Consider the following 55,951-nt stretch of genomic DNA (forward strand, 5'->3'; position numbering starts at 1 on the left):
CGGGAATGACTTGTCCCACTCTATGCTATACGTCTGATGGCCTCTCTTTTCAAACGCCTTACTTACAGAGCGTGTTCCTGCAAATAATTCAAGTAGCTTCATCCAGCATCTCCATCTCCTCCGCGCTCAGAATCGGCGCGCGGGTGTTCCATATCTGCCGTGCTTCTTCCAAATCGTACCCCGCCGCCATAAACCCACATGGGCATTCAATCATTACACATGCCATCACGGCCCTGTGCTTCGCGTCCTCACCTCTGCACCCTGGACACGGCAGCAGCACCCCCGCCTCCGTCAGCCGTCTGGCCGCCTCTTTGTCGCCCAGCAGGGCACGCTTAATATCGTCCATATGGTTCGTAATGTATGTATTCATCACAGCCTCCCATCCAGCGCCGCACTCAACCTGTCGGCGTTCTCCAATGTGCGGTTTTTTCGGTAGGCGTTTTGGGCGGCTTCAACTGCTTTTCTTAAATCGCTGTTCCAACGGTACATAATATCTTCATACGATTTCAAATTCCGTTCTACTGTGTACTTTCTCATCAGGTGCTTTTTTTCAATTTGTCCTTGTTCCTGCGTAATCGCCTTTTGAAAAAATCTAAAATATAATGCTGCCAAACCCTGATACATTACTGCATCAATAAAATCCAAACTATCCGACATCGGCTCTCCACGCATGGCCGCTCTTTCAAAAGGAAGTTCTGTCATAGTGGCAATTCCTCCTCCACTGGCTGAAAATAATCCTCCCACCCGTAATGCCTTGGATAAAGTCCATAAGGAAAAATTCTTTTTGTCCTCTCGCTGTAACACAGTTTTATGGCTTTGTCCTTCGTGGCATATTTTCCAAACAGACGGTTTTTTGTAATTGACAGCTTGCTATCACATGTATCGTCATTTTCTATTCGCTCATAGGACATGACTACGTCGGCCTTGTTAGTGATGTCTGCGGAACCGGCCACATCATCGTTGTCAAACTCCAATTTGCTTTTTCTGGGATGAGCGACCAGAATAACAACTACATCATATTTGACAGCGATCTTTTTAAGCTGACCCACAAAATTGCTCTGTGCCAAATAAAGCTGATCGTTTTCCTGAACTGTTTCCATAGCTGTCATCAAATTGTCGATGCAGACTAGCCGAACTCCGTATTGCTTAATGACTTTTTCAATGGTTTCTGGAAGGCTTTCAAATTCCGCGCCATCCTCCGGAAGCCAGTTATTGTCGTATATATAAGCGCGGCCCTTATACCAATCACTGATCTGTCGAATTACGCCGTCCCCGATGGTATATTCATAGTCCCCATAGATATTTTGAATGGCCTTTATGTAATCCGTTCCGGCTAGCTGAAAATCGATCCATCGTTTAAAGTGATAATCAGCCAATTCACCAGAGTAAATAAATACATTCTCTCGTTGATCCAGTGCCTCACAGACCAGTTGGCTCATAAATGTGGACTTTCCATGTCCCCGCTTTCCGGTTAGCAAAATCACTTGTCCCATAACCAATCCGCCAATCAGACGGTCTATATCCGGGATATTGGTTTTGATTTTCGGCAGGGCGTTGATGTCCACCGACTGTACCAAAGCCAGGTCTTTAACATTTTCCAGCTGGGGTATCTCCGCGTTTTCGATTGCCGCCCTGATTGCCTGTTTCCCATATTTCAGGAGAATATCATTCGCGTCCTTTTCCCCCAGGTAGTCCTTTTTACGAACCACCTTTACCGTCTGTGGGAGGCGGGCCCGTAAAGTGTCAGCCAGCGTGATCTTCCCATGCTCGTTATCGCCAAATACCACAACATCATGAAACTTTGTAATCCAGTCCCAGCAATTTGCAAGCCATGTAAAGCCTGTTGCCCCCGTTGGAACAGAAACCGCATTGTTAAAGCCGCATTCCGCTACTGATAGGCTGTCTATCTGCCCTTCCGTAATAATCAGGCGGTCAAAGTCCTTGCACTGCTTTATTCCAAATAAGATTGGCATAGTTTCCGCCTCAGACCATTCTTTGTTTTTGTCAATGCCTTTGCGGAACTTCATGTTGCGGTATTTGACAAATTGGAGTGTACCAGTCTCATCGTAAAAGGGGAAAACCAAAATGTCCTTGTTATCTGTCCGAGTGGTCAGTTCATACTTTCGGCAAATTTCGGAGCTAATTCCCCGTTTTGCCATGTACTCGATTGCTCCATTCCGAACTACTACCGGCTTCTGTGGCAGTTTTCGGTAAACTCGCTTTTCACCGAAACCCAAGTCATAATCAAAATCTCTTGCCAGCTCTACAAAATGTCCATGGTAATCGCAGCTCGCTCGGAAGCACTTGAACAGACCGCTTTTAAGATTCACGGAAAATGTATTCTTGTCCCGATTTCCGCCTCCCCGACACTGGGGGCAATACTTGAAAAACAGCTCGTCCCCTTTTTCATGGATATCGGCCCCGATGGCCCTGGCCAATCCATAAGCATCTTCAGTCTTGAACTCATAGCTCATTGGTACATCCCCTTTACGAACAGGCCAAGGTCCTTCCCCATAGCTTCTGCGTCTCGTCTCCACCTGGATGGGAATCTGTACAACCTCCCATCAATCACAATGGAGTCATCACCCGTCCCCTCGGCGGGGAGCCCGCCGTCCTCAGACGGCGCGGCGACGCCGCAGCTATCTTCTTTTCTTCTATTCCTTCTTATTCCTTCTTTATTATGTCCGTCCGTTGTCCGTGAGTTGTCCGATTTTCGTTCACGGCGTTGTTTCGTTTGTTGCCCTCTGCCCTGGTAAACCTCCCAATTTTCAATGGTTATCGTTGTTCCATTCGTTGTATCACTCTTTGTTTCAACCATTGTTTCATTTTCGAGGGATTTTAAAAATCTACTAACCTTGTTCCGGCTCCATTTCCATCGCTTGGACAATTCTAAGATGCTCTTATAGACAGTTCCAGGCTGGAACTCCATAAATTTCCCATTTTTGAAAATTGTATTCTCCGTCCCTTGGGCCATAAGAAGCAGGTCAACCCAAGCTTGTCCTTTGGTAAATGGTTCCGAAACCCATAAGGGGTCATCCGCAAATTTTCTCCAGAGTTTGATCCACCCTGCTTTTTCGTCCATAGCTTACTCCCATGTTGAGGCGATTCTGGCATATATCTGCTCATATCCGTTTCTGAAATAAACATCCATGAGACAGGTCAGCTCATCCATCGTCAAGTCGTACAGGGTCATAGGCCTTCCATTGGTCATAACCTTAAAGTCATAGCGGCACGGAAGGTGGTCGGTCTTAATTCTCCGCTTTTCATTCTTCATCCTTTTCAGCCTCCGATACAATCACCTGGTAACCATCATGGATTTCTCTGCTGGTGTCCAATTCTAAGTTGTCGGTTATGTAAGTTTTGGAAAGTTCCGCCGGTTCCTGTCCATTGAAAAAGTCCTGGGGATTATGGGTGCAGGTGATTCTAAATTTCTTCTTCATCCGGCATTTCCTCCAATCGCTCCTTTAGCTCCCTGTACAGTACATCATGGATGACCCGTCCGCTGTTCTCCTCTTTGCAAAACAGGATTTGGCAGTTATAGCGGGCCAGCCAAGCCAGCATAGAGGCCGTTAGTGATGCCGGGTGAACTCTTGCCCTATAATGGCCGCTGTAAGCCTCGTCAAGACTCCCATTCTCCACCAGGAGGTATAACTTTGCCCCCGCCTCTTTAGCCCGCTTAAACTCCCTGACAAAGCGTTTCCGGTCTTGACAATAGCAGTGAGCCAGTTCGGTCAAATCCATCTTACGCTCAATAGCTACCTGGTCCCTTAAGTCCAATGTGTCACACTTAACGGAGTAATCCCCGAAAGAGAGGGCTACTCTCTCAATCGGGGCTTCGATCTGCTCCATACGTTTTCTGGCCCGTGGTGTGTCCTGTTCTCTAGTGTCCCATAAAACGGACATTGTAGATAGGGCGCGCTTGACCGAAAAATGATCCATCAGAAGGGCAGCTCCCCACTGTCTTCATTGATTTGGGCAAAGCTGTTTTCTGCGGCACTGGTGACTTTTAACGGCTTGTCCTTTGGCTGTCGATACTTTCCCTGCCGAATATCGTCTACATCAGTCAGAGCGCAACACTCCGTGGTCCAACCAGTATTTCCGTTCATTTCCCACTCCCGATTGCGGAACAAAACGCCAACAAGTTTTCCTTTCAGCTTCGTTTCATCCCAGTCCCAGTGGTAGCCAGGGTTGCTGGCCTCGATGGACCAGACAGCATTTCCAAAAGCGCGCTTAGTCCATCCGTCCTTTTCGCTCCCGTCATCTTTTGGCTCAGAAAGGCGGTAAGTTCCTCTCCATTTCTTGTCCTCTCGATCCTGCTCTTTATAATCCTTTGCAAAAAAGTCTTTGTACTGGCCCTCCAGAATATCAAAGGAGATCAGAAGTACATTCCCCCAGTCGTAGGAAACCTCCTCGGCATTTAGAATTTTGGCGACATAGCCACCAGCAGGAAGGAGCTCTCTGGCCCCAGCAGACTTCTTGGCTTCAAATCCGCTAAACTGTTTCATTACTCTATTCCTCCGTATTTTCGATAATATTTAAAGGGCACCAATACCCTCTATAACGAGTGTCTACGATGTATTCAGCCGTCCTTCGGCACTGTTTTCTTGCGTATGTTTCTAATAATGGGCAAAATTCACAGCATACACGGTCATCGGGGAAAAACAGGTCTACGGTTACTTTGGTATAGCTGGTTACCCCTTCGTCCTTTGCCTTACCCATCAGAAGTCCTCCAATGCCTTTAGAACAAATCCCATGTCATTATCGATCTCAAAGGATTTAAAGGCTCCCATGGGGCTTTTTGCTGTGCTGTTTTTTGCCTGCGTCTCGAATATATAGCGGTCATCATCGGTCTTCTTGGCCAGCAGAACAGTCCCAAACAGACTTTCCGGGACCAGCTTTTCCAGTTTTCTGCCATTCGTTTTAATTCTTGTAAAGCTGTATCCAAAATCATCCCGAATCGTCTCACTATGCATGACAAAAATGATGGTCAGATCGTCCCGCTGCCGGCCGGCTGTCTCGATCAAGTCCCACACAAACTGTGTCAAGTCTATCCATTTGCCAAAGCCCGTTTCTTTCATACTTTTTACTTCTTTGTCCACCATACAGGTGTTCAACGTGTCGATGACAATGGTTTTCGTCTCTGGTTTTTTCTGGCTGATATTGACAACTAGGCCAGCGATTTTCTGAATGTCTCTGGTATATGCAAAATTCCTATTGGCTTCATTGTATTGGCTCCGCCAGTCTTTCCAGGCCAGTCCTTTTCCGTCGCAGTCAATATAATAGGTGCTTTTAGGGTCCAGATTCCGCATAGCCGTTGTTTTCCCAGATCCGGATTCACCCATTACACAAATTAAGCGGCTCATATTCCTACCTCCGGCGGAAGGTTCGCCACTGGTATCCCGTCAAATCCCATAATTAAAAAGCCAGATCGCCCATCCTTCAGCCTGACACGAACTGTCCCGTTTATAGCTTGAATCTCTTCCAGTGGACCTATGTTTTCAGTTGCCCATGTAAGCAGTTTTGTTGTAGTTTCCATATAACCAACTCCATATCCCTCAATTCAGCCAGTCTTGATAAGTCGTGGCTCCGTAACCCGTGGCATATTCTGAAAATTCCCGAATGATGCCAGGATAGCCGTCCAGAAGCCACTTGATAATCTCAAGTGCATATTCTGTTGCGTATTCCTTTAGTTCTGCCATTGTGTCCTTGTTCTCGCATTCAATCCAGGATGGATAACCTGTCCGCTGAATCGCCGCAACGTCTGGATGCTCAATGTCCATCATCCGCATGCCAGCCCAACTCCCATTCCAAAAGCGAATACAAGCCCTAATAAAACCATAATACCTATAAAGGTAATTGTCTCAGACCGTCTTTCACGGCGCAGTTGCTCTCGCGTCCTCACTTCTTCCGCCTCTTTTCCATAAATTCCGCCACAGCGAGGGCGGTACAGATCACGATGCACACCACGCACACTGCGGAAAAAAACTCAAACAATTTTGATTCCTCCCAACGTCATCAAATAGAACCACTGCTCTTGAGTAAGGCGTACCTCCTGCTCGTCCAGGAGCTTTGCAATAGAGCCATCGCCGCATCCGATTTCATGGGCAAGGCCCCTTTGCGACAGCCGGTGCCGCTCCATAGCCCGCTGGGTGATGCGGCGGACCGTCTCATTTGGAGTTTTCATTTCTGTCCTCCCGATCCAGGATTATCGCCATGACTTCGGCTAAATTCCGAACCGTTTTAAGCAGCTCCGGCACATCAACTCCATAATGATCCCGTTCCAGATTGTTCATGTGCCTCCTAGAATTCCGGCTCTGCGTCCCAAGATCCTTAATGCTGTCGTTCTCTTCAAGCGTTTTTTTCATAAAATTTTCCTTTCCGGCTTGACAGAGAACGGATGTTCTAGTATGATGTATCTATCAAGCCTAATTGGTGTGGTCAGTTAGGTTTGCCAGCCTCGTCAGGTGTGTCCAGCACCTGATGGGGCGTTTTATTTTTCGTCCACAATGATTGTTCCAGTTGTGTAATAAATCATGTGCCGGTTCCCGTCCTCATCATCAAACAGAATGTAACTCTCACGATCTGTTTCAATATCAAACTTCCCAGAATATTCTTTGATAAGTTGACCATTTACGTCATAAACAGATACTGTCCGCTCAATTCCGCCTGACAAATTGCTCTGTTGATCTTTCAACGCCCGCCGGCCACTCTCTGAATTGAGGCGATACCAGATATATATGCCACTGATTAATGCTGTGATTAGAACTGTTGCCGCCGTTGCAACCGAAAGGCCGATTTTAAGTCCTTTATCATATTGAATATCTGTCGTTACTGCTCCCCATAACAGAAATCCTGCAATGGATAGTCCGATAACGCCAATGAAAATAACGAATACCCAAGCTCCTATAGTCATAATTACATATTTCCTTTCTAAATTATTGCGTACTCCAGAAGGTCCTTCGCTCGATCCAGGATCGTCTTGGCCTGAACCAGCGTAAGACCTTTTCCGAGCAGCATATGGCTGATTTGCTCTGGAAGCTCTTTCGCCAGCACCGCATTAGCGCCCTGCATTTTCTTCATATATGTTTCATCCATATTTTTCGTAAACTCCTATTTTCATTTAGATTTGATCTGGATACGCCCGATCCACAAAAATTAGTATTGCAATTTTGCCAACGCAACTTTTTGCTCTATATTTAACTCCGGGTCGTTTGCTACATCTTTTAGTACAACTTCCCTCATCCGATAACCAAGCCCGTCCAGCATAGACCGATATTCTTCGTACTTCATAACTTTTCCTCCTTGTATTCCGTCCCGCACCATGATAAAATACAAGGTGCTAGGACTTGTCCTGTTCTTCCGCCCTCATCCGTGCGCTATCACGGGTGGGGGCAATTATTTTTGATCTCATGCGCTCACACCCATGTCACGCACAATAGCGGATGCCACCATATCTGCATCGTATTTCACCCTCTTTTCGCTCATTCTGATGCCGAATATCTGGTGGTTTTCCAGCCACTGCTTGGCCCATCTCTTTGTACAGCCAAGCTCTCGCCGGACATCTTCCAACGTCATTAGACCGCCGTATATCTCCCTGAGTATTTTCGCTTTCTGTTTGGGGGTCATTGCGGTTCCTCCTTCTTAGTTATGGATTGAGCAACAGCTTTAGTATCCATCTGCAAACATGTACTTTGCTGGCCTTGTAGTGCAAATATGAGGTCAGCGATTTCTTTTGCCTCGCCTTTCAAAATGGCTTCCATCTCTCTCACCCCCTCACACGAGATTTTTCTACTTCGGCATCGCACTCCAAATCTAACTCATCAACCAAAATGGTAAGGAGCAACCTGGGATATTCGCCACCATCCTGCTCTAGCCGGAAATGCAAAGCATTTTTCTCCACTGGCACTCCATTAATGGAAATCTCTGTTATCGTGCCTTTTGACCGTATACTTACCTTGCTCAATCGGAAATCCCCCATTCTACTATCTGCTTAAAGCAACCCCGTGGATATGGGCAATCAACGTTCATAGGATTGACGAACTCGCTTTATATGAGAAGTCCTGCGAAAAACGTTCCAATAAGTGCCCCAAGGAAAGAGCCAAGAAACATAAAAAAGTATCTCAGACTGCGGCTCGTATCATCGAGGGCATTGTCATTGCCTTTATCGCAACTGTAATCTCCAGAATCTTTGGATTTCTTTAAGATCATTGATATCACCCCCTTCTTTATTCGCTATTATCTACTGCAGGTTTTTTGATGTCTCTATATCTTCCCTTGGAGCTGTGAGCGGATACGTTCTTTTTCAATCAGATCAACGTATGCTTCCAGATGATGCCAAGCTTCTGAACTTGAAAGTCTATACCAATCGGGGCCTGACAAAAATATGGTCAATTCCACTTTGATCGGAGAATTAACACCGCCATACATCTCTCGGATTTGATATGTTATCGCCCTCCCCTCCTTATTCATTGTCGATTCGTAGGACGGAAATTGTTGTGAATTTAATTCACGTCACGATCAAAAAAAATAGTATTGACATCTTTCATAGAAAGATTTAATACTTTTGCCAAACCTTTAATCTCGCTTCCTTTGAACTCAGTATCTCCCTGAATTTTATTGTAAAATGCCTGTTCAGAAAGTCCTAAATGTTCTGCAAGTTTACGATTTGTAATTCCAGCTCTGGCAATTGATGCACGTAATTCCGGACAGTTCATATAGTATCACCTCCATTCGTGAATTTCATTCACATCCATATAATACCACCAGTGTGAATATCTGTCAACACTTTTTTGTTGAATTTTAAATTTTTGTTGACACTCATTCACGAATATGCTATTGTTTTCATATAAGGAGGTGATCTTGGTGGAAACCCATGAAAATATAAAACTTTTGCGTGAAAGCCAAGGATTATCACAAGAAGCACTTGCTGAAAAAGTAGGTTATAAAGACAGATCTTCTATTGCAAAAATCGAATCAGGCGTGGTTGATCTATCTCAATCTAAAATCGCCGCTTTCGCTAAAGCATTAAATGTTACTCCAGCCCAGCTTATGGGTATCTCTGACGAGCCGTCACGATCACTTTCTTCTAATATTCTCCCAATGCCGAAATTTGTAAAGAAGCCTCGTCTTGGTACAATTGCTTGTGGAAAACCTATTCTTGCTGTGGAAGAAGCTGAAGAGTTTGACACAGTACCGGAGGATATCCCATGTGATTTTACCCTCCGTTGTAAAGGTGACAGCATGATAAATGCTCGTATTTATGACGGCGACATTGTATATATCCGTGAACAGAAAGAAGTAGAAAATGGTGAGATTGCCGCTGTTAGAATTGGTGATGAAGCTACTTTGAAAAAGGTCTATTATAATGGACAGCGGATTATTTTAAGGGCCTGCAATCCTCTTTTCCCTGATATAGAGTATGAGGGTGAGGATCTAAATGATATTACCATTCTTGGTAAGGCTATTGCTTTTACAAGTGTAATAAGGCATACTTTGTAACCAAACCACCGGAGGGTGGAAAAAGATAGAGAGGAGGGGTTACAATAGAAATTGTTGGAGAAGTCACAGACCACATTGTATCCCTCCTGGAGATTGTCCCGTCGGAAGATCGGAAAATATACTTTGCGCCGAGTAATCTCGATCATATGAAAACTTCCCACCCAGATGATTTCGCTAAGTACGGTAAACATCTATCTTATATTTTGGCAGAACCAGATTATGTTGGGCGCAATCCGGCAGACGGCTCTATCGAATATGTGAAAGAGTTTTTTGTTGATGGAGAATATGTGAAAGAGTTTTTTGTTGATGGAGAATATGTGAAAGTGGCTGTTCGTCTTTCCCATTCTGAACGCTATTTTGCCAGAACACTTTATACTCTTAACAAGAACAGGGTGAAAAATTTTATTGAAAAAGGAACACTAAAAAAGACTTGAAATAATTACATAAATGTGTATAATGAAGTTGTAAGGTACATAATGATGTACTGAGCAGAAATAGAGGACGGAACGGGCAGCCGTCGCCCCCGAAAGGGTTAGGAGATGTGGGAATCGTCACCCCACCTATTTTTGTTCAAACATTAGGCAGGCAACTTCGGTTGTCTGCCTTTTGCTTTGTGACCCAACCGCTTTTTTGAATCGCAATAAAAAGGAGATACACTATTATGTTAGAAGAAAAAGATCTGCAAGCTATCGCACAGTTGATGGAGAAACAGAAGCAGGAGATCATGTCTGAGACGAAAGGATTGTTGTCACAACAGAAGCAGGAGATCTTGGACGAAACCACTCAGCGCATGAAGGTCCTTCTGGATACAGAAGTCACGCCGAAATTCAATCTGCTGGCGGAAAATCAAAAAATCATGCTGGATAAATTAGCACCGAAGAGTGAATTAGAGGAGCTACGCAGTGAAGTTTCCGTCTTGAAGCTCGCTATTCGGAGCATAAATCAGGAGATCGCCGAACTGAAAAAGGCACAATAAAAATCCCCGCCAGAAGTGTGCGGTATTGAAACCCAGAAAGGATAATTGCATGGGAGATAAAAAGACAGCAATCAAGTTATTTGAAAGTAAAGAAATTAGAACAGCATGGGATGCCGAAAAAGAGGAATGGTATTTTTCGATTGTTGATGCTGTTGGTATATTGACAGATAGTCCAGATTATACGACAGGACGAAAATATTGGAATAAACTAAAACAGCGTCTAAAAGAAGAAGGGAGCGAAGTGGTGACAAATTGTCACCAGTTGAAACTTCCGGCGGCAGACGGGAAAATGCGCCTAACCGATGTTGCTGATACAACGCAACTGCTGAGGATCATACAATCCATTCCATCTCCGAAAGCTGAACCCTTTAAGCAATGGCTCGCTATGGTCGGAAGCCAGCGGTTGGATGAAACTGCTGATCCTGAATTGGCAATCCAAAGAGCACTTTATACTTACAAGAAAAAAGGTTACTCCGATAAATGGATCTCACAGCGTCTTAAATCTATTGAATTTCGCAAAGAGCTTACAGATGAATGGGACAGGGCCGGTATCAAAGATTTGGAGTATGCAATCCTTACCAATGAATTAACAAAAGCATGGGCCGGAATGACCACAGGGGAATATAAGGCATACAAGGGTTTAAAAAAGGAAAGCCTTCGGGACAATATGACAAATACAGAGCTGGTTCTAAATATGCTTGCCGAAGTATCCACTACCGAAATTTCCAGAGCCACTAGTCCAAAAGGGCTTGAGCCCAGTAAAAAGGTTGTGCAACAAGGTGGCGCTATTGCTCGAAATGCCCGTAAAGAGTTAGAGGAGAAAACCGGAAAATCTGCAATTTCTAAGCACACGGCAAAAGATATAAAAGAGTTGGACAAATAAAAAATCCCCGCCCCGGCGCTACCAACACCGGAACAGGGAAAAGGGGCAGAAGCTTTGATCGGCGCTCTGCCCCTCCATTTTATTAGAACGGAGGGAAAAAGTCAATGTCTAAAGATTATATTCGAAAAACAGCCAGGTACAACGGAAAGAAGTACGAGGCTACTGGGAAAACTGAATTAGAGGCCATGACAAAGCTGGCCGAGAAAATCGCCGCCGCCAAGCGTGGTGAAGAAGTCGTAGGCGGATCTATGACTGTAAGTGCGTGGTACATAGAATGGAAAAGGACCTACAAGGACCCAAAAGGTCTTACCTCAAAGAGCCTTAGCATGTATGATGAAAAATTTAACGGTTATATAAAGCCAGCCATCGGATATATGAAGCTAAGAGAAGTTAAGGACGTACACCTTCAACGTATATTAAATGGACAGGCCGGAAAGTCCGCTTCTCATGTCAAAAAAATTCGTATGGTTCTCCAGGAAATGTTCAAAAGAGCCAGACAGTCTAGGCTCATTCCATATGATCCAGCGGAACTGTTAGAGCTGCCACACGTCAAAGAGGGAAAACGCCGATCCGTTACAGAGGAAGAAAGAGCTGCTATCTTGGCTGTATCAGAATATCATTCCTCTGGCCTTTGGATACTAACTTTGCTATACACAGGTATGAGACCGGGAGAAACAGCCGCTCTTACTTGGTCTGATGTTGATTTTAAACGCAACGAGATACATGTACACACAGCAAAAGAAAGCGGCTCTATGGCCATCAAGGGGCCAAAAACTGCATCTGGAGTGCGTGACATCCCAATACACTCCAAACTCCTTCCAAAACTCTTGGAGGCTAGAGGGGACCTGTTTGCTCCAGTATTTCCTAACGCAAAGGGTGGCCGTATGGATGACGATACTATGTATCGCCGTTGGCGCTCATTCTGCCGGGAGTTGGATATCTACATGGGAGCCAAAGTCTATCGGAATCAGATCATAGAAAGCAAATTATCTGACGATCTTACACCATATTGTTTACGGCATACATTCTGTACAGACCTGCAAAAAGCTGGTGTTCCTATCAATGTAGCGAAAGAGCTTATGGGGCATTCTGACATATCTATAACAGCTAATATTTATACTCACCGGGACAACTTGATTTTGCACCAAAATATTGCACTTTTAGACGGGAGTGGTGGGAAAGATGGTGGAAAGAAATTTTTCAGTTGCTCGAATACATAGAGCGACAGCTACTTTGAGTTTTTTTGCGCACTGACTCTGACTCTGTTTGTGAGGGTTCGAATCCTTCTCCCGCTGCCACGTCGGAGCAAACGTTATGTCGTTTGCTCCGACTTTTCTATTTAAAATTCAGAGCGCACTCATTTTGTTCCTCCTCTTTTCCAAACCGAACCCGCTGTCACTGGGCTTCAATCTGGGTCCATCGCTTTACAGCGGTTTGGTCTTATGACGAGAAAACGCCTGTTTTACCGTCCTTTACAAGCTAGAACCCCTGAAAGTGCTAAAAAGCACTTTCAGGGGTTTTTTACTGATCAACACTATTTTTCGCCTGTTGGTGTTGGAATAAATCGGCTATCCAGTCATCTTATGTACAATTTTCCTCCCTTTATTATGCAGGTCGGGGATCCGAGCCCTTAGATTTCGATTTCGATTGTACATAAATTCTCTGCTACGTACCCCGTTCATAGTCAACTACCATACCACAAATCACATATCATATCGTTATCTTTACATACATATCAGCCACACCAATTTTTAAGGCGCTACAAAGGAGGCAGCGGCCGGAGTCAGACTTCTTCATTACGACACGGCGCTTTTATGAAACACACTCTACCTGGCAAGGTGAAGTATGCTGCAGAAAGTAGAGAAAATAGGTGATTGCCAGTAGATCGGCGCATCCCCCTGGAGATAGATTTCGCTGGATGAGCTCTGTATCCAGCACAGAGGCCGCCTGATCAGGGGGAATGTCACTGAGTAGTAAATCCCGTGTACGACGGACCACCCACTGCCATCCCTCCATTCCACCCCTTGCTATCAAGTTGGTATCGGTGACTGAAGTCATAAGAGCAAGCAGTACTGAGACACCAGCCTCATCCAGACTAGCGCCATCTGTCAGCGCCTGGTTGAGGGCGGGTAGGCCTATCTGCTCCACAGCGGGCAACCCTGCTGCCAACTCTCCCCGAATCCCCCGAATTCCATATTTTATATAGAGTCTATTCCCCGCAGTAGAAGCAGTGTCTGGCGAAATGGTATCCAGCTCAGCTAGAGCCGCCCGGCGTGTCATGGCGGCACACTCACGCAGAATTTCGGATATATTCCATTTAAAGGATGCCGGATTCCACAACCGGCCTACCGCTGCACACACGGTTCCAAGAGAAAAAATCGCACCTTTGTGGGTATTTACGCCACCTGTGACTTGAAGCATAGTGCGCTCCGCGCCCACGCCGTCGGGGCGCAGTTGGAGGAAGGTCTCCTCCGGAGGAAGAGACGCTGTCTCCTGTCCCACAGATACAGCGCGGCGAAAGTAAGGCAACAGGGCACAGGTGCTATCCAGAAAGGTAAATAGGTTCATATCACAGTGGCTTCCATTGTTCCGGCAATCCACCAGCCCAGGCTTCGGTGTGGTACACACCTCATAGAGGAGAGAGCGGCTGGCTAAATCCGCCAGGCTACATCGATCCTGTTCGGCAAAAAAGTTGCGGAGCAGGTTTGTTGTAACTTGCTGGATCTCTGCCACAGAATGGAGCCGTCTAGAGGCACAGTTCTTCCCTTTACATCCACAGACCAGGCATCCACGGGGCGGGAGCATCAAATCGGCGCGATTCCATTTTTCGTGTACTGGATCCAAGACGTCCATATCGAAGATGCGGCCTATTGGGTGTCGATCCTCCAGACCGACACACAGCCGCTTAATCTGCCGCCCATCACCACGGACAGCCCACAGGGCTTCACATCCGGTTGGACTATCGGTTTGATGGCGCTCTACTGTCTCCAGACCAGCGGCGGTTAGCGCCTCATCTAATCTCTTCAGTCCCTCTAGAAACGCCCGTCGGAGCAAAGCATTGTTTTTAATTGGTCCAGCAATATTTAGAGAAAAAGAAATCAGGGCAGTACCAAGTCGGCGCATCAATTCTCTCTGGGACTGAGCCCGTGCCTCACGTGCTATAAGGACTTCTTTAAGTGTTATTTCCCGATCTATGGTAACACACCTCCTTCTGCCATAAAATAAGTTCTGACTTTCTTTGACGTTTCTACCCCCACGGGAGGAAAATACCAACTGCTTCGTGGATAACCAGTACACAAGCCGTCACAGGAACCCTGCAGAGGCCGCCCGCGACAGATTGGATAGTCAATGGTCCATTAAAAGGTATATTTTTTCACCAAAAACTCTCTTTGCAGATGTCTTACCGCTACAGAAAGATAGGCATTTTTCAGAGTGGACAAAACAAAAGAATAGGGTGTGGCAAACCGCTCGTCGATTCGGAAAGATTCCCGCTGTTGCAGTGCCAGGGATATCTGTTTACTTGGCATGATAACCGATGCGTAATCTACCTGTGAGAGCGCATCTAGCGTACTCAGATTTCGACTAATCTGGCAGATTTTCGGGACAATACCGGCGTTGGCTAGAATCTGGTCGCAAACCATACGGCTGCGCTGACCAGGCAGGGTAAGAATGATGGGCTCCTCTTTGAAAAAGTCCAGATCAATATATGGTTGCTCAAGTCCAGGCTTATGAAAAACAAATTCCTTATAGCGACTTCGCCGACTGGGAATGACAATCATATTGTCCTTACTGAATTCAAAGTAGTCCAACTCCCCCTGAAGAACCGGGAGATGTAGAATCCCAATATCAACCTCGTGGCGGACGAGCTTTTGCTCAATTTGGCTACTGGTGGCCTCGATGAGGGTAACGGAAATCCCAGGATACTTTGCCTGGAAATCAGGGAGGATGTAAGGGAGCACATAGGTAGCCTGAGTGCCGGTAAAGCCAAGCCGAATCTCTCCGTTTTCTGAGTTATCCACATCTCGGAGCCTTTGTTTCAACTGTGCCTGCTCCCTCAGAACCTTCTGGGCAAATTCAAAAAAACACTGTCCCTCACTAGTCAAAACAACGCCCGTGTTATTACGAACAAACAGCTCCGATCCAGTCTCTTTTTCCAGCTTCTGTATACACTGGCTCAGAGCAGGTTGAGCGACGAAAAGTTGGGAGGCGGCTCGGGTTATACTCCCCTTCTCGGCAATCAGGACAAAGTATTCCAGATCCTTAAAGGTCATACAGGTACCTCCCTGAAATAACATATGTTTTTTCTTGATACCCAATTCCGTACTGCGCATCCACTCCCACATTCCTCCCTGACGTTTCTGCCCACACAGGCGAGAAACGATAGAAAAAAATTTGCGTTTTGGGACACAGGGGAACGCAGAATTTTATTTTGTAGAAAACTGAGACTATCCAGAAAAATATGGTCCCTATCTGGAGCAAACCCAGATAATGGTCCTGAGTATAATCATCCGACTACGGTTATCGTGTGCTACCAAAGCGGCGAAGAAGATAATCCCGCGTGCAGGTTGGCACTAGGCTGGACAACTCTGGGGTCACGCAACCATGTTCTCCAAGCAGTTTACGCACCCGAGAGGCGCTGATTGGCTCACCACCTGACATAATTCTGGGAAATTCGACAAAGGATATGCCGTAGCGTTGAAGAAGATGAGTCATGGTTTTATTGTACTGGCGTGTCACTGGATCCAGAGGTTCCTGCCCCGCAAAGCGAACCTGGATATCTAAGGCAGGGGCAATCCGCTCGCCAAAGATCGTAATATCTAGCTCGCTTTGCAGGTCAGATGCGCACTCTGTATCCTTGAGAAAATAGGCGGGAAATGTTTGGCTGGAGATCATGTACTGACCGCCGGGACAGACCAAGACATTAGGCAGATGCCGAACTCCCTCCTGGACCAGGGACAGGCGGTCCAGGAAAGGGAAAAACGAGCGGTCCTCCTCTACGACAAAGATATACAGCAGGTCACATTGGCTGGATGCCTGTTGAATCAGGTACTGGTGTCCTAGTGTAAACGGATTGCAGTTCATTACTGCCGCGCCGATACGATCTAGTCTTTTGACGGGACGTGGAATGCCTGCCAGATAGCTGTCGAGTCCGTTGTGGTCACTTTCCAGCAAGACGACACAGTCTGTTTGCCCCACGACGGTATAACCGCAACGGGAAAACATGGCGGCATTGTGAGGACGGGTGTAAACAAACAGATTGAAGTATCCCTTTTGAAACCGGTCCTGGGTCAGGCTAGAAAGTAGAAGGCCCAGCCCATTTTGTCCCTGTAGAGGTGCGTCAATCGCAAAGCACTTCAGCAGCGGTCCGCAAGCACATCCACAGCCGGAGAGCGTGTCCTCCTGGTATAGACCGAACGCACACTCCACATCGGGCTCTAGGCGTAGGCCATGTGCAGATAAAAACTGAGACAGAGATTCACGCTCCCAGCGGAGCGACAGGCAAATTTCCCGGATTTCGACTCCATCCATTCCCTTCTCACCCCATAGTGATAGTAATATTATTATAAGAGGAACATTACTGGAGCGCAAACATAAAAATTCAATGAGGCCCATCACATTTTCTTATTGCCCAAGCAGTTGCAGTATAAGCATTTTATTTGAGGTACATTTTCTTTTTGTATTTCTGCTCACAATTTCAATCGTGATATACTGTACCCATCCAGAGGAAAGAACCAAGATTTTCATATAAGTGGACAAAAAATCTGGGAGGGGATAGCTATGGAAATCAAAAAACCAGCAATGGCCGGGAGTATGGAGTCCAGTGACTGTATGGTCACAGTACGTCCTGGGGAGAGTGGAATAAAAATCGACCTTCAAAGTGATGTGGAAATGATGTTTGGGGCGTCAATTTTGGAGACGACGCGGCAGTCACTAGCTGAACTCGGTGTGGAGCGGGCGCAAATTTCCATTGTGGATCGGGGCGCACTGGACTGTGTGATTCGTGCTCGGGTTCAATGTGCGGCTCTGCGGGCTGCTGAACGCTCCTATGACTGGTCGAGGGAGGGTGCTTGTCTTGGCTGAACGACAGATTCATTTAAAACGCACAGGGCTTTATGCCAGCGGGTGCAGTCCAGTTAATATGATACAGGCGGTGTTCTACAATGAGGACATGTTAGTTTACGATCTGGAAGACTCAGTGCCGGCATCGGAAAAGGACGCCGCACGGCTCCTTATCTATCAAATGATGAAGTATCATCGTCCACGGAACAAGTATGTAGCTATCCGCATCAACGCGCTGTATTCTGAGTATTTCGAAGAGGATCTACAGGCGGTAGTACGAGCCAATCCAGACGCCATCCGCCTTCCAAAAATTGAATATGCCAAAGAGGTTCAGAGCATTTCTCAGCGGATAGCTCAGATTGAAGATCAGGTCGGGCTTGAAGTTGGGAAAATAGATCTGATCTGTAATATTGAGTCTTATATGGGGATAATCAATGCTCAGGAAATTGCCTCTGCTGATCCTAGAGTGGTGGCGCTTACCGTCTCCGCAGAGGATTTGACCGCCAGCATGAAGGCGCAGCGGACAAAAAAAGGACTGGAAGTTTTCTATGCTCGTAATGCAGTCCTGTTGGCTTGCCGGGCTGCGGGAATCGATGCCATTGACGTAGTATTCAGCGATATCAACGACGAAGAAGGGCTGCGAGAAGACACAGCGCTGGCGAAAAATTTGGGCTTTGACGGGAAAACGGTGGTTCATCCCAGACAGATTGACGTAGTCAACAGCTTTTTCACGCCGAGCCAAAAAGAAATCAACTATGCGCTACGGGTATTGGACGCGGTGGAACAAGGGAAACAGTTAGGCAAGGGGGCAGTTACTCTGGATGGGAGCATGATCGACAAACCGATTGAAATGCGGGCGCGAACCACTTTGGCCCAGGCCGAGGCCGCCGGTATTAAGCTGGACAGGATGGTGATTTAGGATGAAGAATGCGGTTGGCCGGGAATTACCAGAACAAATTGGCGAATATAAGGTCAGGCCCTATCAGGGAGCCTATGAAGGGATGCCTTCCGAAGTACCGATTCACACACTGCGCCGGGCAGGAAAGAGCTTTTCCCATACAGAAAAGTTGGTCTTTTCCCTGAAGGAGGCCATTGAACGGGTAGGACTAAAGGACGGCATGACCATTTCCTTCCATCACAGCTTCCGGGAAGGCGATAAAGTGATTGGGCAAGTTCTGACTGCCATCCGAGAGATGGGAATCAAGAATCTTACCTTTGCGCCCAGTGCGGTAGTTAATATCAAAGAACCTTCGGTAGTAGACTTTGTCCGCGATGGCACCATCCGCCGTATTGAGGCCAGCGGAATTCGGGGCGATTTGGGGGATGCGGTTCTGGAAGGCCTACTGGATCATCCCGTTATCTTGCGCACCCATGGCGCTAGACCCAGGGCCATAGAGGCGGGAGAATTAAACATTGATGTGGCATTCATTGGAGTATCTGCCGCTGACGAATACGGAAATGCCACGGGGCAGATCGGTCCCAATGCCTGTGGCGCCCTGGGCTACTCCTTTATCGATGAACGCAGCGCAGATAAAGTAGTAGTTATTACAGATTTTCTGGTGGATTATCCCTGTACTCCTGCCAGTATTTCTCAGCAGTTTGTGGATGTGGTGGTGAAGGTAGAGCAAGTGGGGGATCCGGAAAAAATTGGGAAGGGCGCCGCCAGAATGACCAAAAACCCTAGAGATCTGATCATCGCCCGCCGTGCCGCCGATGTCATGGCCGCCTCACGGCGCTTCCAGACAGGTTTTTCCTTCCAGACCGGAGCGGGAGCTATCTCCATCGCTTGCACTAACTATTTGGCCCAGCATATGGAGCAGAGGGGCGTTACTGCCAGCTTTGCGTTGGGAGGCATGACAGCCAGCATCATAGAGATGTATCATAAGAAGCTGGTCCGCGTGCTGGAGTGCAGCCAGAGCTTTGACGCCGTAGCGGCCCGGGCCATCGTGGAAGATGCAAATATTCTGGAGATCGATAACTCAGTTTATTCCAATGCGTTTACGAAAGGAGCAATGCTGGATAAGCTGACCTTCGGTGTACTGGCCGCGTTGGAGGTAGACATCGACTTCAATGTCAATATATTGACCGGATCGTCTGGAGAGATGCTGGGAGGGCTGGGAGGCGGCCCTGATGTGGCTGCGGGCGCAGATATCAGTATTGTTTGCCTTCCAGTTTTAAGAGGGCGGACCCCCTCTATTACAAAACGGGTATTTACCTGTTGTACTCCGGGTGAGACCGTCGCCGCAGTGGTGACAGAAGCTGGAATAGCGTTGAATCCCAAACATGTACATTATCAGGAGCTATGCGAAGATCTGGAGCGGGCAAACCTGAAGCTGGTTACAATTCAGGAGTTACAGCAGTTGGCAGAATCACTAACTGGTATACCAGCCCCGATTGAGACAACTGACCGAGTGGTGTGTATTGTGGAATACAGAGACGGGTCAGTTATTGATGTGATTTATCAAATTAAACGGTAGCGCCAAGGCAGATCCATCATAATACATATAAAAATTACTTATATCCACATCGTTTTTTGATATTTTTTCAAAATGTCAAAAACTGATATAATACCAGCAGGGTGATTATAGGATCATTCCCATATCTTATTTGTTATAATAGGAGGACTGAATATGAAGCGTTTATCCATTTTGGCACTAGCACTTGCAATGATGTTCAATCTGATGGCCTGCAGCAGCAATACGTCCGGTCCTGAATCGAATTCCGGTTCCAACGGCGGAAGTTCCACTTCGGAGCCCTCCAGTAGTGGAAATGGAGAAGAGTGGAAGCCTTCCCGGACTATTGAGTTAGTTGCCTGCTATGCTGCTGGTGGCGGACATGACATTTTGTTGCGTACAATGCAGAAGATCATTGCAGACGAAAATCTCAGCAGTGCTAACTTTAATGTGGTAAACAAAGATGGTGGTTCCGGTGCTATCGGTATGGCCTATGTAGACGGGCACGCCGGGGATCCCCACTACCTCATGTGCACCACTTCTTCCTTTACCACAACTCCGCTGCAGACCGATCTTGGGTTTAACTATGAAGACTTCACCCCCATTGCGCTCCTGGGCCTGGATCCCTCGATTATTGTGGTGCGCACCGACTCCGGGATCACGAACCTGGACGAGTTGCTGGAGACGCCGGATGTCTCTCTCGGCGGCACCGGCGTGGGCACCATCGATTACATCATTACCAATAAACTCAACGAGGCAAAGGGTGTTGAAATCAACTACATCCCTTATAATGGTGACGGCGAGCAGGTAACCGCTCTGCTGGGCAATCAGGTAACCAGCATCTGCTGTAATTACAATACAGTTTCGGAGTATATCAACAATGGCGACTTTACCTGTATCGCCACCTTTACCCCGGAGCGGCTGGACGCCAATCCCGATATTGCCACCGCAAAAGAGCAGGGCTACGATATCGAGATGAGCCTGTACCGCGGTGTGTGCGCCGCTGCTGACATCACTGAGTCGGAAAAGCAGTTTTATTATGATTTAATGACCAAGGTGAATGAATCTGAAGCCTGGCACAATGATTATTTGGAAGCCAATGGTGTGGAGCCCTATTTTCTGCTGGGGGATGACTTCAAGGCTTATCTGGATGAGGTAAATGAGGAGTTTACCGTTGCGCTACAAGAGGCGGGTCTAATCTAATGTGAATAGCGGGTGGGACGACCGAAGCCGCCCCCCGCCATCACAAAAGGAAAGGGAGGTACTTCTGTTTTTATGATTACCATGTACCGGGTATTCCTTGTCTTTATGGGTGCAGTTTCTGCGTATATGATCCCAGAGGCAATGGGACTGCCCAAGGATTCCCAATATACTATCGGGCCCGGCTTCCTTCCTAGTATTATGCTGGGGGCGATCCTGGTGGGCTGCGTGTTACTGCTGATTATGGATTCCCGTCACAAGGATACAGCCTCCATTGATAAAAGTGCGTATGGACGGCTTGGCCTATATCTGATGTCTACTGCGCTGTTAATTCTGGCCATGGAATATATCGGCATAATTCTCAGCGTTATCGTCTATATTTTCTGTGTTATTTTCTTCATTGAGAGGAACGGCCTTACATCTGCGCTGAAAGTCTCCCTGGTCACTGGGCTTGGCATCTATCTAATCTTTCACACCTGGCTACAGGTTCCCATGACCATCTGTAATTTTTTCTGAGCTGAGGAGGAAAACACATGGAAATTCTACAAAATCTGGGGGCAGGCTTCTTAGTAAACCTGACACCCTATAATTTGGTGGTTATCTTTCTTGGCTCTATGGTAGGAACCATCGTGGGGGCACTTCCCGGCCTTGGCCCATCTGCCGGTCTGGCCCTTATGATTCCTCTCACGTTTACAATGGATGCTTCTGCCGGCTTGGCGCTGTTGATGGGTGTCTATATGGGGTGTATGTTTGGTGGACGTATTACCTCAATTCTAATTAATACGCCGGGCGACGCACCGGCCATTGTGACCTGCCTGGATGGATATCCCCTGATGCAGCAGGGAAGAGGCGGCTTCGCACTAGGCATCTCCGCAATTAGTTCGTTCCTGGGGGGCTTTTTCGGTATTGTCGTACTGGTATTTCTGGCACCTACCATTGCTTCTCTGGTCATCAATTTTGGCGCACCAGAATATTTTATGCTGCTTCTGCTAGGGCTATGTACTATCGCACTACTAGCAGGTGACTCTGTAATCAAGGCACTCTTTATGACCGCGATTGGATTTGTAATCGGTCTTGTAGGATGTGACTTTGTTTCTGGCTACACCCGGTTCTGCTACACCCCGGAACTGCTTGAAGGCATTGATTTCGTAGTTGTCATAATGGGAATGTACGGTATCGGTGAAGTGCTGCACAACATCGAGCACAAGGTTCATTTGAATTTAGGCAAGCCAAACTTTAAAATGAGCGAATATATCCCGACAGGAAAAGAGATCAGGGATGTCTCTATGCCCATGCTCCGCGGTTCCATTATCGGCACCGTAATTGGAATCCTTCCCGCCGCTGGCGGCACAATCGCAACCTTCTTAGCTTATGCTACCGAGAAAAAGCTGTCTAAAACACCGGAAAAATTCGGTCAGGGAATCCCGGCCGGCCTTGCCGCTCCAGAGGCCGCTAATAACGCCTCGGTGGGTGGCGCTCTAGTTCCTCTAGTCACTATGGGAATTCCAGGATCCGGCGGCACCGCAATTTTATTGGGTATTTTTATTATGTTTGGTATGCGCCCCGGCCCCCTGCTGATGGTTGAGTCGGGGGATATCGTGTGGGCCATGATCGCCGCTCTGACCATCGCCAATGTGTTCCTGCTAATCTCTAATCTGCTGATGATTCCCCTGTTCGTCAACGCCATTCGCCTGGTAGACAAAAATTTGTCCGTATTAGTACTTACCCTGTGCTGCGTAGGTGCGTACGCACTCAATTACAGCTTCTTCAACGTGTGGTTGATGCTTTTGTTTGGCCTCTTTGGCTATATGACGAAAAAATTCAAGCTACCTACCGGCCCCCTCATTCTCTCAGTTGTACTAGCATCCTCTTTAGAGAGCTATTTCCGGCAGTCTCTTATGCTTTCCAAGGGCAGCTATATGATTTTTGTGACCCGTCCAGTCAGCCTGGTTATCCTTCTCATCATCGTAGGTTTCTTTGTTTACGGTGTAGTGAGCAAGCAGGTCAAGAAAAGAAAGGGAGCAAAGGCTTAATCTTCTCATATCAGATACTGGGACAGTTGAGCGATGATAGTTTCATTGACAGATTCAACAGAATACTCAGCAGCATATGATCTTAACCCGGCCTCCCCGCATCTCCAAAATTAGGATTATCTTACAGATAGAATCTCGAAACGCAAAAACGTTACACTTAAACGGCGACAAGGAAAAATATAATTTCATTATATGGAAGCAAACAGGGCCAGCGATACATTCACTGGCCCTGTTTGCTTTGATGGTACCAAAGCAAATAGCAGATATATCCGTATGCCCTTCTCATACCTTTCCAGCTCTCAGAATCAGCTGGACGTTTGACTTGAGCTCTGCCGAATTGTCGGCAGCTGCGCTTTCGCATGGAGGTTTAAATACGTCAGAATGTTTTTTAGTCCTGCCCCAGCTCATCCAGGCGGTCCTGCAGCTCGTCCACCAGGTCCTCCAGCTCCTCATGGAGCTCTCCCCAGCGTTCGTGTTCCTCTGTACCCATATGCTCTGGTTCCTGTCCGTCTAACCGGTCTATCTGATCCCTCACCCGGTCCAGCCAGGCCAGGAGCGCCCTCCGGTCCAGGCCTTCCGGGGCCTCTCTGCCACCGCGGAAGGTGATAATATCCGCCATATTTACCCCTTCTTTTTCACCCGCAGCTGCCAAAAGGCCACCGCGCTGGCTGCTGCCACGTTGAGAGAGTCCACCCCGTGTCCCATAGGGATGCATACCGTATCGTCACACCCGGCCACTGTGGCAGGAGCCAGGCCATCCCCCTCTGTTCCCAAGACCAGGGCCAGCTTGTCCTCCGCCATCAGGTGCGGGTCCTCAATGCTGATCGCCCTGCTGTCCAAAGCCAGGGCCGCTGTCCGGAAGCCCAGCTCTTTCAGCCGTTCCAGTCCAGGCCTGGGCCACTGGGAGGCGTCGCTCCCAATCCAGGTCCACGGGATTTGGAAGACAGTACCCATACTTACCCGGACCGCCCTGCGATGGAGCGGGTCGCAGCAGGTAGGGGTGACCAACACGCCGTCCAGGTCCAGCGCCGCCGCCGAACGGAAGATCGCCCCCACATTGGTCGCGTCCACGATCCCCTCCAGGACAGCGATTCGGCGGGCGCCGGCGCACACCTTCTCCACCCTGGGCAGTACCGGACGTCCCATGGCACACAGCATCCCCCTGGTGAGGTGATAGCCGGTCAGCGCCGTCAAAATCTGGTCGTCCGCGGTGTAGACCGGCACCTCCCCGCACCGCTCTATAAGAGCCCGCCCCGCTCCCTCCAAATGTTTGTGTCCCATCAGCAGGGCGATGGGCTGACAGCCGCTGTCCAGAGCATGTCCAATCACTTTGGCGCTCTCTGCGATAAAGATCCCCTTTTCCGGCTCTCTCCGGCTACGAAGCTGCCCCTCTGTTAGTCGGGCAAAGAGATCCAGCTCTGGCGCCCTCCAGTCCGTTATCTCGATCACATGGGCCATCGTTCCGCTCCTCCAATGTTTAGGAAGGGAGGTCAGCCCCGCTTGTCCCGCCGGTTCTCCCCTCGTTTCTGTCATTTTACCACAGCCCGCCACAGGGTACAAGGGACACCTAGGACGCTGCCCTATACCAGTCCACCCCGCCGCCCGGCAGCGCATCTGTCCGAATTTGTAAAAAGTTTAGATTTTCCCCCTTCTTTTTTTACAAACAGGCACTATAATAAAATCATTATTATGGGAGGTGTCTGTATGAGCATCAAGCGACACCTATTTTTCTATAATACTATATCGGTGTTTACGGCTCTGGTGGTCATGTTGCTGGTCAGCGGGGTAACCACCCACTTTACCGCAGAAAACTACCGGCGGCAGAGCGTGGCATCCATGGACGTGACTGCTACCATTGAGGTGCAGGAACTGCTCCAAGGGGAGGAGATCATCCGAAAAGACTGGCCCGCCCTGGACCATCAGCTTCGGACACGGGGATATGCACTGACCGTCACCACACAGGAGGGGGATCCTGTATTCTCCTCTTTGGATCCGGCCCAGGACCGGCTATACCATGAGGTGGGCCAGGAAGCGAACTGGGTGGAGGCCACCCCTATCACTATCCAGAGTGCTGATATGGTCATGGTAGGCACAATCAGCGACAACTACTCGGTTGTATCAGTCTCCACCCCCGCCATGCCCATGTTTCTGGGCAGCAAGAGGCCCCCGGCTGAGATCGCCGTCCTTTCCATGGTCCTTAGCGGAATGGCCGCCATTGTCGTTATCGTGGCGCTCAATCTGCTGTTTACCCGCCGGCAGGTCAGAAGGCTGCTGGCACCGGTGGACGCCCTCGCCCGGGCTGCCCGGCGTGTGGAGGAGGGGGACTTCTCCCAGCCGGTGGACTACGGCGGACAGGATGAGTTCTCCTCGGTATGTACCGCCTTTAACCAGATGCAGGAGCACCTGTTGGCCGAGCGGGAGAAGTCCGCGGCCTATGAGCGGGCCCGCACCGATCTGGTATCTGGTATCTCCCACGACCTCCGCACCCCCCTCACCTCGGTCAAGGGATATATCAAGGGACTGCGGGACGGGGTGGCCCAAACTCCCGAGCGCCAGCTCCAGTATCTGGATATCGCCTACCGCAAGGCCTGTGATATGGACATACTGCTCCAACGGCTATTTGATTTCTCCCGCCTGGAGACAGGGAACCTCCCCCTCTTTCCCGAGCCCGCCGATCTGGGGGACTTTGTATCCCACTTTGTCCAGGAGGCTGGCCAGGAGTTGGAACAGGAGGGCGGCCGGGTGGATCTCCACATGATCCCCGCCGCTCACCCGGTGTCTATGGACTCAGAGCAGATCTACCGGGTACTGAACAATCTGAAGGACAACGCCCTTCGGTACGCCGGGGCCAATCCGCTAATCCTCACCCTGACCGTATGGCGGCAGGGCGACATGGAATGCGTCCGCTTCGCTGACAATGGTCACGGGGTAGCGCAGGAGTGTCTGCCCCGCCTGTTTGAACGGTTTTGGCGGGAGGACCAGGCCCGGAGCAGCCAGAACGGCGAGGGCAGCGGCCTGGGGCTGTATATCGCCAAATGCATCATCGAGGCCCACGGAGGGACTATCCGGGTTAAAAACGACGGGGGGCTGGTCTTTGAGATCGCCCTGCCCCGAAGGGAGGACGACTGCCATGGCTAAACTTCTGCTGGCTGAGGACGACCAGGCTATCTCTATGTTGGAGCGGGACTATCTGGAGATGGAGGGCTATGAGATCACGGCGGTAGACAACGGACAGGCCGCCATCACAGAGGCACTGAAGGGGGAGTATGACCTGATCCTGTTGGATCTGATGCTCCCTGGCTGCAATGGGTACGACGTTTGCCGTCTCATTCGGGACAAAATAGACATTCCCATCCTGATGGTGACTGCCCGTACCGAGTCAGTAGACAAGGTCCGGGGGCTGGGTCTTGGGGCGGACGACTACATCGCCAAGCCTTTTGACCCGGCGGAGCTGGTGGCCCGTGTCAAATCCCATCTGGCCCGCTATGCCCGGCTTACCGGCGGCCAGGAGGAACAGGAGGCCCTCACGGTTGGGGATCTCCGTATCCTGCCCCAGAGTTGGAAGGTTTTTAAAGGGGAGCGGGAGGTCAAGATGCCCAACCGGGAGTTCGCTCTGCTGAAATTTCTAGCGGAGCACCCCAATGTGGTCTTCTCCAAGGAAAAGCTGTTTGAGGCCATCTGGGGCTGTGACTATCTGGGGGACAGCGCCACTGTCACCGTCCACATCGGCCGCATCCGGGACAAGGTGGAGGACGACCCAGCTCACCCCACACTCATCGAAACCGTATGGGGCGCAGGCTACCGCCTAAACCGGCAATAACTGATAAAACGCCGCTGAGAAGTCTATCGCTTCTCGGCGGCGTTTGAAATTGTTTGAGTCCTGTTTATCTTTTGTTGTGATTTTCTCCTCCCCCCGTTCAAATTTGTTAGATACACTGGACCTACCTTATGTTGGAAAGGACAGTGTCCCATGATGAAGTTACCGGTTTTATTGAAGCGAGAAGTCCCGTCACCGGAGGATACCCCTCCCAAGTCGGGCTCCAGTCCGTGGAAAAAGAGACTGCTGAGGAAAAGGGTACTGATCCCCGCAGTGGCCTGTGTGGTGGCCCTCTCTCTGGGGATACACTTTTTCGGGGGCGGCCAGACCGCCCTGGCCGCCGACTTGACCTATACCACCGCGGCGGTGGAGCGGCGGGATATCACCTCCGAGATCACCGGAAGTGGGTCTCTGGAGGCGGCCAACTCCTATTCCGTCACCTCCCTGGTGGATGGCACCATCCTCGCTGACTATTTTGAGGAGGGGGATCAAGTGAACGAGGACACTGTTCTCTACGATATCGACAGCTCTGACATGGCCAGCTCTCTGGAGCAGAGTGAGATCTCTCTGAGTCAGGCCCAGCGCAGCTACAACAATAAGTTGAAGGACCTGGCTGACCTGACCGTCACCGCTCCCAAAGCAGGACAGGTGGTGGATATCGCCGTGGAGGCAGGGGACGATGTGAGCGCGGGGCAGACCGTCGCCACCATCCGGGACTCAGACACTATGACTTTGAAGGTCCCTTTCCTGGCCGATGAGGCAGCCGGTTTCTATGTGGGCCAGAGCGCCCAGGTCACCCTGGACAGCACCTTTGAAGTGCTGAATGGCACAGTCACGGAGGTATCTGGCGTGGATCAGGTGCTGACAGGCAACGTCATTGTCCGGGATGTGACCATACAAGTCAGCAATCCTGGCGGTTTGTCCACCAGCCAGACAGGCTCTGCCACAGTGGACGGCTGCGCCAGCGCCAGCGGAGGCAGCTTCTCCTATCTGGCAGAGCGGTCAGTAACTGCCGAGGTCTCTGGCACTGTCGCCAGCATCCACGTCAGCGAGGGCGACCGTCTCTCCCAGGGGGGAGCTATCCTCACGCTGACCAGCGATAATCTGGAGGATGAGCTCCAAAGCGCCGCCGAGGCTTTGAGAAATGCGGAGCTTTCTCTGGAGAGCCGGTATGACCAGCTGGATAACTACACCATCACCTCCCCCATCTCCGGCACTGTCATCGACAAGAACTACAACGCGGGGGAAAACATCGAGACTGGTCAGACCCTGTGCTCCATCTACGACCTATCCTATCTTACCCTGACGCTTAATGTGGATGAGCTGGACATCTCCAATATCCAGGTGGGGCAGCAGGTGCTTATCACCGCCGAAGCGGTGGAGGGCCGGACCTACACAGGAGTAGTCACCAAGGTCAGTGTGGCCGGCACCTCCTCCAGCGGGACCACCACCTATCCGGTCACCATCCGCATTGACGAGACAGACGGTCTTCTCCCCGGCATGAATGTGGATGCCACCATCACACTGGACAGCGCCGGCGGCGTACTGGCCATTCCCAGCGCCGCCCTTAACCGGGGGAACACCGTTCTGGTCACCGCCGACTCCCCCAGCGCCGCCAATGGCACTCTGATGGAGGGCATCGGCGGGGACAGCGAACAGTATTATTCCGTCCCTGTGGAAGTAGGCGTCAGCGACGACAGCTACATTGAAATCATCTCCGGCCTGCAGGAGGGGGACACCGTGGCCTATATCCCAACCACCTCCTCGGGCAGCTTCGAGATGGGCAGCATGATGATGATACCTGGCGGAGGCATGGGCAGCGTTACCATCAGCGGCGGGCCCGGAGGCGGTATGGGCGGCGGGCCTGGAGGGTTCTGATATGAGCGCACTGATCACCTTTCAGAACGTCTGCAAGTATTACCATATGGGGGACGCCACGGTAAAGGCCGCCGACCACATCTCCTTTGAGATCTGCAAGGGGGAATTCGTGGCCATCGTAGGTTCCTCCGGTTCTGGCAAGTCCACATGTATGAATATCATCGGCTGCCTGGATGTACCCTCGGAGGGCACCTACCTCCTCCAGGGCCGGGATGTGGGCCAGATGAACAAAAATGAGCTGGCAGAGATTCGGAACGAGATGCTTGGCTTCATCTTCCAGCAGTACAATCTCCTGCCCAAGCTGAATCTGCTGGAAAATGTAGAGGTCCCGCTGATGTACGCCGGGGTGTCTAAGGGGGAGCGCCGGGAGCGGGCCCACCAAGCGCTGGCCCAGGTGGGGCTGGACGACAAGTGGCGCCATAAGCCTATGGAACTGTCCGGCGGCCAGCAGCAGCGGGTATCTATCGCCCGTGCTTTGGTCGGCCATCCCTCTGTCATTCTGGCCGATGAGCCCACCGGAGCGTTAGACTCCCGCACTGGGCGGGAAGTGCTGGCCATGCTCCAGGACCTCCATGAACAGGGTCACACCGTAGTGCTCATCACCCACGACAACTCCATTGCTGTCCAGGCCCAGCGAATCATCCGTCTGGAGGACGGACATGTGGTATATGACGGCCCCTCCGACGATCCGGAGGCGGTAGTCACCCCCCGGGCCGCCGGAGCAAGGAAAGGGGGACAGCCCCAATGAGAATCACCGAATCTCTCTCCCTAGCGCTGAAAAATATCGTGTCCAGTAAGACCCGGACCCTCCTCACCATGCTGGGCATCATCATCGGTGTGGCGGCGGTCATTGTCATCGTGGGCCTGGGAAACGGCCTGGAGGGCTATGTGGCCGACAGCTTTGCGGACATGGGGACCAACACCCTCACCGTATCTGTCCAGTCCCGCGGAGCCACCCGGACTATGGAGGTAGAGGATATGTACCAGATCGTGGATCAAAATCCCGACTATCTGGACCTGTGCTCCCCTACCGTGTCCATGATGGGGGTCAAGATCGGTACGGATCTCACCTCTACCTCCGCCACCGGGGTCAGTGAGGACTATTTCAGCATCAAGGGCTACACGCTCTCCCAGGGCCGGGGGTTACAGTACAGCGACATCGCTTCCCGCTCCAAGGTCTGCGTAGTCGGAGCTTATGTCAACCAAGCCTACTTCGGGGGCAGCGCCGTGGGCCAGACCCTGCGGGTCGGTGGACAGGCGCTGACCATCGTGGGAGTTCTGGACCAGCAGGCGGAAACCATGGAGGAGGGAGGAAGCGACGACTGCCTCTTCCTCCCCTACTCCACCGCCGCCCGTCTGGGGGGTGGACGGGTTTCCAGCTATGTCATCACCATGGTGGACGAGAATCTGATGGACGCCAGCCAGTCTGCCCTGGAATCGGCCCTGCGCAGCTTTTTCGGCAGTGATGACTATTACACAGTCGTTACCATGTCCGAGCTGCTGGACTCCATGACCAGTATGATCAATATTTTAGTGGGTGTGCTGGCTGGGATCGCCGCCATCTCTCTGGTGGTGGGAGGCATCGGCATTATGAATATTATGCTGGTATCCGTGACCGAGCGCACCCGTGAGATCGGCGTACGAAAATCCCTGGGAGCCAAGGAGCGGTATATTATGGAGCAGTTCGTCATCGAGGCGGCGGCCACCTCCGCTCTGGGAGGCGTCATCGGCATCGTTCTAGGCTATCTCCTGTCCGCGGGAGCCACGGTGGCGGTGGTCCGGCTGATGGGCGAGGCCCTCACCGTGTCCCCCACCCCCACGGCGGTATTGGCGGCCTTCGGCATCTCCGCTGGTATCGGCGTTTTGTTCGGTTACCTCCCGGCCAAGAAGGCCGCCCGCCTCAACCCCATTGACGCTCTGCACTACGACTAAACCAGGGTGGAGCGTGAAGAACAGTATGGAAACAGCTTGTATATGGAGTCTCTTCACTCTCCACTCTCATCAAAAGGAGTTTTTACGATGAAATCAACTCGCCTTCTCTCCGCTCTGCTGGCCGCCTGCCTCTCCCTGTCCCTGCTGTGCACCGGTTCCCTCGCGGTCAGCGACAGCGCGAAACTAGAAACCATCCAGGTGTTGGGCATCCTGTCCGGGGACGGCTCTGGCAATCTGAATCTGTCCAGTTCTGTCACCCGGGCCCAGTTCGTCACTATGATGGTGGCCGCCTCCAGCCATAAGGATGCGGTGGGAAGTTACGGCAGCTCCCTGTTTAAAGACCTGAAGGGGGACCACTGGGCCAGCCCCTATGTGAAAGTGGCGGTGGAGCAGGGTTGGATGTCCGGTTATGTGGACGGCACCTTCCGCCCGGACCAGGGCATCACCTTGGAGGAGGGCTGCACAGCCCTTCTGCGCCTGCTGGGCTATGACTCCAGCACACTAACCGGGGCCTACCCCACGGCTCAGTTGTCCAAGGCCAGTGCTCTGGGGCTGCTGGACGACGTAGGCGCTGTCCAAGGTCAGCAGCTCACCCGGCAGGACTGCGTAGACCTGTTCTACAATGCACTCACCGCCCAGAACAGCGCCGGGACGATCTACGGCACCACACTGGGCTATACTGTCACCAATGGACAGGTGGACTACTCGGCCCTGGTGACCGCAGATACCAAGGGCCCCTATGTGGCGGAGAGCGGTGCTCTCTCCCTCTCTTTTACCCCCTCGTCCGTATACTACAACGGGGCTCTCTCCTCTCTCTCCTCAGTCCAGCAGTATGACGTATACTACTATAACGCCAATATGAAAACTGTCTGGATCTACCACGACCGAGTAACCGGAACGCTCACCGGCGTCTCCCCCAGCAAGAGCGCCCCCACCTCCGCCACCGTGGCCGGGGTGAGCTACGACATCGGCACTTCCGAGGCCACTTATCAGCTCTCCAGCCAGGGCTCCTTCCAGGAGGGCGATCTGGTCACCCTCCTGTTGGGCATGAACGGCGAGATCATATCTGTGCTGGACGCCCAGGAGAGCGAAGCGACCTATTATGGCAGTGTGGTATCCAGTGTCAAGGGGGCCTCCAGCTCTTCTACCAGCAGCTCCTCTACCACCAGCGCCCAGGTGACCACCCAGGTGGCCTGTACCGACGGAGTCGTGCGCACCTTCTACCATAGTGGCTCCGCTTTAAATACAGGCCGTCTGGTCACGGTGTCAGTCACTCAATCCGGGACCAAGGTGACTTCTCTGTCCAACAAAAAGTTGGAGGGGAGCGTGAGCAAGGACGGCAGCAGCTTCGCTGGCCACGACTTCGCGGACGGAGTCCAGATCCTGGACACCGACGAAAATGGCGGCTACGCCCGTATCTACCCCTCCCGCCTGGCGGGCGCCAAACTGTCTGGTGACGACGTGCGCTACTACAGCCTGGACGCCAATGGAGATATCGACCGCCTGGTCCTCCACGAGGTCACTGGAGATACCTGGGAGTATGTCTATGTGAGCAGTGTAGTAAACAACTCCTCTGACATGAATATCTCCGCCTCCTACACCTATGTCCAGGATGGGCAGACCCAGACGCTGAACAGCAGTAAGCTTTACAGCGTCAAGAGCGGCGGCGCGGCCATGATCTATGAGGACGGCCAGGTGAGTTCTATGCGGCAGTTGTCCTCTGAAACGTTGGACAGCGTGTCCTCCCTGTCCGCCATGGCCGGCAATCAGGAATATGCCCTGGCAGAGGATGTTCAGGTCCTGCTTCGGGACGGCTCAAAATACTATCAGACATCCCTGTCCCAGATCAACGGCGAAGGTTACCGGCTCACCGGCTGGTACGACAACCTGGGCTGTCCCGCCGGAGAGCGCATCCGCATTATCGTGGCTACTCCCCGCTGACCTCCCTCTTCTTTATACGAAAATGGCCGGGCAGGATAAAATCTCCTGCCCGGCCGGTTCTTTTCTATTCACGTCACCGCAGCATCAGGGCAACCAGTTGACGGAGCATCACAGCCGCCTCGGCTCTGGTGGCGGTGCCTCCAGGGGCCAGTGTCCCGTCCGGATGTCCGCTTAGGATGCCGCTGTCCACTGCCCAGGCCACCGCCTCCCGTGCCCAAGCGGACACGGAGCCGCTGTCCGTAAAACTGGTCAGCGTATCCCGCCCGCTGGTGACCATATCCAGTGTTTCAGCATAGCGGAACAGCATCAGGGCGAGCTGTTCTCGGGTAACGGGGTCGTCCGGTCCGAAACGGCCGTCACCATAACCGGAGATGATGTTCTCCCCAGAGGCCCAGGAGATGCCCTGGGCGTACCAGGCTCCCTCCGCCACATCGGCAAAGGGAAGGTCCGCTGTTTTTTTCTCTGGCTCCTCCAGTTGGAAGAGAACTGTGGCCAGCATCCCCCGGCTCAAGGTCTGCCCAGGGGCAAACTGGTCCTCGCTCACGCCGGAGAATAGCCCACGGCCCGCCACGAAGTCCACCGCCGGGCTGTACCAAACTCTGTCCGCCACGTCGGTGAAGGCGCTCTCATAGTCCACCAGCCTCACAGTGGCCCCCTCCTCCAACAGGAATACGGCCTTTCCATCGCTGACCAGGGACTTTTTCACCACTTCCTCCCTGCCGTCAGCGTGGACGATGACCACCAGCTTGTTTTCCTCCGCCTGATCAATGACCACCCTCTGGAGGCCCTCGCTGTCTTCGGGGAGGGTGACGGTGTAGGTGCCGTCAGACTTATTTTCCTCCACCTCAACGGAAGTCTGGCCCGATTCCCCCTTCCCGCCGGAAGCTCCGCCGCTTGAGGGGCGGTGGTAATCCGGGTCCACCTTGCTGGCGTCCTCGGTGTAAAACACCTGGATCTCATCCCCGCTGTGGAGGGAGCAGCTCCCCATGTACACGTCGGGAAATTCTCCGTTTACCAGATACATCCAGCCGGAGTCCTCGCCATGCTCCTTCTCCCGCAGGGAACCCCGAGGGCCGGAGATGGACACGATGTAGGTGCCGCGGCTTCGCTCCGCCGTGTAGCCGTACTCATCCAGCATCTCGGTGAACACATCGTAGACTGTGTAGGTCTCGCTCAGTCCACTCAGGGCAGTAGTTCCGATCCACTCCTCGCCATCCAAGCCGGACAGGGAGAAAGTGACGTTGTCGATGGTGTCCACCACTGCTGTGGTGCTGGTGGGGTCCGCGGTGCCCCGAACCAGCAGCTTCAGGCCGGGCAGGACGGCCTCATTTACCGCCGCTCTGGCGGCAAACGCGGCGACGGCCTGGGAGGTATCTGCGGTGACCTCCTGGTAATACAGGTCGGCCAGTTCAGAATACTTCGCATATTTCACGGTATCAATCTGGTAGAGTTCACCATATTTACCCAGCGCTTCGCTGGACAGATAGCTGGTGATGACGACGTTCTTGGGTTCTTCCTGCCGGGTAACCAACAGGTTCTCGTGGCTGATGACATTGGGGTTGCTGGATTTGAACAGCCGCCAGGCCTCCAGTTCCTCCCACCCCTCGATGGGGGTGGGGACGATGCCATAGCCCTTCATGTCCTTCATATCCCGGACCCAGACCAACTCGCCGTTCTCCTCATAGACCTCCTGGAAGGGGGACAGGTCGGTGGTAATGTTGTCGATGGCCTTGTTCTCTCCCCGTATGCCGTTGAAGTAGTTGGCCTTGACCTTCTCCATCAGCGCCAGCTCGTCATCGATCTCCTTCTGTGTCAGGGCGGGGACCTCGATGGCAAAGGACCGGGCGGCGGTGACGCTGGTTTCATCGTCGTGGAGAGTGACCGTTATGGTGACCTCCGCCGGCTCCTCCCCCACTCCGGGGCGGTACACCCAGAGCCGGGCGGCATTGTTCACACCCGGAGACTGGATGACCTCCTCGTGATCGCTGGACAGGGTGACAGGCATATACTTTCCGTCTACGCCGAAGTCCCGTGTGGTGGGCAGCTGGATATCGTTGATGGCTGTGTAGACGCCATCCTCGTCCGGAACCAGCCTCTCGCCGGTCAGGGCGTCGGAGAGGCCCTTAGCCGCGAAGCCCTGGTCCAGTTTGGTTAGCAGCTCCTGTTCGATTTCGGCATACTGATCCCCGTCCATAGCTGGAACGGTCACTTCAAATGTATTGACAAGTTCAATGGGGGCTTCCTCGCCAATGACATCGTTGGTATACTGGAACGTAAATTTGGCCGTGAGGATAACGGTCTGATCTTCCTCCCCGCGGCGTACCACACCTACATAGGGGTTAAAGAGCGTGTCGGCAGTATTCTGGTTTTCTCTGCTGATGGAGATAGCTTCCTCGTTGTCAGACTCCCAGGATATCTGGGTCCAGTATTTCTTGTCCACCACCTTGGGCAGGGTGAGGTTTTCGGTGACAGCCAAGCCGTCTCCGCCTCCGATGGAGGAAAGGGTGACCTGGCTCATGATCTCCTCGCTCATAGCCGCCCTGACCTTGGCTGCATCCCAGTAAAGGATAACCGGCACATCGGAGAGCGTGGCGGCCGCCCCATCCTTCTCCAGCGTAAAGGTCACCTTGCAGCTTCCAAATTTGACGGCCGGAACCGTATTGGGGTCCTTATAAAAATAAGTGATGTCGCCGTTATCGCCAATACCTGCCCCTCCGTAGACTTCGGTGACAGACGCGACGGAGACGGTGATGTCATCAAAGCCCTTCTCCGCCAGATCGGCCAACACCATGCGGTTGAGGTTGGTGTCCGTGTCGTAGACCGGGCAGAGCCTGTAATCGTCGCTCAGGGCGGTAATGGCGTGCTGCAGTTCATTTTGTTTGTCCTCATCTGCGGCGGTGTCGGACCAAACTACAATTTTGTACAACGTATTGTAGAAAGCATCGTTGTATGTATATTTTGCAGACAGAGTTACAGTCACCGTCCCCTGAGTTGGGCGGATGACGGTACCGTCTGCCGCGATCACATCATTAAACCCGCCCCACTGGATCTGGGCAGTAATCCCGTTTTCTGTGACCACAGCGGGAAACTCCAGCTTGGTATCCTCTTTGATCTCGTCAGGCAGTCTATTTTCCTGATAGGCCACCGGGTACAGCTTGCCGTGGTCGGCAGTACGGACGGTTGCCTGGTGATCCTGGCGGCTGTGGATCACCTTTCCGCCGCAGGTGATCTCGACCCCGATTTTATATTGCTGGTCTTCCGCTCCAAAATCATCTTCCGAAATGGTATAGGTGGCTTCCGTGGCCCCGGCGATTGGATGAGAGGTGGGATCTGCGGCCATAGGCTCATACTTGTACCACTGGTATTTCATCTCCAGTCCGGGATACTGTTCCGGGGAATAGGTGCCGCCGCCCTCGATGTTAAGGGCAGCTTCTACCGTCTGCCCTACGGCCACCGCGCCGGGCTGACTTATATTTTGAATGGTGACAGTTGTAAAATGCGGGATCACCGTCAGGGTATAGTCATCTGTGTACTCCTCCCCATCGTAGGTCACCGTGGCTGTTACATTCACCACGCCGCCCTTGCCGGCGGTGACCACATAGCCTTTCACATCGCTGTCCTGGGTGGTTTCCACCCATACGGCCGCCCCTTCATTGCTGGCGGAAAAGCTCCACTGGACCTCTGGGGTCTCGTCCCCCATATTCTGATAGTCTACATAGAGAATGGTATCATTTTTGTCGCCGCCGCCCGTCTGTACCCAAATTGTATCGCCGTTGGTAGAGCGGATGGAAATACTGGGCTCGGGGGGCTTGGGAGTATTCCCAGCCTGCCAGGCGAGGATTACATTACCCTCTGCATCGGTGGTGAAGGCATCGCCCAGCAGAGAAGCGTCGATTGGAAGATCAGAGTTGTCAAAGCAGTTGAACAGTTCGCCGTTGAAGCCGCTGATGGCATCCGATGTGGTAAAGCAGTTGCGAATCGGGGTAGTTGAATATACCTGCCCGACGATACCCCCGGCCCTGTTGGAACCGGAGATCGTGCCGGTGCTATAGCAATTTTCAATGCTTGTCCCATTGGCGGAGCAATAGCCTAGAATGCCCGCCGCCGCGCCGCCTCTGATGTCTGCGGTGTTGGCACAGCCTGAGACGCACACAGATCCGCTGTTGACCCGCCCAATGATGCCGCCGGCCCCCGCATTTACTCCGGTCTTGGAAGACTGGACGCTGCCAGAAAAGGAGCATCGCTCGATGGTGACAGTGCCGCTGGTCTTGCCAACAATGCCGCCAACATAACCACTCTTGGTTGCTGACACCGTTCCTTCAACCTTCAGATTTTTGATCGTTGCACCGTTGATTGTCCCAAACAGACCGACACCGCCAGAACTACTGCTATTGATATTCATTCCGCTGATGGTGTGCCCATTGCCATCAAAAGTTCCTGCAAAACCATCACTTGGATATGCAACATTTCCAATCGGAGTCCAGTCACTGCTCAATGTAATGTCATTGGCCAGATAAAATGTGATACCGGACATATTGTAGGTGCCACTTGCATCATCGTCTTTCACCGCATTCGCTAATGCTTTCAGACTTTCCTCAGAACTTATTTTGAACGCTTTATCTGTACCCATTGACTCCCACGATTCGAACTCTGGCAGACTGGTGGTACCGCCCTCCTCCGCCCACGCCGTCCCCGGCAGCAGGCCCAGCGCCATGACCAGGGTGAGTAGCAGGCTCAAGGCCCTTGTCCTTATTTTCCTCATCAAATCTCCTCCATTTCTCTCATTCAAAACTCAAATAATATAAAAAACGGCCGCGGCAGACCATAACAGGACTGCCGCGGCCGACTTTTCCCGCGGTGCATTTGGGCATACCAATGCCCTGTCATATAAACACCATAGGTCTTCCGGCTTGTGGGGTGTGGAGCACCGCTCCGCGCCTGTCGCTCCGCCTTCTCAGGATCGCTCCCAATGACCGGCTCACGCCATGAACGACAGCCTCCCCCGCATACGGCAACGGGTATTGCTCCGGGTTCTCACCGGATTCCCTCATCCCCGCCTCTGCCCAAAGCAGACACGAGGTCATGATGCTTTTTTTGTCATTATAAAATGATGTTCCGTCCTTGTCAATCCGAATTCCGTTCTGCCTCTTTGCCCGGACTATTATTTTACAAAAATCTCCGCAACGGGATAGTAAGTACCCGCAGGACCAGATAGAACGCCTTTTTCCCAAAGCTCAACTCCTTCGGCACATACTTTTCCCCATACTGATACTCTCCGTCCTCTCCCATTGTCTTACTGTACGTCTGATCGTGCTCGGCCTCTTCCCGAATCATCCGGTTCAATTTGGGAGAATCCACCACCAGCATCAGCTCCGTATCCTGATAGGTGCTTCTCATATCCATATTGTACGACCCGACTACGCTGAGTCTATCGTCAATTACCATAGCCTTTGTATGGCAGGAATGTTCCCCCATATACTCATAGACCTGTACGCCCGTATCCCAGATTTTCCGCCGTTGGTTCAGATAGTCGGTACATCCCCAGGGATTTGCGCCACTGGCTACATCGTTTGTAATAATCTGAATCTCTGTGCCCCCCGAGGTCAGCCGCTCCAGATCATGATACATCTCCCGCCCACAAATAATATAAGGGGTATAAACGATCACCTGTTTCCCCTGAGACATCAGCCGGTTGAGAGAATACCACATCCAGGGCTCCTTATTTTCCGCCTGGATCGGATTTGTCAAAAGGCTGATCCGCCCGGTTTCAAATGTACGCTCCCTCCAGTCCACGGGGACAAATAATTCTGGCTCTGCCGCCCTCATAGCCCGCTCCCGGCTGCGTAACGACTCCTCCTCTCGCTGCCGGTCTTCTTCTCCAAGGCGGCCCTGAAACAGTCTGCTGTCCGGAAGCGCCCAAACCGACTCAAAATAGTTCACCAGCTGATACAGCGAGTCCTCTGGATCCTGTCCAGACCGCATCACAAGAAGCTCCCGGTCGATGTTCGGCTTGACAGAGGGCTGCTCTCCCAAAAACAGATCCGTTGTATTTCTGCCGCCCAGAAGGTAGACCTTTCGATCTACGATCAAATATTTATCGTGGAGCCGCGCCTGCAGCTTCCAGGGCTGGAGCAAGTCAATCGGATTATAAATTTTCAGTTCCACGTTTTTGTGGCCGGCCAGCGCCTTGAATACCGGATTCTTCTTCACATCCAAAAAACCGCTGGCGCCGTCCACCAGCACACGGACCTGAACTCCTCTTTCCGCGGCACAGAAAAGGGCCGAGACCATGTCTGTCCCGCTGCTGTCCCCATTGAAATCGAAGGTCGAGAGGATGATCTCCTCCTCCGCGTTTCCAATCAGATTCATCCGGCAGAACAGTGCATCCTTATTGTTGTCAATATAGGCCGCCCGCTCCGGGCCGACGCCTGTCCCATAAAATCGGCGGTCTTCAAAAGCAGCTCGATACTCTGGTGAAACCTCCTTATGCTCTATGTACGGCACCACCACGGCCAGTATATACAGCAGAATCAGCAGAAACGGAAGCGCTTTTAGACAACAACGCAATACGGAGCTTTTCACCATACTAGTTCCTTTCTCCAAGCCACTTTAAGCTACTATCTTTCTCCTGGGATGTAGACAGTACTATATCAACAAACCATATATCCCGCAAGGGGAAAACCTCCGTTTTTACAGAAATGTCATACTTTTTGTCGAAGACGCTCTGTTATTCCGGGAATCCTTGTTAGGCATCCGCCGTCAAAAACTAATAATGTCAGGCTGACCATCAGGAAAGTGCCAAGGGACTCCGTTACCGTAGTAACCATAATTTGAGAGGCCGTTTTTTCGTCTGTTTCCAGATGATCTCTGTACCCATCATCGAGACAAAGATAAAACACTCTTTGATACCTTACCACTGCGTATCCATGGTACCTCTTATCAATAAGCAGAGAGTGTGCGGGGCAATCAAAATTCCAGTAAGCAGCCAGCACCAAAATAGAAGGTAGTCTTTCCTTTATTCAGCATTTTTGTTGAATAACATGGCAACTAGAAATTGTCAATCTATGTCTCCATCTGTTATACGGTCCATTTGGACTCTGTCTGGCCGTACAGAGCCGCACTTACGCTCCATGATTTGAATGCGCCTTCTTCCATCCATTTTTATCCATTTTATTCATAAATAAAGCTTTATTATATACCTCTTTTTTGTCTAATTAAACTTCCAATTATGATACATTTTCGCCGTTTTTCTAAAAAATATTCTTCATTTTTCACACTTTAAATCCGTTTAAAAGAGGTATATCATCTTTATACTCTTTCTTATAGGTGAATATTTATGAACTTCTCAAGCTTTGATTTCACGACCCTGCGGGATATACCAATATCCCACCCCTATTATGACACCCCGCGAATCTCCATCTCCGCAAAAGGGAGCGTTTCTATGAACGGAGCTCTGAAAAAAGCAGTAGGAGAACAGAGAGCGTTTCGGGCGAAACTTAGCCCTGATGGCTGTCTGTTTGCGCTTTATCCCAACGAATCGCCTAATATCCGTTTTTCTCCTAAAGGTGGGCACATCATGCAGCCAGCTCTCGTTGAGCATCTGGAGCAGCTCGGTCTATCACTACCTGTTTTGTATACGTTAGAGTGGAACACCGAGCAGCAAGCCTGGGTTGGCTGCTGTGATGAGTTACCTCAACCCCCATCCATTTCTAAACTAAGTCCTCCTCCAAGAGCCTCTAAAACTAGGAGGAAAGTATGAAGCGTAAAAAAAAGAGTTTTTCTCTCCGTGGATATCGATTCATCGACGGTTTCATCTGGGAGATCTTCGATTTCTTCCATCTCCCTCATCAAAACAAAGATTTGTATCAGTGCGCTTGGGTCGCCTTTCTCTCCGCCTACCAGGAACGACCTCTTTCCTTTTCCCGTACCAATTCCCCTGGATGGATGCGGGCCTATCATATCATCTGGGACGCGCTTGCAAAAGAACAAAAGTGTACCAATATTTGGCGCTATAAATATACCTCTGCAGACCAACCGGCACGGTATGATATCCCTACTCCCCTCATTGAATTGCAGCATTCCCGCCATGGCGACTTCCAAAACAGTGTCTGTTTCCATGACTATTTGGCACACCTAGGTCCTGATACCCGCCTTATGGCCTATGGCCTGATTCATGGGGATACCATAGAGGAAATCCAATCCTATCTCCGCTGGGACTATGACCACACTCATTTTATTTACAATGATCTTCGGGAAAAGATGGAGGAGTATTTGCGTATATGAGTATCAAGGAGACACCTATATCGTCAGATTCAAGGGCAGCTTCAAAGCATAGGACTTATATCACTATATTAGAAACCTATGTAGCTATTTTAGGGACAATTCTCGGTCTTGTATTTACCTGGAGCCAACTTCGCCTTTCTCAAAATGAAGACGATCGATCTCGCCGTGCAGAACCACTTTCTTACACTTTAGAAGCTGTCAACACACATTATCAATATGATATTCAACAAGAGGGAGTCGCCATGTCCATTCCCGCACCCTCCCTCCGCCTTCATGTTACCCATGGCAGCTTGAGTTCTATTACTGCTATTTCTTTTGATGGATCAGCCTTCCATGAGTTGTCTGACCTTCCTATTTTAGATAGATGGGAGGGCTGTACAGTAGATGTTACTATGCCGGCAGAATCTCTGATTGTCAACGGAAATTTAGTATATGACTACTTTTTTCTTTTCCTCCAACCTACAGAGGGAGAAAATCAACTGGATTTGATTTGCAATACTATTTCTTTGGACACTCAAGAGGTACAAACCAGTATATTCCACCCTATCGCTCTAGCCCAGCTTTCATACCTTGCTGATAGTCCACAGAAAGAGCTGCTCCTGGTATATAATGCACTCCTAAACGACTTTAAAGGTTTAGGGCTATTATAATCTTTTTCCATTTTTCATTTGACATCCTAAGGGGCGACAGACCTACTCTGTCGCCCCCCTATCTATATATAAACCGGTTCCCATTTAACCGCGTATCATTGCTCTGTCTTTTGCTCCCTGCTTGGGGCATCCGCCTGCTGAAACACACCAAATAAGATCATATCCAGCAGCTCCTCTGTGGCTTCCAGCATAGCATGGATATCCTCCAAAGTGCGGCCTCGCAGCAGCATATCACTGAAGGTATAGACGATACTCTCCAGATAACGATTTACCTGCTCCTCCTTCAGTTCTGGGCGCCGCCTCATCCCAGACACGACTACTCTCAAAAAACGCCGATTCATCTCCTCCAGCGGTCTATGTAGAATCTGTATTTGTTCTCTAAGCTGTTCCGGTGGACGAAGCATGGCGTTTTCAAAAACGCGCTTGTGCTTGGGCTCCAGTTGAAAAAAGTATTCCCGGATCATAAAATATTTTTTTATCGCGTCAAAATTTTTCTGCCCGGCCAATTTCTCAGCCTCTCGTTCTACATAGGCTCTCAGCGATAAAAATGTATCCTGGACACAGAGCAGAAACAATTCGTCTTTGTTTGCGTAGTAGTGATACATCATCCCCTTGGATATCCCATGTCCAGAGCAAATGCTTTCCATGGTCACCTGACCATAGTCATGGCTCCCAAATTCTTCTCGTGCCGCACGGAGTATTTCCCGCCTACTCCGTTCTTGCCTTTCCTTTTGAGTCATGCTCCAGCTCCCCCTTCCACTGGAGACACCGTTTTCTTCGCTCTGCCCAACTCACCTGCCCACTCAAAGCCTTTTTTGGCCATAAACACCGCGATCAGTTCATTGATAACCGCCGCGGCCGCAATAGTCCCCTGCACAATAGCCGCGCAATCTGGTGCCGGTCCTGCCAACACAGACACTGCGATACCAGTAAACACCAGTGACACTCCAGAGTGCGGCAACAGTGTAAAGCCCAGGTATTTTCTCACCGGTTTGGGGGCATGGGTGACCGAAGCGCCAAAATAGGCGCCGAGATACTTTCCGATGGCACGGGCCACAATATAGACCGCTGTATAAATTCCGGCGCCGAAAATCAAATGGTAGTCCAGAGGTGCGCCCAAACTCAGAATGACCACTATCATGGCAACCCCGATGATAGGATCCATCACCTTCATGATCCCTTTCAGCTTTTCCTCCGAGACCATATTGGCGAAAACAGTGGAAAAAGACATTCCAATCAGCATAAAGTTAATCACCGGGGCTGGCAGCAGGCTGTTTAAGGCAGCCCCTATCCCCACAGAGACCAGGAGCATCAGGATTACGACAGACAACGTGCTGTTCTGAGTGTGGGTCATTCTCAACAGCTCTCCAGTGATAAAGCCGGTAATCATTCCAAGCAGCACTGGGAGGAACACTAAAAAGAGTACCACGGGCACTGGAATCCCCTGGGTGGAAATATGGGCAGACACAAAAGCGATGACTAGAAAGAAAACTAAGGCACCCACCAGATCATCTAGAGCTGCCATAGGAATCAGTGTCCTAGTCACAGGTCCATCCGCCTTCATGTCCCGCACAACAGATAAAGAGGGGGCTGGAGCTGTAGCTAACGCGATCCCGCCGAACACAAACGCCAAATACAGCGGGATATCCACCACCAAAAAAATAACTCCAAATACCAAACTGACCACCAGGAAAGTACCAAGAGATTCAGTCACTGTAGTAATAACAATCTGAGAGCCAGCTTTTCTCATCTTTTTCCAGATGAGCTCTGTGCCGATCATCAGGCCAAAGGTACACTCAAAAACACTCTTTAACATCTCAAACCACCGCGCATCCAGGATACCGTTTCCCAGTAAACCCAGAGCGTAAGGTCCAAGTAACATCCCAGCAATTAACCAGCCCAAAATAGAAGGCAGTTTTCCCTTTGCAATCAGATTTCCAGCTAAAAACGCAATCAATATCGAAACAAGCAGCCTCAATACATCCAGCAGAAGTTCCATTGGCGGTATCCCCTTTTGTTCTTGAGATTTATAGACGGCATCGTCCGCAAGTTTGGATTATAGCATTTATAGACGATATCGTCCATAAAATTTTTGTAAACTTTTGTAACGGGTGAAACTCCATATCTAAGACTTTTTGAAATTTATTGTTTTGACCATCTTATCTATCAATGTGCGTACGCTCTGATTTTTCTCAGGAAAGTTGGAGCAAGCTATATACAGCTTGCCCCGATACGTAAAGGACGGTTAAACTCGAATCTCCATGTACCCAATAAAAGCGCCACGAAGCGGCGATACCAAATCACGCCCCAGCGCAGCGGTTGTAATTTGGAGAGGGGGAGCAACAAAATAAGTGTGCTCCCACGTGCAAAGGATGGGCAAAATCGATATTTAGGACAGAAACGAAAAACAACCGTCCATAGGGCAGCACCAAATCGGAGCCCAGCGACAGCGGGTCTGGTTCGGAAGCGAGGAGCAGCAGAATGCGCGCGGTGAACTTTGGAATAAAATGAAAAAGCCGCCCGCAGGGCGGCCCCAAACCGGAGCCCAACGAAGCGGGTCCGGTTTGGAAAGGAGGAGCAACAAAATGAGTGCGCTCTGACTTTTATAAAAAGTCGGAGCAAACGATATGACGTTTGCTCCGACGTGGTGCGGGCACGGGGACTCGAACCCCGACGGATCGCTCCATGAGAACCTAAATCTCACATGTCTACCAATTCCATCATGCCCGCATATAAGAAACTGATACTATACAATGATACACAACACTCGATAAAATGTCAATGGGTATGCAAGTCAAAATCGATATCCCCTATGGCAAACTTCACATTTTTAATATCAAAAAATGAACGAAATCTGAACGCTTGCTCCCTTGACTTTTTCGAAAGTTAAGCCTATGATTTGTCTGCAAAACAGGTAACGGCCTTACGGCGGTAAAGACGGTCCGTCGGATATGATAGTTGTGGCCCGCCTCTTTGCACAGGAGGTATTTTATGGACTCTTATACAATTTTCAAAGATATCGCCATCATTCTGGTGGCTGGCAAATTTTGCGGCCTGTGCGCGCGAAGGCTGAAAGTCCCCAGTGTGGTAGGTGAGATCGTAGCTGGTCTTTTGGTTGGGCCCTGTGTCTTTGGTCTGGTCCAGCCCTCCGATTTCTTGACCCAAATGGCCGAGATCGGCGTTGTGCTCCTCATGTTCTCGGCCGGTCTGGAGTCTGATACCCAAGAACTTCTGCGCAGCGGCCCCAAGGCCCTTGCTATCGCCACTTCCGGCGTTCTGCTCCCCCTAGTTGCGGGTACGGGCCTTTTCCTGCTGTTTTATGGCGGAGACAACTCAGAGAGAAATCTGTTCTATGAAGCGCTGTTCATTGGCTGTATCCTGACCGCAACCTCTGTCTCTATTACCGTGCAGGCTCTGCGGGAGCTTGGCCATCTAAAAGAGCAGGTCGGCACCACTATCCTGTCAGCCGCTATCATCGACGATGTACTCGGCATTATCGTCTTGACCCTCATCAGCGGCCTGAAAGATCCCGATTCCTCTTTGTTCATGGTAGCCTGGGGAACTTTGATGTTCTTCCTTTTCTCTGCCGTGGTAGGTTATCTAATCTATCAGTTCTTTGATCGAATGGATGCTCGTCACCCACAGACCAGGCGGTTACCCATCCTTGCTCTGTCCTTCTGCTTGGCAATGTCCTATATTGCCGAGGAGTATTTTGGAATTGCCGATATCACCGGCGCCTATGTAGCCGGATTGGTGTTATCCAATCTGCAAGACGCCCCCTATATCGAGCGCAAGATGGACATTAACTCGTATATCATTTTTGGCCCCCTGTTCTTTGCTTCCATCGGCTTAAGTACCGATGTGGGCGAGATGAATCCTAAGCTCCTTCTGTTTACCCTCGCCTTCCTTGTGGTCGGTCTGCTGTCTAAAGTGGTCGGCTGCGGCGGAATGGCCCGTCTATGCCACTTCTCCGGCAGAGACTCCCTCAAGATCGGTGTCGGTATGATGAACCGGGGCGAAGTGGCCTTGATTGTGGCCCAAAAGGGGCTACTGCTGGGCCTTCTCAATTCCATGTTCTTCACCAGTGTTATCATCTTGATTTTGGTGTCTGCTATCATCACCCCCATCTTTTTGAAGATCCTATATAGCCGGGACTCTCGACTAGAACCGACACCTCCGACAGCATAAACGCTCAAAAACGCCGCCTCGTTTTTCCCAGGCGGCGTTTTTATGTCAGAAATCAGGATACCCCACCAGGGGCTTCCAGCCGAAAAATTCCCGCAGCTGGCGGCCATCATATAGATAAGCGCCAGCGCTGTCCGACCAGGTCAAACAGTCTCCGGTCCACACCGGCCCGCTGGAGCTGCTGGATATCTGTGGGCACTCAAAGTGGAATCTAGGCTGGCTCCCATTCACAGCCGAGGACCATATCCCGTGGTGGAAGGGCTCTCTTTCAGAACCAGACCTTAAAGCTGCCTCCCGAGGGCAGCACAGCCTCAGACTAAACCACAGACGCCCCCCGCTGATCCCCAGAAGGTCCATCTCTTCCCACACCTCCTTCTCCCGCTCAAAGGGAGCCAGGATATCCGGGGCGCTTCCCCACCGCAGGATATCTCTGTAACCTCGAAGTATCGTGGTGCATCTGCCGGTTTTTATATCCAGTGCCTTCACCCCACTTGACTTGGTATATACCACGCTTGTTTCATCCAGCCAATGGTAATGAAAGATGGAGCATTTCGTATCCCGAACCTCTCCGGTATCCAGATCATATAGGTGCAGCACCTTGTTTCCGGAGCGGTATTTATAGTAAGACAGGTACCGACCCTCCGGACTGATCCCCAGTCCCATAGGGGCCCCTTTGGCCTGTTGAAAGCGAACCAGCTTCTCCCCCTGCCGCTCCCCCAATCTCCAACGCCAAAAGCTATTCCCGTCGCTAAAATACAGCGTATTCCCCGGTCCCATAATCGAATCCGCGGTAAAGCAGTCCTCTTTTGTAACCTTGATGGGAACCGTGAGTAGCTGTCCTTCCTGCTGGTCATAAAGCCAAAGGCCGTGGGCCTCCTCAGGCACATATCTCAGCCCTTCGGCAGTGGCTCGGGAATTCCCTATGGCCGCATAGCGCTCTCCGCCCACTAAGTGGGCATACACGCCGGGCGCCAGTGGTCCCGGCAGGGGCACATGCGTGATTTTCTCTCCGTCCAAAATCTGAAAGTCGCTTCCCATTAGGCGGTAAAAGCGCATGATACCGCTCTCCTTCTATCCCGTCTCCGCATCCGTCTTTGTCCTGCGGCTCTGGTCAGGTCCTACGATGGGCTTATATTCCGGCTCCGGATTCATCGCTTCCTTCGTTCCTACGCAGCGGTTGATAGGCGTCCCCATTTGATAGAATTTTTCTTCATAATCCGTCATTACCCCGTTGATACCCTGTCCGTGGAGATCACGAGTAACTTCAGATAGTATGAATCCAGCCTTTGGAAATTGGAAAAGGGACCACTCAAACAGATCGTGGTTATCGCTCTTGAAATGAATCTGTCCCCCATCCTTCAGAACACCTCGGTAAAGAATCAAAAAGTGTTCATGGGTCAACCGGCGGCGGGCGTGTTTCAACCCTGGCCATGGATCGCAAAAATTGATATACAGCAGATCCACCTCTCCCGGCGCAAAATAATCCCGGAGCTTGGCTGCGTCACCATCAATAAAAAGAATATTATCCAGTCCCTTTTCCATGCTTCGCTCCATAGCAATGACCATGGCGTCAGGCACCCGCTCTAAAGCGATATATAAGACATCTGGGTTCCGTTGAGCGGTCTCCGCAGAAAACCGCCCCTTTCCACATCCGATCTCTAGCCTAATTTCCTTGGCGTCCGGCTTTAACTGTCTCCAATGTCCCCGGTAGGAGGACGGTTCGCGAATCAAAAAACGGGCACACCGCTCCATTCGGGGAATTAGATTGGGCTTTTTTCTCATTCTCATAGGGATGTCACCTCTCAGGTTTGTTACAAAAATATCTTATCATATTGATAGGAATACTTGCAATCTTTTTCAAAATATACTATACTATATTTTGTTAGCTGATTGTCAGTCTGTGAGCAAACAATATGCCGGTTTGTTGGTATGTATCAAATGTAAAATGAAACATCGAATATCTGGATATAGTGAAGGTAGTATTGCGCTTGATTTGGGAGGATAGACGACCTATCCATTCCTTTGAAAGCGAGATTTCGGAAGTCCTTAGGACAGTAGCTTGCGGCGGAAATCCCTCAGTTGAAAAACTCCCGCAAAATCGGGTTTGACCACAGAGTTGCCCACAGACATGAAAAACTTACTTTTTCTTTCTCCGCATGGTACCATACAGAAAAATGAAATATCCGGGTGTAGCGCAGCTGGTAGCGCGCCTGCTTTGGGAGGATAGATGACTCATCCATTCCCTTGAGAGCGAGATCCCGAAAGCCTTTGGGACAGTAGCTTGCGGCGGAAATTCCCCGGTTGAAAAATTCCCGAAAAATCGTGCTTGACCACAGTACCGCCCACAGACACGAAAAACTTGCTTTTTCCCTCTCCGCATGGTATCATGCAGAAAAACTGAATATCCGGGTGTAGCGCAGTTGGTAGCGCACGTGATTTGGGTTCACGGGGCCGAGCGTTCGAATCGCTCCACTCGGACCAAAAGCCCTCTGGAGTTTTCACTTCAGAGGGCTTCTATTTTGTTTATATGCCTCCCCAAATTGAGTGGAACTGAATATATCCTGTGGAATTTCATTTTGCATTGAAATATTTATATATTGAGCATTTCATAGTCCTGCAAAATATTAGTTATGATTTCGTGAAGGAAATATGAAACTTGAATGTAGTCCTCAATAGTCCGTTTTAATGTATACGCCACAGGCATCCGTAGTTCAAATGAAAAGTTTGAGATAGACGACAAGGTAGGTGTACTTCGATGTATCATCTTATCTCGAAATTCTCTTACATAGCCATGATTACCTTCCCAAGGTTCGGTCTCCGAACTGTCCTCTTGGGTCATATATGCATATACTTCCTTTGCAAACGGATTCGGTCGTTTTCCTTGTTGCGCGTCATGAAATATTTGCGCCGAATATACTTTATCAAACGGTTTATCTATTTTCTCTTTTAAATTGAAAAATTGTGCGAGTAAATCCCACAATACCATAGTACGGAAAATAGCATTTTCTAAATAGTAAATTGCTGTTGATTCTCTCTCAGATGGCGGTGAAATGGGATTCCAATGGTCAAAATCCGCGTCCTCAGCAAACTCAATCGCCATCTGAAAAGAAGTTTTAATTTTCCTATCGAGATCAAGAAGTGTATGGTAAATTGTTGCATAGTCAAAAAAACGTTGAATCTCCGGCTGATCGTGTATAAAGGCACCCACTAAAATTTTCTCGTTCCCATACCAAACAGTAAATGCATTTTCATCATACTGAACAGATTTGACGAGATTCTGAAAAATTTCTGCAGTCTCACTTCGCAAACTAAATCACTCTTTCTCTTCATCCGGGGATTCTATACCAATAGTTTGCTCATCTGATTTTTCTTTCGAATTACTATAATCCCTGGAAATTTGCCACAAAATTTTATTTGTTTCTTTTTGTTGGGTATTTTGAATATCTAATCTTTTTATCAGATCATCCTCTTTACCTGTCACAGAAAAAATCGTCATGTAATTTTTGATGTCTATTTGGAACTTATCTTCATAGTTTTCTCCACCTGGCCCACAATATAATATTGTTCCCGATGCGGATTGCAGTGTGGAGTAATTCCGCATTTTATTTGTTCCAACAAATATTGTATAATTCTGATTTATTCCAATGATACATTCTCTCCCTTCCTGTTCAAGGAGAAGTGTTTGATATACTTTCTCCGGGAGGCTATCAATAAAACTCCGGTCAAATTGAATTTTAACATGATAAGCGGGCTGTTTTCCGTGATTGATAAACTTAATTCCATAAAAAGTGCGCCTGACATAGGTAAGTTCCGTCCCAATAAATGGCCGGTTTTCTTCTTTATATTGGCGGCGCATCTCTTCAACTTGGGCTCGTGTAGCTTTTGCTGAGATAAAGCTACACCAACAGGTTATAAATGTTGCTATGGCTGTTAATAGTGTTAAAATACCACTATTTGTATTTAACCAACAAAAAAAGTCATCAACTGCCATTCTTCCAGTCTCCCTTCAAAGACCTGTTTAAAATGTTCCGTAATAAGGTTTCTGCTCGATGTTGTCACGGACAAGCAAGATTTAATCTTTTATTTCCACTAAACTGAAACTCTTTATTCGCCTCTAGATTGCTGTAAAATATGATCTTCTAATATATTGCATCAAGTGTAATTTAGCTAAATCATTATACCATATCTTTTAAGGGCAGACTACTGAATTTTAGCTGATGCGTTTTCGCTTTCTAAATGCTATGTATCATGTATAATACCTCTCCCAGAATACAAGTTCCAACCAAAACTTGTATAGACACCTCGTAATAAATCGCCCATTTGGAAATAAAAAGTCTCCAGAGCAAATCCCAAAGACTCTTTGTTTTGTTTACTTTGGCACAATTCCCTAACTTACCTCAGTCCATCTCCCTCCGAATTTCCTCATAATACCGGTTGACCGTGTTTTTATCTACCTGCACCGCCTTAGCGATGGCGCTCTTGCTGGTGACCTCCGGATACTTCCGCATATAGGCGGCGATGGCTTTCTTCTTCTCGCTGATCCCGTCCGGGATAGCATCCAGGTTTCCGCTCTCCTTGATGGCCCTGATCTCCGCTTTCATCTGCTGGATCAGCCCAGGCAGGAGGGTCTCACACTCCTCCCGCGTCTTGGCGTACACATTCCGGGAGTGCTTTTTGCCATCCGGCCATACCGGGGAGTACCGGCCCTCCCAGCAGTTCTCGCTAATCTGGGTGATACACCCGGTGCCGGACTTCCGTTTTCTTCCGACATAGGGCTGGAACGTGGTCATGGCCCATTTCTCTTGCGGCTCCGCAGGTGATTCCTGTGGAGCCGCTTTTCCGATCCTCTGGTCGATCTTTGCCGCTGCCTCAGACCGCATCGGGTTGGTGATGTGGGTGTAGATGTCCAGCGTAGTGGCCGCCGACACATGGCCCAGCATGGCGGAGAGGGTCTTCACATCCATCCCGTTTCCCAAGGCTATCGTTGCAAAGGTGTGCCGCAAATCATGAAATCTGATTTGCTTGCACTGGGCATGTTCCAGAATGAGGTGCAGCCGCGTTCTGATGTGGGCCGGGTCCAGCGGCGAGCCCTCCTTGACCGGCGATGGGAACATCCACCGGGAGTTTACGCCCTCCTTGTACTCTTTCAGAATGGCCAGGAGCGGCGGAGGCAGACTGACTGTGCGGATGGAGGACTTCGTTTTGGGCTGGGAGATCAGGAGCCCGTCCTCCTTTGTGCGGTAGACCTGCTTGGTGATCTTCAACTCTCCAGTTTCCAGGTTCAGGTCATCCCACTGGAGAGCCAGCAGTTCTCCCCGCCGCAGGCCAGTGGTCAGCTCCAGCAGGAACAGCTCGAAGTACCCCTCCGCCTTGGCTTGGATCAGAAACCGCTGGATCTCCTCACGGGTCAGCACCTGCATTTCGCGGGCTTTCTTGGGCGGCAGTTTGCAGCCGATGGCGGGATTCACACGGATCAGTCCCTCCTGCACCGCCTTCTCCAGCGCGGACCGGCAGTTCATATGGCAGGCCCGCACCATGCGGTCGGACAGCCCCTTGCCGTAGTGTTCCGTGTGGAGGAGGCGCCCGCTCTTTTTCAGTCGGGCGTAGAACTGTTGCAGGTCGTTCTGTGTCAGCTGATTGAGGGGGACACTACCTAGCTCCGGGATGATGTGTTGGTAGATCCTGCCCTCATAGCCCGCCCGGGTGGTGGGGCGGAGCTTCGGCCTGGAGTAGTTCTGATACCAGAAGTCCATCCACTCCCCAAAGGGCATCTCAGGCTTGACCTTGTCTGACTTGGGCGGAGTGTACTGCTCCTGCAACTGTTTCAGTTTCTCCACACACTCGCTTTTTGTCTTGGCCAAAACGTTCTTGGTTTTGGGAAGGTTCTTTTCATCGCAGCCGATGACCACCCGGCCCTCCCACCTGCCATCCTTGCGAAGTCTTACGGTTCCCTCGCCGTTCTTTCGCTTTCTTGCCACGGTTTCCACTCCTCTCCCAAAATTTCCGCCATGAAATCTCCCACGATGTTCGCCGCCTGCTTCTGCATATCGCCGGTCACATGGGTATAGGTGTCCAGTGTAAAGCTGGCATTGGTGTGGCCCAGGATACTCGAGAGAGTCTTGGCGTCCACGCCGCCGGCGAGGGCGTGGGTGGCGAACGTGTGCCGCAAATCGTGGAATCTGATGCTGGGCAGCCCCGTGTTTTTCAGGATCGTTTTCATTCGGTGGTAGGCATAGCTGGGGTTGACCGGCTCCTCCGGGTGCAGCGGGTTTGGGAAGATCCACTGACTGATTGCTGCTTTCTTGCGTTCCCTCAGACGCTGGGCCGTGCTGTCCGGCAGGGAGATCGTGCGCCGCCCCTTGTTGGTTTTGGTTTCTCCAATCTCCAATGCACCGGCTTTGCGGGAACTGACCGACCGGACGATCTTCAAGGTTCCATCTGCCTCGTCGAAATCCTCCCACTGGAGGCCGCAGATCTCACCCCGGCGCAGGCCAGTGGTCAGTTCGGTGTAGAAGAAGTCCCGCCACACCTCATCATGCTCAACGGCCTCCAGAAAAGTGTCCAGCTGCTCCTCGTTCAGGATCTGCTTGGGCAGGTAGTTGGGCTTGGGGACCACTGTGCCCTCTGTCGGATTCTTGGCAATCAGGTGTGCGCCCACCGCGTCTTTCATAGCGTGGTGGAGCATGGCATGGATGCGGGAGAGCATAGCGTCAGAGAGTTGATACCCATATTCCGGATGCTCATGGATGCGCCCCTCCCGTTTCAGTTTTGTGTACATCCGTTGGATGTCTGTTGAGGTGATGCGGGAAATCACCTTGTTGCCCAGAATGGGCTTAATGTAGTTCCTGGCATACTGCCGGTAACCATACATGGTGCTGTGGCGGATCGTCCCCGCTTTGTATTCATCCAGCCAGCGGTCCAACCACTCTCCCAATGTCATGCGGCTGTCTTCGGTCAGCTCCACATCCTGATAAATCTCGATATTTTGATGGAGTTTGCTCAGTAGCTCCTTCTGTGTGCGGCCATACACATAGCGGAAGATGGGTTCGCCGTTTCCCTTGTGGCCCACCACGATGCGGCCTTCCCAGCGACCATCTTCCTTCTTCCGAACCATGCCGTCGCCGGACGGCCTGCGCTTTGCCATGGCGTTTCGCCTCCTTTCAGCCACACACAATACCCTAACCTCTGGCGAAAAGCTACCCGGTTTGACCACAGTTATCAGATTGTTATCAATTTGCACCAGTTCACTGGCGGAGCCTTTTTATTGTTTAGGCGGCGCAGCTTTTGAGGTGAGGAGTGAGGAGAAACTTGTACCCCTCCACAAGCTATGGTAAGATTCAGTCACTTCATAAAGAGAGAAGGGGGAGATCCATGATCTATTGCGTATCGGACATTCATGGGGAGCTTGATAAATTTGAGCGGCTGCTGGATCTGATCCAGCTTTCTGACAGCGACCGCCTGTACATCCTCGGGGATGTGATTGACCGGGGTGCCATGGGAGTGGATATCCTTCAGAAAATCATGGCAGCGCCCAACATGACCATGCTCCTGGGTAATCACGAGCAGATGTGTCTGGATACTCTTGGCGCTCATAATGAGTACGGCGCGCGGGACCTGTGGCGGCAGAATGGTGGTTCGCCCACCTACCGGGAACTGCTCTATCACCGGACGCCCCATGAGCGGAATATGATCCTGCGTTTTCTCGCCAGCCTGCCTGACCATCTGGACATTGTAGTCGGTACTCAAAAGTTCCACCTTGTCCACGGCTGTCCCGGCACTGACCGCGAGCCCCGTATCTGGGGCCGTGTGTCCGCGGAGAGCGGGAGTCCTTACCCGGATGTCATTTGCATCGTGGGCCACACGCCCACGAACTTGCTGACCGGGAGGGACGATGAGGACTTCCGTATCTGGCGCGGAGATGGAATCATCGACATCGACTGCGGCTGCGGTCATCACCGCACAGAGCACCGCCGTCTGGCCTGCCTGCGGCTGGACGATATGGCGGAGTTCTATGTGGGTGGTTCCGGCTGTGGAGAGAGCGGCTCCCTGCCAGCTGAGGAACTGGAGCCGTTCGATGAGCAGGACCTGCCTGCGTCGCTCCAGCGGGATCTGGACGCCTATCAGAAAGGGCTGGCGGAGCATGTTTCTTATCTGGACTGCCTGTGGTGTGAGCTGTACGGCAGTATCAACTCCGCCCAGTGGAGCGGAGAGATTTCAGAAGACCAGGCCCGCTGCCTGCGGGAGAAGTATCTGTTCTGAGGCTGACAAGATTTTCCCTGTTTCAGAAGGTGTTATGGTATGACAAGCAGGAGGGTCTGGGCTTGCTGACCGGCTTCTTTCAGGAGCAGACTGTCAAGACCTGGGCACATCCCGTGGAGCTAAACGACAGAGACGCGCCTCAGCACCGCGTGACCATCCACTCATTCCGCACCCTGCCAGTCGTGGTGGGGTGCTTTTCGTTTGTCTGACTTGTCATGACTCGGCGGCTTCGCCTGCCATCTACACCCCGTCCCCGCCGTTCTGATATTCCACCGCGTCATCCAAAGAAATCATGCCGTGGGTCTTCTTCACCTCCTGGACGCATCGGCCGCGCAGTTCCCGCAGCTGTTCCTCCGGGATCTCCATGGCCGCGGCCAGGACATTCATCATCATGTCCATCTCCACTGCCAGCTTGAACAGCAGACGACAGATGTGGCTCTCACTATTCTGGACCGTCGCCCGGATTGCCGCCACCAGCATGGGCGGCAGGACGGAGAAGCAGTCCTGGGATGCTACATAGTCACAATAGAACTGCAGAGCCTTTTCTACGAACTCATTCTGGCTCCGGCAGTTGGCCAACGGTATGGCGGTTTTGATCTTCCGGTCTGTATCAGGATTGATCCGCATCAGGAATTTCACTTTCTCGTCTGCCATCCAGAAAAACCTCCAATTCAAATAAAATCGTGGTGATAGCACATTTGAAACTGTGGGACCCGTTGAAACCGCGGCATTTCTCGGTCAGGTGATAACAGATTTGATTACACCGCCAAAAAAGTGATAGCACGGGTCACACCAAAAAGATACGGAAAAGCGGTTGAAATCGTTTCAAAACCGCATCCCCGGCCCGCATTGCGGGACGGTGTCTGGGGCCGTGATAACACGGCTTTATCCCGCACGATTTTCTACCCCTCGGTTCACCTGTCCATTTGGGCCTCAAACGGGCAAGCAGGGTGCCTGCGCCCGCGGTACACAGCTCCCTACACCGCGCTTTGTGGTGCGAGGGTGCTCTGTACCCTGCCCATACCACCATCTCCGCACACAGCGGCCCACAGGCGGTCACATGCTGGCCTGGGCCGCTGTCGTCCGCTGACGCGCCGCAACGAGCTCCAGATGTTCCAGTTGCCGGTCGTAGTGTTCATCTATCACCTCCTGGATCGGACGGAGCGTGTACAGCAGGTTCCTATTGCGTTTCTGACCAGCCCTGGTGGTGATTTCAGTTGGCTCGGTGGAGATGAGCCCGCGATCCTCAAGGCACAGTGTGTACTTGCGTACCGTGTTCTCGCTCATATGCACCGCCTGCCCGATGGTCCTGTAGCTGGGCCAGCACTGATGCGTCTTTCGATTTTCGCACCGTTTCAGGAAACTGTAGACCGCCAGCTCGCCGCTGCTCAGACCCAGCAGGAAGATCTCGTTGGGAAGAGAGAAATAGTTTCCGATTCCATACTTCATGTGCCGCCTCCCGTATGCTCATCCACCCAGCAGATGAACTGTTCTTTCGGCACCACCATCCTGCTGCCGATTTTCAGTACTGGGAAACCCAGCTCGTGCATCAGCTCGTAGCCGGATGAGGGAGACACCCCCAGCACCTTTGCCACTGTTGCCGCGTTCAGGAACAGCGGCAAGTCCTCATAGCTTTTGTAGCCTGATTCTTTCATGGCCAACACCTCCTTAAGAGTGAGAAGCAAAAAGCCTCTCACTATATACAGGCAATAAGTAGGCCACTTCACAAATGAAAATAGGAAAAAATAATACGCCCTCATAATATACAGGCAACAAAACAGAGGAGTGAGCAGGCTCGAAAACAAAATTTAGAGTTCTGCACAGAAGAACATACCTTGAGTGAGTGATTTTGCCGATTCACTATTCCTGTAAATCGTAAAATGCACAGCCGGATCTAAGCGGG

60 protein-coding genes, 2 tRNA genes, 1 pseudogene and 1 riboswitch are annotated in these 55,951 nt (G+C 50.8%); of the genes and pseudogenes, 22 read left to right on the forward strand and 41 right to left on the reverse strand.

Features of this window, described 5'->3' with window-relative positions; all coding sequences use genetic code 11:
* Positions 1-88: 88 nt before the first annotated feature.
* From H8S11_RS09625 to H8S11_RS09710, 19 genes are all read right to left on the reverse strand, one after another.
* Entirely contained in the window at positions 89-370 is a 282-nt protein-coding gene (locus tag H8S11_RS09625; protein WP_186852965.1) for a hypothetical protein, read from the reverse strand.
* The gene (locus H8S11_RS09630; RefSeq protein ID WP_186852966.1) at positions 370-702 is read right to left on the reverse strand and encodes a hypothetical protein; all 333 of its coding nucleotides are present in this window, start codon (positions 700-702) and stop codon (positions 370-372) included. Before H8S11_RS09630 ends, H8S11_RS09625 begins: the two co-directional genes overlap by 1 nt.
* A complete protein-coding gene (locus H8S11_RS09635) occupies positions 699-2,474 on the reverse strand; it encodes an AAA family ATPase (RefSeq protein ID WP_186852967.1) in 1,776 nt (591 codons plus the stop codon). The genes H8S11_RS09630 and H8S11_RS09635 overlap by 4 nt, the downstream gene beginning before the upstream one ends.
* Complete coding sequence (locus H8S11_RS09640; RefSeq protein WP_186852968.1) at positions 2,471-3,082, reverse strand: hypothetical protein; 612 nt, start codon at positions 3,080-3,082, stop codon at positions 2,471-2,473. The genes H8S11_RS09635 and H8S11_RS09640 overlap by 4 nt, the downstream gene beginning before the upstream one ends.
* Positions 3,083-3,085: 3 nt before the next feature.
* On the reverse strand, positions 3,086-3,274 hold the full coding sequence (locus tag H8S11_RS09645; RefSeq protein ID WP_186852969.1) for a hypothetical protein: 189 nt from the start codon (positions 3,272-3,274) through the stop codon (positions 3,086-3,088).
* On the reverse strand, positions 3,264-3,440 hold the full coding sequence (locus tag H8S11_RS09650) for a hypothetical protein (protein WP_186852970.1): 177 nt from the start codon (positions 3,438-3,440) through the stop codon (positions 3,264-3,266). Before H8S11_RS09650 ends, H8S11_RS09645 begins: the two co-directional genes overlap by 11 nt.
* Entirely contained in the window at positions 3,424-3,939 is a 516-nt protein-coding gene (locus H8S11_RS09655) for an ERCC4 domain-containing protein (protein WP_366461078.1), read from the reverse strand. Before H8S11_RS09655 ends, H8S11_RS09650 begins: the two co-directional genes overlap by 17 nt.
* Positions 3,939-4,505, reverse strand: a complete 567-nt coding sequence (locus H8S11_RS09660; RefSeq protein WP_186852972.1) for a hypothetical protein — start codon at positions 4,503-4,505, stop codon at positions 3,939-3,941. The genes H8S11_RS09655 and H8S11_RS09660 overlap by 1 nt, the downstream gene beginning before the upstream one ends.
* A gap of 213 nt (positions 4,506-4,718) precedes the next feature.
* On the reverse strand, positions 4,719-5,363 hold the full coding sequence (locus H8S11_RS09665; RefSeq protein WP_186852973.1) for an AAA family ATPase: 645 nt from the start codon (positions 5,361-5,363) through the stop codon (positions 4,719-4,721).
* Positions 5,360-5,536, reverse strand: a complete 177-nt coding sequence (locus H8S11_RS09670) for a hypothetical protein (RefSeq protein WP_186852974.1) — start codon at positions 5,534-5,536, stop codon at positions 5,360-5,362. The genes H8S11_RS09665 and H8S11_RS09670 overlap by 4 nt, the downstream gene beginning before the upstream one ends.
* A gap of 19 nt (positions 5,537-5,555) precedes the next feature.
* A complete protein-coding gene (locus tag H8S11_RS09675) occupies positions 5,556-5,789 on the reverse strand; it encodes a hypothetical protein (protein ID WP_186852975.1) in 234 nt (77 codons plus the stop codon).
* A gap of 197 nt (positions 5,790-5,986) precedes the next feature.
* Entirely contained in the window at positions 5,987-6,184 is a 198-nt protein-coding gene (locus H8S11_RS09680; RefSeq protein WP_186852976.1) for a hypothetical protein, read from the reverse strand.
* Positions 6,168-6,365, reverse strand: a complete 198-nt coding sequence (locus H8S11_RS09685) for a hypothetical protein (RefSeq protein WP_186852977.1) — start codon at positions 6,363-6,365, stop codon at positions 6,168-6,170. Before H8S11_RS09685 ends, H8S11_RS09680 begins: the two co-directional genes overlap by 17 nt.
* A 125-nt stretch (positions 6,366-6,490) precedes the next feature.
* The gene (locus H8S11_RS09690) at positions 6,491-6,913 is read right to left on the reverse strand and encodes a hypothetical protein (protein WP_207721971.1); all 423 of its coding nucleotides are present in this window, start codon (positions 6,911-6,913) and stop codon (positions 6,491-6,493) included.
* Positions 6,914-6,930: 17 nt separating this feature from the next.
* On the reverse strand, positions 6,931-7,095 hold the full coding sequence (locus H8S11_RS09695) for a hypothetical protein (protein WP_186852978.1): 165 nt from the start codon (positions 7,093-7,095) through the stop codon (positions 6,931-6,933).
* Between the two features lie 60 nt (positions 7,096-7,155).
* On the reverse strand, positions 7,156-7,290 hold the full coding sequence (locus H8S11_RS14080) for a hypothetical protein (protein WP_279287571.1): 135 nt from the start codon (positions 7,288-7,290) through the stop codon (positions 7,156-7,158).
* Between the two features lie 117 nt (positions 7,291-7,407).
* Positions 7,408-7,626, reverse strand: coding sequence for a hypothetical protein (locus tag H8S11_RS09700; protein WP_186852979.1), 219 nt, complete (start codon positions 7,624-7,626; stop codon positions 7,408-7,410).
* On the reverse strand, positions 7,623-7,760 hold the full coding sequence (locus H8S11_RS09705) for a hypothetical protein (RefSeq protein ID WP_186852980.1): 138 nt from the start codon (positions 7,758-7,760) through the stop codon (positions 7,623-7,625). Before H8S11_RS09705 ends, H8S11_RS09700 begins: the two co-directional genes overlap by 4 nt.
* Positions 7,761-8,501: 741 nt before the next feature.
* Positions 8,502-8,714, reverse strand: coding sequence for a helix-turn-helix domain-containing protein (locus H8S11_RS09710; protein WP_186852981.1), 213 nt, complete (start codon positions 8,712-8,714; stop codon positions 8,502-8,504).
* A gap of 148 nt (positions 8,715-8,862) precedes the next feature.
* On the opposite strand from H8S11_RS09710, the gene H8S11_RS09715 reads away from it, so the two are divergent.
* The 5 genes from H8S11_RS09715 to H8S11_RS09735 all read left to right on the forward strand — a co-directional run bounded on the left by H8S11_RS09715 (position 8,863) and on the right by H8S11_RS09735 (position 12,577).
* Positions 8,863-9,498: a LexA family protein gene (locus H8S11_RS09715; protein WP_186852982.1), complete on the forward strand. Its 636-nt coding sequence runs from the start codon at positions 8,863-8,865 to the stop codon at positions 9,496-9,498.
* 50 nt (positions 9,499-9,548) lie between these two features.
* The gene (locus tag H8S11_RS09720) at positions 9,549-9,932 is read left to right on the forward strand and encodes a PBECR3 domain-containing polyvalent protein (RefSeq protein ID WP_366461143.1); all 384 of its coding nucleotides are present in this window, start codon (positions 9,549-9,551) and stop codon (positions 9,930-9,932) included.
* A gap of 227 nt (positions 9,933-10,159) precedes the next feature.
* Positions 10,160-10,474, forward strand: coding sequence for a hypothetical protein (locus H8S11_RS09725; RefSeq protein ID WP_186852983.1), 315 nt, complete (start codon positions 10,160-10,162; stop codon positions 10,472-10,474).
* Between the two features lie 49 nt (positions 10,475-10,523).
* Positions 10,524-11,357, forward strand: coding sequence for a BRO-N domain-containing protein (locus tag H8S11_RS09730; protein ID WP_186852984.1), 834 nt, complete (start codon positions 10,524-10,526; stop codon positions 11,355-11,357).
* 104 nt (positions 11,358-11,461) lie between these two features.
* Positions 11,462-12,577 (forward strand): tyrosine-type recombinase/integrase, encoded by a 1,116-nt coding sequence (locus H8S11_RS09735; RefSeq protein ID WP_186852985.1) that lies wholly within the window; start codon positions 11,462-11,464, stop codon positions 12,575-12,577.
* A gap of 592 nt (positions 12,578-13,169) precedes the next feature.
* Here H8S11_RS09735 and citG read toward each other — a convergent pair.
* From citG to citC, 4 genes and pseudogenes are all read right to left on the reverse strand, one after another.
* Entirely contained in the window at positions 13,170-14,090 is a 921-nt protein-coding gene (gene citG, locus H8S11_RS09740; RefSeq protein WP_340405647.1) for a triphosphoribosyl-dephospho-CoA synthase CitG, read from the reverse strand.
* Positions 14,091-14,108: 18 nt separating this feature from the next.
* A pseudogene (citX, locus tag H8S11_RS14275) lies at positions 14,109-14,480 on the reverse strand (citrate lyase holo-[acyl-carrier protein] synthase); the annotation flags it as partial.
* A gap of 233 nt (positions 14,481-14,713) precedes the next feature.
* Positions 14,714-15,628, reverse strand: a complete 915-nt coding sequence (locus H8S11_RS09745; RefSeq protein WP_186852987.1) for a LysR family transcriptional regulator — start codon at positions 15,626-15,628, stop codon at positions 14,714-14,716.
* 247 nt (positions 15,629-15,875) lie between these two features.
* Positions 15,876-16,886 carry a [citrate (pro-3S)-lyase] ligase gene (gene citC, locus H8S11_RS09750; protein WP_186852988.1) on the reverse strand — a complete coding sequence of 337 codons (1,011 nt, stop codon included), beginning with the start codon at positions 16,884-16,886 and terminating at the stop codon, positions 15,876-15,878.
* Between the two features lie 249 nt (positions 16,887-17,135).
* Between citC and citD the strand changes: the two genes are divergently transcribed.
* The 6 genes from citD to H8S11_RS09780 all read left to right on the forward strand — a co-directional run bounded on the left by citD (position 17,136) and on the right by H8S11_RS09780 (position 23,103).
* Positions 17,136-17,438, forward strand: coding sequence for a citrate lyase acyl carrier protein (gene citD / locus H8S11_RS09755; protein ID WP_186852989.1), 303 nt, complete (start codon positions 17,136-17,138; stop codon positions 17,436-17,438).
* The gene (locus tag H8S11_RS09760) at positions 17,422-18,336 is read left to right on the forward strand and encodes an aldolase/citrate lyase family protein (protein WP_366461087.1); all 915 of its coding nucleotides are present in this window, start codon (positions 17,422-17,424) and stop codon (positions 18,334-18,336) included. Before citD ends, H8S11_RS09760 begins: the two co-directional genes overlap by 17 nt.
* Position 18,337: 1 nt before the next feature.
* Positions 18,338-19,894 carry a citrate lyase subunit alpha gene (citF, locus tag H8S11_RS09765; RefSeq protein WP_186852991.1) on the forward strand — a complete coding sequence of 519 codons (1,557 nt, stop codon included), beginning with the start codon at positions 18,338-18,340 and terminating at the stop codon, positions 19,892-19,894.
* A 153-nt stretch (positions 19,895-20,047) separates the two neighbouring features.
* On the forward strand, positions 20,048-21,073 hold the full coding sequence (locus tag H8S11_RS09770) for a Bug family tripartite tricarboxylate transporter substrate binding protein (protein WP_186852992.1): 1,026 nt from the start codon (positions 20,048-20,050) through the stop codon (positions 21,071-21,073).
* Between the two features lie 72 nt (positions 21,074-21,145).
* A complete protein-coding gene (locus H8S11_RS09775; RefSeq protein WP_186852993.1) occupies positions 21,146-21,586 on the forward strand; it encodes a tripartite tricarboxylate transporter TctB family protein in 441 nt (146 codons plus the stop codon).
* Positions 21,587-21,603: 17 nt separating this feature from the next.
* On the forward strand, positions 21,604-23,103 hold the full coding sequence (locus tag H8S11_RS09780; RefSeq protein WP_186852994.1) for a tripartite tricarboxylate transporter permease: 1,500 nt from the start codon (positions 21,604-21,606) through the stop codon (positions 23,101-23,103).
* Positions 23,104-23,491: 388 nt separating this feature from the next.
* Here the strand turns inward: H8S11_RS09780 and H8S11_RS09785 are convergent, their stop codons facing one another.
* The gene (locus tag H8S11_RS09785) at positions 23,492-23,722 is read right to left on the reverse strand and encodes a hypothetical protein (RefSeq protein ID WP_147571240.1); all 231 of its coding nucleotides are present in this window, start codon (positions 23,720-23,722) and stop codon (positions 23,492-23,494) included.
* Between the two features lie 2 nt (positions 23,723-23,724).
* Positions 23,725-24,561: a TrmH family RNA methyltransferase gene (locus H8S11_RS09790; RefSeq protein WP_186852995.1), complete on the reverse strand. Its 837-nt coding sequence runs from the start codon at positions 24,559-24,561 to the stop codon at positions 23,725-23,727.
* 246 nt (positions 24,562-24,807) lie between these two features.
* Here H8S11_RS09790 and H8S11_RS09795 point away from each other — a divergent pair, with 246 nt between their 5' ends.
* The 6 genes from H8S11_RS09795 (at position 24,808) to H8S11_RS09820 (ending at position 32,671) form a co-directional block, all read left to right on the forward strand.
* Positions 24,808-26,241, forward strand: coding sequence for a sensor histidine kinase (locus H8S11_RS09795; protein ID WP_186852996.1), 1,434 nt, complete (start codon positions 24,808-24,810; stop codon positions 26,239-26,241).
* A complete protein-coding gene (locus H8S11_RS09800; protein WP_147571243.1) occupies positions 26,234-26,923 on the forward strand; it encodes a response regulator transcription factor in 690 nt (229 codons plus the stop codon). Before H8S11_RS09795 ends, H8S11_RS09800 begins: the two co-directional genes overlap by 8 nt.
* A 150-nt stretch (positions 26,924-27,073) precedes the next feature.
* Entirely contained in the window at positions 27,074-28,798 is a 1,725-nt protein-coding gene (locus H8S11_RS09805; protein ID WP_243201013.1) for an efflux RND transporter periplasmic adaptor subunit, read from the forward strand.
* Position 28,799: 1 nt separating this feature from the next.
* The gene (locus H8S11_RS09810; RefSeq protein WP_186852997.1) at positions 28,800-29,546 is read left to right on the forward strand and encodes an ABC transporter ATP-binding protein; all 747 of its coding nucleotides are present in this window, start codon (positions 28,800-28,802) and stop codon (positions 29,544-29,546) included.
* On the forward strand, positions 29,543-30,730 hold the full coding sequence (locus tag H8S11_RS09815) for an ABC transporter permease (protein ID WP_147571245.1): 1,188 nt from the start codon (positions 29,543-29,545) through the stop codon (positions 30,728-30,730). Before H8S11_RS09810 ends, H8S11_RS09815 begins: the two co-directional genes overlap by 4 nt.
* Positions 30,731-30,817: 87 nt before the next feature.
* On the forward strand, positions 30,818-32,671 hold the full coding sequence (locus H8S11_RS09820; protein WP_186852998.1) for an S-layer homology domain-containing protein: 1,854 nt from the start codon (positions 30,818-30,820) through the stop codon (positions 32,669-32,671).
* 73 nt (positions 32,672-32,744) lie between these two features.
* On the opposite strand, the gene H8S11_RS09825 is transcribed toward H8S11_RS09820, so the two are convergent.
* The 4 genes from H8S11_RS09825 to H8S11_RS09840 all read right to left on the reverse strand — a co-directional run bounded on the left by H8S11_RS09825 (position 32,745) and on the right by H8S11_RS09840 (position 40,789).
* Positions 32,745-37,433 carry an S-layer homology domain-containing protein gene (locus H8S11_RS09825; RefSeq protein ID WP_186852999.1) on the reverse strand — a complete coding sequence of 1,563 codons (4,689 nt, stop codon included), beginning with the start codon at positions 37,431-37,433 and terminating at the stop codon, positions 32,745-32,747.
* A 116-nt stretch (positions 37,434-37,549) separates the two neighbouring features.
* Positions 37,550-37,766: riboswitch (cobalamin riboswitch) on the reverse strand.
* Positions 37,767-37,837: 71 nt separating this feature from the next.
* Complete coding sequence (locus H8S11_RS09830; protein ID WP_186853000.1) at positions 37,838-39,256, reverse strand: phospholipase D family protein; 1,419 nt, start codon at positions 39,254-39,256, stop codon at positions 37,838-37,840.
* Positions 39,257-40,016: 760 nt separating this feature from the next.
* Positions 40,017-40,271 carry an elongation factor P hydroxylase gene (locus H8S11_RS14280; RefSeq protein ID WP_186853001.1) on the reverse strand — a complete coding sequence of 85 codons (255 nt, stop codon included), beginning with the start codon at positions 40,269-40,271 and terminating at the stop codon, positions 40,017-40,019.
* 92 nt (positions 40,272-40,363) lie between these two features.
* A complete protein-coding gene (locus H8S11_RS09840; RefSeq protein WP_186853002.1) occupies positions 40,364-40,789 on the reverse strand; it encodes a hypothetical protein in 426 nt (141 codons plus the stop codon).
* A gap of 161 nt (positions 40,790-40,950) precedes the next feature.
* Here H8S11_RS09840 and H8S11_RS09845 point away from each other — a divergent pair, with 161 nt between their 5' ends.
* Positions 40,951-41,604 carry a hypothetical protein gene (locus tag H8S11_RS09845; protein WP_147571251.1) on the forward strand — a complete coding sequence of 218 codons (654 nt, stop codon included), beginning with the start codon at positions 40,951-40,953 and terminating at the stop codon, positions 41,602-41,604.
* 95 nt (positions 41,605-41,699) lie between these two features.
* On the opposite strand, the gene H8S11_RS09850 is transcribed toward H8S11_RS09845, so the two are convergent.
* The 3 genes from H8S11_RS09850 to H8S11_RS09860 all read right to left on the reverse strand — a co-directional run bounded on the left by H8S11_RS09850 (position 41,700) and on the right by H8S11_RS09860 (position 44,334).
* A complete protein-coding gene (locus H8S11_RS09850; protein WP_186853003.1) occupies positions 41,700-42,344 on the reverse strand; it encodes a TetR/AcrR family transcriptional regulator in 645 nt (214 codons plus the stop codon).
* The gene (locus H8S11_RS09855; RefSeq protein WP_186853004.1) at positions 42,341-43,603 is read right to left on the reverse strand and encodes a cation:proton antiporter; all 1,263 of its coding nucleotides are present in this window, start codon (positions 43,601-43,603) and stop codon (positions 42,341-42,343) included. The genes H8S11_RS09850 and H8S11_RS09855 overlap by 4 nt, the downstream gene beginning before the upstream one ends.
* 646 nt (positions 43,604-44,249) lie before the next feature.
* A tRNA-Leu gene (locus H8S11_RS09860) sits at positions 44,250-44,334 on the reverse strand.
* Positions 44,335-44,595: 261 nt separating this feature from the next.
* On the opposite strand from H8S11_RS09860, the gene H8S11_RS09865 reads away from it, so the two are divergent.
* The gene (locus tag H8S11_RS09865) at positions 44,596-45,792 is read left to right on the forward strand and encodes a cation:proton antiporter (protein WP_186853005.1); all 1,197 of its coding nucleotides are present in this window, start codon (positions 44,596-44,598) and stop codon (positions 45,790-45,792) included.
* Positions 45,793-45,837: 45 nt separating this feature from the next.
* On the opposite strand, the gene H8S11_RS09870 is transcribed toward H8S11_RS09865, so the two are convergent.
* Both H8S11_RS09870 and trmB read right to left on the reverse strand, forming a co-directional pair.
* On the reverse strand, positions 45,838-46,845 hold the full coding sequence (locus H8S11_RS09870; protein ID WP_186853006.1) for a TolB-like translocation protein: 1,008 nt from the start codon (positions 46,843-46,845) through the stop codon (positions 45,838-45,840).
* A 15-nt stretch (positions 46,846-46,860) separates the two neighbouring features.
* A complete protein-coding gene (gene trmB / locus H8S11_RS09875; protein ID WP_186853007.1) occupies positions 46,861-47,577 on the reverse strand; it encodes a tRNA (guanosine(46)-N7)-methyltransferase TrmB in 717 nt (238 codons plus the stop codon).
* A gap of 617 nt (positions 47,578-48,194) precedes the next feature.
* On the opposite strand from trmB, the gene H8S11_RS09880 reads away from it, so the two are divergent.
* Positions 48,195-48,270 (forward strand) — tRNA-Pro (locus H8S11_RS09880).
* A 109-nt stretch (positions 48,271-48,379) separates the two neighbouring features.
* Here the strand turns inward: H8S11_RS09880 and H8S11_RS09885 are convergent.
* From H8S11_RS09885 to H8S11_RS09900, 4 genes are all read right to left on the reverse strand, one after another.
* Positions 48,380-49,096 (reverse strand): Cthe_2314 family HEPN domain-containing protein, encoded by a 717-nt coding sequence (locus H8S11_RS09885; protein WP_186853008.1) that lies wholly within the window; start codon positions 49,094-49,096, stop codon positions 48,380-48,382.
* A 6-nt stretch (positions 49,097-49,102) separates the two neighbouring features.
* Entirely contained in the window at positions 49,103-49,780 is a 678-nt protein-coding gene (locus H8S11_RS09890; protein ID WP_186853009.1) for a DUF8453 domain-containing protein, read from the reverse strand.
* Between the two features lie 406 nt (positions 49,781-50,186).
* Positions 50,187-51,767, reverse strand: coding sequence for a tyrosine-type recombinase/integrase (locus H8S11_RS09895; RefSeq protein WP_186853010.1), 1,581 nt, complete (start codon positions 51,765-51,767; stop codon positions 50,187-50,189).
* Positions 51,731-52,933, reverse strand: coding sequence for a tyrosine-type recombinase/integrase (locus H8S11_RS09900; RefSeq protein ID WP_186853011.1), 1,203 nt, complete (start codon positions 52,931-52,933; stop codon positions 51,731-51,733). The genes H8S11_RS09895 and H8S11_RS09900 overlap by 37 nt, the downstream gene beginning before the upstream one ends.
* 227 nt (positions 52,934-53,160) lie before the next feature.
* On the opposite strand from H8S11_RS09900, the gene H8S11_RS09905 reads away from it, so the two are divergent.
* Together H8S11_RS09905 and H8S11_RS09910 are read left to right on the forward strand one after the other, a co-directional pair.
* Positions 53,161-54,048, forward strand: a complete 888-nt coding sequence (locus tag H8S11_RS09905; protein ID WP_186853012.1) for a metallophosphoesterase — start codon at positions 53,161-53,163, stop codon at positions 54,046-54,048.
* A 29-nt stretch (positions 54,049-54,077) separates the two neighbouring features.
* On the forward strand, positions 54,078-54,257 hold the full coding sequence (locus tag H8S11_RS09910) for a hypothetical protein (protein ID WP_186853013.1): 180 nt from the start codon (positions 54,078-54,080) through the stop codon (positions 54,255-54,257).
* 31 nt (positions 54,258-54,288) lie between these two features.
* On the opposite strand, the gene H8S11_RS09915 is transcribed toward H8S11_RS09910, so the two are convergent.
* The 3 genes from H8S11_RS09915 to H8S11_RS09925 form a co-directional block, all read right to left on the reverse strand.
* Positions 54,289-54,702: a hypothetical protein gene (locus H8S11_RS09915; RefSeq protein WP_186853014.1), complete on the reverse strand. Its 414-nt coding sequence runs from the start codon at positions 54,700-54,702 to the stop codon at positions 54,289-54,291.
* 402 nt (positions 54,703-55,104) lie between these two features.
* On the reverse strand, positions 55,105-55,497 hold the full coding sequence (locus tag H8S11_RS09920; RefSeq protein WP_186853015.1) for a helix-turn-helix domain-containing protein: 393 nt from the start codon (positions 55,495-55,497) through the stop codon (positions 55,105-55,107).
* On the reverse strand, positions 55,494-55,703 hold the full coding sequence (locus H8S11_RS09925; RefSeq protein ID WP_186853016.1) for a helix-turn-helix transcriptional regulator: 210 nt from the start codon (positions 55,701-55,703) through the stop codon (positions 55,494-55,496). The genes H8S11_RS09920 and H8S11_RS09925 overlap by 4 nt, the downstream gene beginning before the upstream one ends.
* Between the last annotated feature and the right edge of the window lie 248 nt (positions 55,704-55,951).

Source organism: Flintibacter hominis, assembly GCF_014287965.1.
Lineage (GTDB): Bacteria > Bacillota > Clostridia > Oscillospirales > Oscillospiraceae > Lawsonibacter > Lawsonibacter aceti.

What these genes read in the sequence shown, in the direction of transcription:
- H8S11_RS09730 (WP_186852984.1), top strand. Translation starts at nt 10,524, where the DNA reads ATGGGAGATAAAAAGACAGCAATCAAGTTATTTGAAAGTAAAGAAATT.
- H8S11_RS09925 (WP_186853016.1), bottom strand. Translation starts at nt 55,703, where the DNA reads ATGAAAGAATCAGGCTACAAAAGCTATGAGGACTTGCCGCTGTTCCTG.
- H8S11_RS09710 (WP_186852981.1), bottom strand. Translation starts at nt 8,714, where the DNA reads ATGAACTGTCCGGAATTACGTGCATCAATTGCCAGAGCTGGAATTACA.
- H8S11_RS09690 (WP_207721971.1), bottom strand. Translation starts at nt 6,913, where the DNA reads ATGACTATAGGAGCTTGGGTATTCGTTATTTTCATTGGCGTTATCGGA.
- H8S11_RS09675 (WP_186852975.1), bottom strand. Translation starts at nt 5,789, where the DNA reads ATGCGGATGATGGACATTGAGCATCCAGACGTTGCGGCGATTCAGCGG.
- H8S11_RS09840 (WP_186853002.1), bottom strand. Translation starts at nt 40,789, where the DNA reads ATGGAAACAGACACTGTTTTGGAAGTCGCCATGGCGGGAATGCTGCAA.
- H8S11_RS09685 (WP_186852977.1), bottom strand. Translation starts at nt 6,365, where the DNA reads ATGAAAAAAACGCTTGAAGAGAACGACAGCATTAAGGATCTTGGGACG.
- H8S11_RS09805 (WP_243201013.1), top strand. Translation starts at nt 27,074, where the DNA reads ATGATGAAGTTACCGGTTTTATTGAAGCGAGAAGTCCCGTCACCGGAG.
- H8S11_RS09640 (WP_186852968.1), bottom strand. Translation starts at nt 3,082, where the DNA reads ATGGACGAAAAAGCAGGGTGGATCAAACTCTGGAGAAAATTTGCGGAT.
- H8S11_RS09815 (WP_147571245.1), top strand. Translation starts at nt 29,543, where the DNA reads ATGAGAATCACCGAATCTCTCTCCCTAGCGCTGAAAAATATCGTGTCC.
- H8S11_RS09745 (WP_186852987.1), bottom strand. Translation starts at nt 15,628, where the DNA reads ATGACCTTTAAGGATCTGGAATACTTTGTCCTGATTGCCGAGAAGGGG.
- H8S11_RS09770 (WP_186852992.1), top strand. Translation starts at nt 20,048, where the DNA reads ATGAAGCGTTTATCCATTTTGGCACTAGCACTTGCAATGATGTTCAAT.
- H8S11_RS09920 (WP_186853015.1), bottom strand. Translation starts at nt 55,497, where the DNA reads ATGAAGTATGGAATCGGAAACTATTTCTCTCTTCCCAACGAGATCTTC.
- H8S11_RS09650 (WP_186852970.1), bottom strand. Translation starts at nt 3,440, where the DNA reads ATGAAGAAGAAATTTAGAATCACCTGCACCCATAATCCCCAGGACTTT.
- H8S11_RS09705 (WP_186852980.1), bottom strand. Translation starts at nt 7,760, where the DNA reads ATGGAAGCCATTTTGAAAGGCGAGGCAAAAGAAATCGCTGACCTCATA.
- H8S11_RS09785 (WP_147571240.1), bottom strand. Translation starts at nt 23,722, where the DNA reads ATGGCGGATATTATCACCTTCCGCGGTGGCAGAGAGGCCCCGGAAGGC.
- H8S11_RS09825 (WP_186852999.1), bottom strand. Translation starts at nt 37,433, where the DNA reads ATGAGGAAAATAAGGACAAGGGCCTTGAGCCTGCTACTCACCCTGGTC.
- H8S11_RS09830 (WP_186853000.1), bottom strand. Translation starts at nt 39,256, where the DNA reads ATGGTGAAAAGCTCCGTATTGCGTTGTTGTCTAAAAGCGCTTCCGTTT.
- H8S11_RS09890 (WP_186853009.1), bottom strand. Translation starts at nt 49,780, where the DNA reads ATGGCAGTTGATGACTTTTTTTGTTGGTTAAATACAAATAGTGGTATT.
- H8S11_RS09670 (WP_186852974.1), bottom strand. Translation starts at nt 5,536, where the DNA reads ATGGAAACTACAACAAAACTGCTTACATGGGCAACTGAAAACATAGGT.
- citD (WP_186852989.1), top strand. Translation starts at nt 17,136, where the DNA reads ATGGAAATCAAAAAACCAGCAATGGCCGGGAGTATGGAGTCCAGTGAC.
- citC (WP_186852988.1), bottom strand. Translation starts at nt 16,886, where the DNA reads ATGGATGGAGTCGAAATCCGGGAAATTTGCCTGTCGCTCCGCTGGGAG.
- H8S11_RS09735 (WP_186852985.1), top strand. Translation starts at nt 11,462, where the DNA reads ATGTCTAAAGATTATATTCGAAAAACAGCCAGGTACAACGGAAAGAAG.
- H8S11_RS09655 (WP_366461078.1), bottom strand. Translation starts at nt 3,939, where the DNA reads ATGGATCATTTTTCGGTCAAGCGCGCCCTATCTACAATGTCCGTTTTA.
- H8S11_RS09695 (WP_186852978.1), bottom strand. Translation starts at nt 7,095, where the DNA reads ATGGATGAAACATATATGAAGAAAATGCAGGGCGCTAATGCGGTGCTG.
- citF (WP_186852991.1), top strand. Translation starts at nt 18,338, where the DNA reads ATGAAGAATGCGGTTGGCCGGGAATTACCAGAACAAATTGGCGAATAT.
- H8S11_RS09635 (WP_186852967.1), bottom strand. Translation starts at nt 2,474, where the DNA reads ATGAGCTATGAGTTCAAGACTGAAGATGCTTATGGATTGGCCAGGGCC.
- H8S11_RS09900 (WP_186853011.1), bottom strand. Translation starts at nt 52,933, where the DNA reads ATGGCAAAGCGCAGGCCGTCCGGCGACGGCATGGTTCGGAAGAAGGAA.
- H8S11_RS09795 (WP_186852996.1), top strand. Translation starts at nt 24,808, where the DNA reads ATGAGCATCAAGCGACACCTATTTTTCTATAATACTATATCGGTGTTT.
- H8S11_RS09820 (WP_186852998.1), top strand. Translation starts at nt 30,818, where the DNA reads ATGAAATCAACTCGCCTTCTCTCCGCTCTGCTGGCCGCCTGCCTCTCC.
- H8S11_RS14280 (WP_186853001.1), bottom strand. Translation starts at nt 40,271, where the DNA reads ATGCTCAACGAGAGCTGGCTGCATGATGTGCCCACCTTTAGGAGAAAA.
- H8S11_RS09850 (WP_186853003.1), bottom strand. Translation starts at nt 42,344, where the DNA reads ATGACTCAAAAGGAAAGGCAAGAACGGAGTAGGCGGGAAATACTCCGT.
- H8S11_RS09680 (WP_186852976.1), bottom strand. Translation starts at nt 6,184, where the DNA reads ATGAAAACTCCAAATGAGACGGTCCGCCGCATCACCCAGCGGGCTATG.
- H8S11_RS09630 (WP_186852966.1), bottom strand. Translation starts at nt 702, where the DNA reads ATGACAGAACTTCCTTTTGAAAGAGCGGCCATGCGTGGAGAGCCGATG.
- H8S11_RS09780 (WP_186852994.1), top strand. Translation starts at nt 21,604, where the DNA reads ATGGAAATTCTACAAAATCTGGGGGCAGGCTTCTTAGTAAACCTGACA.
- H8S11_RS09810 (WP_186852997.1), top strand. Translation starts at nt 28,800, where the DNA reads ATGAGCGCACTGATCACCTTTCAGAACGTCTGCAAGTATTACCATATG.
- H8S11_RS09775 (WP_186852993.1), top strand. Translation starts at nt 21,146, where the DNA reads ATGATTACCATGTACCGGGTATTCCTTGTCTTTATGGGTGCAGTTTCT.
- H8S11_RS09660 (WP_186852972.1), bottom strand. Translation starts at nt 4,505, where the DNA reads ATGAAACAGTTTAGCGGATTTGAAGCCAAGAAGTCTGCTGGGGCCAGA.
- H8S11_RS14080 (WP_279287571.1), bottom strand. Translation starts at nt 7,290, where the DNA reads ATGAAGTACGAAGAATATCGGTCTATGCTGGACGGGCTTGGTTATCGG.
- H8S11_RS09845 (WP_147571251.1), top strand. Translation starts at nt 40,951, where the DNA reads ATGAGTATCAAGGAGACACCTATATCGTCAGATTCAAGGGCAGCTTCA.
- H8S11_RS09700 (WP_186852979.1), bottom strand. Translation starts at nt 7,626, where the DNA reads ATGACCCCCAAACAGAAAGCGAAAATACTCAGGGAGATATACGGCGGT.
- H8S11_RS09625 (WP_186852965.1), bottom strand. Translation starts at nt 370, where the DNA reads ATGAATACATACATTACGAACCATATGGACGATATTAAGCGTGCCCTG.
- H8S11_RS09645 (WP_186852969.1), bottom strand. Translation starts at nt 3,274, where the DNA reads ATGAAGAATGAAAAGCGGAGAATTAAGACCGACCACCTTCCGTGCCGC.
- H8S11_RS09790 (WP_186852995.1), bottom strand. Translation starts at nt 24,561, where the DNA reads ATGGCCCATGTGATCGAGATAACGGACTGGAGGGCGCCAGAGCTGGAT.
- trmB (WP_186853007.1), bottom strand. Translation starts at nt 47,577, where the DNA reads ATGAGAATGAGAAAAAAGCCCAATCTAATTCCCCGAATGGAGCGGTGT.
- H8S11_RS09665 (WP_186852973.1), bottom strand. Translation starts at nt 5,363, where the DNA reads ATGAGCCGCTTAATTTGTGTAATGGGTGAATCCGGATCTGGGAAAACA.
- H8S11_RS09855 (WP_186853004.1), bottom strand. Translation starts at nt 43,603, where the DNA reads ATGGAACTTCTGCTGGATGTATTGAGGCTGCTTGTTTCGATATTGATT.
- H8S11_RS09905 (WP_186853012.1), top strand. Translation starts at nt 53,161, where the DNA reads ATGATCTATTGCGTATCGGACATTCATGGGGAGCTTGATAAATTTGAG.
- H8S11_RS09870 (WP_186853006.1), bottom strand. Translation starts at nt 46,845, where the DNA reads ATGCGCTTTTACCGCCTAATGGGAAGCGACTTTCAGATTTTGGACGGA.
- H8S11_RS09800 (WP_147571243.1), top strand. Translation starts at nt 26,234, where the DNA reads ATGGCTAAACTTCTGCTGGCTGAGGACGACCAGGCTATCTCTATGTTG.
- H8S11_RS09725 (WP_186852983.1), top strand. Translation starts at nt 10,160, where the DNA reads ATGTTAGAAGAAAAAGATCTGCAAGCTATCGCACAGTTGATGGAGAAA.
- H8S11_RS09915 (WP_186853014.1), bottom strand. Translation starts at nt 54,702, where the DNA reads ATGGCAGACGAGAAAGTGAAATTCCTGATGCGGATCAATCCTGATACA.
- H8S11_RS09865 (WP_186853005.1), top strand. Translation starts at nt 44,596, where the DNA reads ATGGACTCTTATACAATTTTCAAAGATATCGCCATCATTCTGGTGGCT.